At 69.8% G+C, this 48,342-nt stretch carries 43 protein-coding genes (1 of these 43 only partly in view); 31 read left to right on the top strand and 12 right to left on the bottom strand.

Annotation, left to right across the window (positions count from 1 at the left end; all coding sequences use genetic code 11):
* Window positions 1–112 precede the first annotated feature (112 nt).
* From nrtL to SSP08S_RS39455, 25 genes are all read left to right on the top strand, one after another.
* Entirely contained in the window at window positions 113–1,192 is a 1,080-nt protein-coding gene (gene nrtL / locus SSP08S_RS39575; protein ID WP_026179238.1) for an ArgS-related anticodon-binding protein NrtL, read from the top strand.
* 68 nt (window positions 1,193–1,260) lie between these two features.
* Window positions 1,261–2,658: a diaminopimelate decarboxylase gene (gene lysA / locus SSP08S_RS39570; RefSeq protein WP_019073192.1), complete on the top strand. Its 1,398-nt coding sequence runs from the start codon at window positions 1,261–1,263 to the stop codon at window positions 2,656–2,658.
* Between the two features lie 152 nt (window positions 2,659–2,810).
* Window positions 2,811–4,103 carry a homoserine dehydrogenase gene (locus SSP08S_RS39565; protein WP_019073191.1) on the top strand — a complete coding sequence of 431 codons (1,293 nt, stop codon included), beginning with the start codon at window positions 2,811–2,813 and terminating at the stop codon, window positions 4,101–4,103.
* A 6-nt stretch (window positions 4,104–4,109) separates the two neighbouring features.
* Window positions 4,110–5,168, top strand: coding sequence for a threonine synthase (gene thrC, locus SSP08S_RS39560; RefSeq protein WP_019073190.1), 1,059 nt, complete (start codon window positions 4,110–4,112; stop codon window positions 5,166–5,168).
* Window positions 5,169–5,438: 270 nt separating this feature from the next.
* Window positions 5,439–6,380 (top strand): homoserine kinase, encoded by a 942-nt coding sequence (gene thrB, locus SSP08S_RS39555; protein WP_019073189.1) that lies wholly within the window; start codon window positions 5,439–5,441, stop codon window positions 6,378–6,380.
* 402 nt (window positions 6,381–6,782) lie between these two features.
* Complete coding sequence (gene rho / locus SSP08S_RS39550; RefSeq protein ID WP_019073188.1) at window positions 6,783–8,873, top strand: transcription termination factor Rho; 2,091 nt, start codon at window positions 6,783–6,785, stop codon at window positions 8,871–8,873.
* Between the two features lie 150 nt (window positions 8,874–9,023).
* Window positions 9,024–10,859, top strand: coding sequence for a trypsin-like serine protease (locus tag SSP08S_RS39545; protein ID WP_019073187.1), 1,836 nt, complete (start codon window positions 9,024–9,026; stop codon window positions 10,857–10,859).
* Between the two features lie 197 nt (window positions 10,860–11,056).
* Complete coding sequence (locus SSP08S_RS39540; protein ID WP_019073186.1) at window positions 11,057–12,196, top strand: LCP family protein; 1,140 nt, start codon at window positions 11,057–11,059, stop codon at window positions 12,194–12,196.
* Between the two features lie 183 nt (window positions 12,197–12,379).
* The gene (gene rpmE / locus SSP08S_RS39535; protein ID WP_019073185.1) at window positions 12,380–12,604 is read left to right on the top strand and encodes a 50S ribosomal protein L31; all 225 of its coding nucleotides are present in this window, start codon (window positions 12,380–12,382) and stop codon (window positions 12,602–12,604) included.
* 109 nt (window positions 12,605–12,713) lie between these two features.
* Window positions 12,714–13,790, top strand: coding sequence for a peptide chain release factor 1 (gene prfA / locus SSP08S_RS39530; protein WP_019073184.1), 1,077 nt, complete (start codon window positions 12,714–12,716; stop codon window positions 13,788–13,790).
* 55 nt (window positions 13,791–13,845) lie between these two features.
* Window positions 13,846–14,691 (top strand): peptide chain release factor N(5)-glutamine methyltransferase, encoded by an 846-nt coding sequence (gene prmC / locus SSP08S_RS39525; RefSeq protein ID WP_019073183.1) that lies wholly within the window; start codon window positions 13,846–13,848, stop codon window positions 14,689–14,691.
* A gap of 55 nt (window positions 14,692–14,746) precedes the next feature.
* Window positions 14,747–15,394 carry an L-threonylcarbamoyladenylate synthase gene (locus tag SSP08S_RS39520; protein WP_019073182.1) on the top strand — a complete coding sequence of 216 codons (648 nt, stop codon included), beginning with the start codon at window positions 14,747–14,749 and terminating at the stop codon, window positions 15,392–15,394.
* Window positions 15,391–16,059, top strand: coding sequence for an arsenate reductase/protein-tyrosine-phosphatase family protein (locus SSP08S_RS39515; protein WP_026179237.1), 669 nt, complete (start codon window positions 15,391–15,393; stop codon window positions 16,057–16,059). The genes SSP08S_RS39520 and SSP08S_RS39515 overlap by 4 nt, the downstream gene beginning before the upstream one ends.
* A 72-nt stretch (window positions 16,060–16,131) precedes the next feature.
* Window positions 16,132–17,379 (top strand): serine hydroxymethyltransferase, encoded by a 1,248-nt coding sequence (gene glyA, locus SSP08S_RS39510; RefSeq protein WP_019073180.1) that lies wholly within the window; start codon window positions 16,132–16,134, stop codon window positions 17,377–17,379.
* Window positions 17,380–17,508: 129 nt separating this feature from the next.
* Entirely contained in the window at window positions 17,509–18,828 is a 1,320-nt protein-coding gene (locus SSP08S_RS39505; RefSeq protein WP_019073179.1) for an MraY family glycosyltransferase, read from the top strand.
* Between the two features lie 294 nt (window positions 18,829–19,122).
* Window positions 19,123–19,536 carry a Cg1360 family ATP-synthase-associated protein gene (locus tag SSP08S_RS39500; RefSeq protein WP_026179236.1) on the top strand — a complete coding sequence of 138 codons (414 nt, stop codon included), beginning with the start codon at window positions 19,123–19,125 and terminating at the stop codon, window positions 19,534–19,536.
* A 210-nt stretch (window positions 19,537–19,746) separates the two neighbouring features.
* Entirely contained in the window at window positions 19,747–20,583 is an 837-nt protein-coding gene (atpB, locus tag SSP08S_RS39495) for a F0F1 ATP synthase subunit A (RefSeq protein ID WP_078532662.1), read from the top strand.
* Window positions 20,584–20,657: 74 nt separating this feature from the next.
* Window positions 20,658–20,894, top strand: coding sequence for an ATP synthase subunit C-like protein (locus SSP08S_RS39490; RefSeq protein WP_019060721.1), 237 nt, complete (start codon window positions 20,658–20,660; stop codon window positions 20,892–20,894).
* Between the two features lie 41 nt (window positions 20,895–20,935).
* Window positions 20,936–21,478: a F0F1 ATP synthase subunit B gene (locus SSP08S_RS39485; protein ID WP_019073176.1), complete on the top strand. Its 543-nt coding sequence runs from the start codon at window positions 20,936–20,938 to the stop codon at window positions 21,476–21,478.
* The gene (locus SSP08S_RS39480) at window positions 21,475–22,290 is read left to right on the top strand and encodes a F0F1 ATP synthase subunit delta (RefSeq protein ID WP_019073175.1); all 816 of its coding nucleotides are present in this window, start codon (window positions 21,475–21,477) and stop codon (window positions 22,288–22,290) included. Before SSP08S_RS39485 ends, SSP08S_RS39480 begins: the two co-directional genes overlap by 4 nt.
* Window positions 22,291–22,420: 130 nt before the next feature.
* On the top strand, window positions 22,421–24,010 hold the full coding sequence (atpA, locus tag SSP08S_RS39475) for a F0F1 ATP synthase subunit alpha (RefSeq protein WP_019073174.1): 1,590 nt from the start codon (window positions 22,421–22,423) through the stop codon (window positions 24,008–24,010).
* A 21-nt stretch (window positions 24,011–24,031) separates the two neighbouring features.
* The gene (locus SSP08S_RS39470) at window positions 24,032–24,949 is read left to right on the top strand and encodes a F0F1 ATP synthase subunit gamma (RefSeq protein WP_019073173.1); all 918 of its coding nucleotides are present in this window, start codon (window positions 24,032–24,034) and stop codon (window positions 24,947–24,949) included.
* Entirely contained in the window at window positions 24,949–26,385 is a 1,437-nt protein-coding gene (gene atpD / locus SSP08S_RS39465) for a F0F1 ATP synthase subunit beta (RefSeq protein WP_019073172.1), read from the top strand. Before SSP08S_RS39470 ends, atpD begins: the two co-directional genes overlap by 1 nt.
* 110 nt (window positions 26,386–26,495) lie before the next feature.
* Entirely contained in the window at window positions 26,496–26,870 is a 375-nt protein-coding gene (locus tag SSP08S_RS39460; RefSeq protein WP_019073171.1) for a F0F1 ATP synthase subunit epsilon, read from the top strand.
* A 140-nt stretch (window positions 26,871–27,010) separates the two neighbouring features.
* On the top strand, window positions 27,011–27,457 hold the full coding sequence (locus SSP08S_RS39455; protein ID WP_026179234.1) for a DUF2550 domain-containing protein: 447 nt from the start codon (window positions 27,011–27,013) through the stop codon (window positions 27,455–27,457).
* Here SSP08S_RS39455 and SSP08S_RS39450 read toward each other — a convergent pair.
* The 3 genes from SSP08S_RS39450 to SSP08S_RS39440 all read right to left on the bottom strand — a co-directional run bounded on the left by SSP08S_RS39450 (window position 27,444) and on the right by SSP08S_RS39440 (window position 30,401).
* Window positions 27,444–27,653 (bottom strand): hypothetical protein, encoded by a 210-nt coding sequence (locus SSP08S_RS39450; protein ID WP_019073169.1) that lies wholly within the window; start codon window positions 27,651–27,653, stop codon window positions 27,444–27,446. The two genes, SSP08S_RS39455 and SSP08S_RS39450, sit on opposite strands and share 14 nt — an antisense overlap.
* 202 nt (window positions 27,654–27,855) lie before the next feature.
* On the bottom strand, window positions 27,856–29,682 hold the full coding sequence (locus tag SSP08S_RS39445) for a glycoside hydrolase family 18 chitinase (RefSeq protein WP_019073168.1): 1,827 nt from the start codon (window positions 29,680–29,682) through the stop codon (window positions 27,856–27,858).
* Between the two features lie 146 nt (window positions 29,683–29,828).
* Window positions 29,829–30,401: a cob(I)yrinic acid a,c-diamide adenosyltransferase gene (locus SSP08S_RS39440; RefSeq protein WP_019073167.1), complete on the bottom strand. Its 573-nt coding sequence runs from the start codon at window positions 30,399–30,401 to the stop codon at window positions 29,829–29,831.
* Window positions 30,402–30,595: 194 nt separating this feature from the next.
* On the opposite strand from SSP08S_RS39440, the gene SSP08S_RS39435 reads away from it, so the two are divergent.
* From SSP08S_RS39435 to SSP08S_RS39425, 3 genes are all read left to right on the top strand, one after another.
* Window positions 30,596–31,444, top strand: coding sequence for a 3-hydroxyacyl-CoA dehydrogenase family protein (locus SSP08S_RS39435; protein ID WP_019073166.1), 849 nt, complete (start codon window positions 30,596–30,598; stop codon window positions 31,442–31,444).
* Between the two features lie 145 nt (window positions 31,445–31,589).
* A complete protein-coding gene (locus SSP08S_RS39430; RefSeq protein WP_019073165.1) occupies window positions 31,590–31,913 on the top strand; it encodes an STAS domain-containing protein in 324 nt (107 codons plus the stop codon).
* A gap of 294 nt (window positions 31,914–32,207) precedes the next feature.
* Window positions 32,208–34,697 (top strand): ATP-binding protein, encoded by a 2,490-nt coding sequence (locus tag SSP08S_RS39425; protein WP_019073164.1) that lies wholly within the window; start codon window positions 32,208–32,210, stop codon window positions 34,695–34,697.
* Window positions 34,698–34,773: 76 nt separating this feature from the next.
* On the opposite strand, the gene nucS is transcribed toward SSP08S_RS39425, so the two are convergent.
* A complete protein-coding gene (gene nucS, locus SSP08S_RS39420; protein WP_026179233.1) occupies window positions 34,774–35,445 on the bottom strand; it encodes an endonuclease NucS in 672 nt (223 codons plus the stop codon).
* 253 nt (window positions 35,446–35,698) lie between these two features.
* On the opposite strand from nucS, the gene SSP08S_RS39415 reads away from it, so the two are divergent.
* Window positions 35,699–36,091, top strand: coding sequence for an SCO5389 family protein (locus SSP08S_RS39415; protein WP_019060740.1), 393 nt, complete (start codon window positions 35,699–35,701; stop codon window positions 36,089–36,091).
* A gap of 79 nt (window positions 36,092–36,170) precedes the next feature.
* Here SSP08S_RS39415 and SSP08S_RS39410 read toward each other — a convergent pair whose 3' ends face one another.
* The gene (locus SSP08S_RS39410) at window positions 36,171–37,199 is read right to left on the bottom strand and encodes an LLM class flavin-dependent oxidoreductase (protein ID WP_019073162.1); all 1,029 of its coding nucleotides are present in this window, start codon (window positions 37,197–37,199) and stop codon (window positions 36,171–36,173) included.
* Between the two features lie 221 nt (window positions 37,200–37,420).
* Here SSP08S_RS39410 and SSP08S_RS39405 point away from each other — a divergent pair, with 221 nt between their 5' ends.
* Complete coding sequence (locus SSP08S_RS39405) at window positions 37,421–37,753, top strand: Rv1322 family protein (protein WP_019073161.1); 333 nt, start codon at window positions 37,421–37,423, stop codon at window positions 37,751–37,753.
* Window positions 37,754–37,766: 13 nt separating this feature from the next.
* Here the strand turns inward: SSP08S_RS39405 and SSP08S_RS39400 are convergent, their stop codons facing one another.
* The 5 genes from SSP08S_RS39400 to SSP08S_RS39380 form a co-directional block, all read right to left on the bottom strand.
* Window positions 37,767–38,639: an ABC transporter permease gene (locus SSP08S_RS39400; RefSeq protein ID WP_026179232.1), complete on the bottom strand. Its 873-nt coding sequence runs from the start codon at window positions 38,637–38,639 to the stop codon at window positions 37,767–37,769.
* Complete coding sequence (locus SSP08S_RS39395; RefSeq protein WP_019073159.1) at window positions 38,636–39,901, bottom strand: ABC transporter ATP-binding protein; 1,266 nt, start codon at window positions 39,899–39,901, stop codon at window positions 38,636–38,638. The genes SSP08S_RS39400 and SSP08S_RS39395 overlap by 4 nt, the downstream gene beginning before the upstream one ends.
* A gap of 928 nt (window positions 39,902–40,829) precedes the next feature.
* Window positions 40,830–41,600: an ABC transporter permease gene (locus tag SSP08S_RS39390; protein WP_019073158.1), complete on the bottom strand. Its 771-nt coding sequence runs from the start codon at window positions 41,598–41,600 to the stop codon at window positions 40,830–40,832.
* Window position 41,601: 1 nt separating this feature from the next.
* Window positions 41,602–42,579, bottom strand: a complete 978-nt coding sequence (locus SSP08S_RS39385) for an ABC transporter ATP-binding protein (RefSeq protein ID WP_019073157.1) — start codon at window positions 42,577–42,579, stop codon at window positions 41,602–41,604.
* A gap of 9 nt (window positions 42,580–42,588) precedes the next feature.
* Entirely contained in the window at window positions 42,589–43,935 is a 1,347-nt protein-coding gene (locus SSP08S_RS39380) for an MDR family MFS transporter (protein ID WP_019073156.1), read from the bottom strand.
* Between the two features lie 99 nt (window positions 43,936–44,034).
* Between SSP08S_RS39380 and SSP08S_RS39375 the strand changes: the two genes are divergently transcribed.
* Window positions 44,035–44,601 carry a TetR/AcrR family transcriptional regulator gene (locus tag SSP08S_RS39375; RefSeq protein ID WP_019073155.1) on the top strand — a complete coding sequence of 189 codons (567 nt, stop codon included), beginning with the start codon at window positions 44,035–44,037 and terminating at the stop codon, window positions 44,599–44,601.
* A 54-nt stretch (window positions 44,602–44,655) separates the two neighbouring features.
* Here SSP08S_RS39375 and SSP08S_RS39370 read toward each other — a convergent pair whose 3' ends face one another.
* Together SSP08S_RS39370 and scy are read right to left on the bottom strand one after the other, a co-directional pair.
* Window positions 44,656–45,591 (bottom strand): coiled-coil domain-containing protein, encoded by a 936-nt coding sequence (locus SSP08S_RS39370; RefSeq protein WP_019073154.1) that lies wholly within the window; start codon window positions 45,589–45,591, stop codon window positions 44,656–44,658.
* 193 nt (window positions 45,592–45,784) lie between these two features.
* Window positions 45,785–48,342 carry the 3' portion of a polarized growth protein Scy gene (gene scy / locus SSP08S_RS39365; RefSeq protein WP_019073153.1) on the bottom strand. It continues 1,291 nt past the right edge of the window, so only the last 2,558 of its 3,849 coding nucleotides appear in the window; the start codon falls outside the window, past its right edge; its stop codon occupies window positions 45,785–45,787.

Raw genomic sequence — 48,342 nt, 5'->3', positions numbered from 1 at the left:
GGACGCCCGGCATGAACACCTCGACCCCGCCTCTTCACCCCGGCGTCCACATCCCGGACCCCCGGCCAAACCGGCTGGCCTACCCACCCCCCTCCTCCCCTACGCTTGTCCCGTGACCCCCGTCGAGCTCTCTCGTACCGTGCTGCGCGCGGTGCGCCGTGCTGTCGACGAGGGGGAGCTGAGCGTGGTTGTGCCCGAGCGGGCCTCGGTGACCGTGCCGGGGGCCGGCGGGTGCGGTGACTACGCCACCAACATCGCCCTTCAGCTCGCCCGGCCCGCCGGAGAGACCCCCCGTCGCGTCGCCGAGCTGCTGCTGCCGCATCTCGCCGGCGCGCAGGGCGTCAGCGGTGTCGAGATCACCGGGCCCGGTTTCCTCAACATCAGTCTGGGGAGTACGGCGTCCACCTCGCTCGTCGCGGAGATCCTGCGGCGCGGACCGCGGTACGGGTTCGTCGACGGCCCCGCCGGCGGCGACGACACCCCGAGTGCCCCCACCGCTCACCTCGTACGGCTGCACGCCCCCCACGAGCCCCGTGCCCTCGTCGTCATGGACGTCGTCGCCCGGCTCCTGCGCTCACAGGGCGCCGACGTCCGCACCAGCTGTGAGGCCGGGCCTCCCGAGTCCGTCTGGGCGACCGTTCTAGGTGTCGATGCGTACTGCGCGCCTCAGGAACTCTCCCCGTCGGACATCGAGGTACGCCCCGTCCCCGTCCCCACCCCCGACCTCGCCCCCCTCCTCACCCTCGGCCGCGACGCCGCCCGCTGGGCCCTCCTTCACCCCGCCGCCCACGACCGGCCCCGTGTCACCGCCGACCACCTCGTGCAGCGCGAGGCGAATCCCCTCTTCCGGGTCCGTTACGCCTACGCCCGCACCCGGGCCGTCAGCCGCAACGCCGCCGACCTCGGTTTCACCGCCCGACCGGGCGACGTAAGAGCAGAGGTCACCCCTCTCCTCGCCGACCACCCCCGAGTCCTCTCCCGCGCGGCCGCCCACCGCGCCCCCGACCTGCTCGCCCGTCACCTGGTCGCCGTAGCCGACGCGGCCCTCGTTCTTCTCCCCGCGGTGCTGCCGCTCGGGGACGAGAAACCCTTGGCCGCCCACCGTGCCCGGCTCGCGCTCGCCGAAGCCGCCGGGGCGGTGCTGGCCGGTGGCCTCTCCCTGCTCGGCATCGACGCACCCGAACACCTCTGAGCGCGAAGAACGACGAAGACACCACTCACTCGATCCCCGCGCCAGGAAGAGACAGAAGAGAACACGACATGAGCCGTTCCGCACATCCCGCCGGTCCCCGTCACGCCGATGTCCTGCCCGAGGGGCACTACTCCGGTCCCGCCGCCGATCTCAACGAACTCGACCCCAAGGTGTGGGCACAGACCGTCACCCGCGACGACGACGCGAACGGTGTCGTCACCGTCGGCGGTATCGACGTGAAGACCCTCGCGGAGCGGCACGGCACCCCGGCCTACGTTCTCGACGAGGACGACTTCCGGCAGCGTGCCCGTGCCTGGCGCACCGCCTTCGGGCACGACGCCGACGTCTTCTACGCCGGCAAGGCGTTCCTGTCCCGTGCCGTCGTGCGGTGGTTGCACGAGGAGGGGCTGAATCTCGACGTGTGTTCCGGGGGCGAGCTCGCCACCGCCCTCTCCGCCGGTATGCCCGCCGACCGCATCGCCTTCCACGGCAACAACAAGTCCGTGAGCGAGATCACCAGGGCCATCGAGGCGGGCGTCGGGCGGATCGTCCTCGACTCCTTCCAGGAGATCGTCCGCGTCGCCCACATCGCGCAGTCCCTCGGGAAGCGGCAGCGCGTGCAGATCCGTATCACCGTCGGCGTCGAGGCGCACACGCACGAATTCATCGCCACCGCCCACGAAGACCAGAAGTTCGGGATTCCGCTGGCGGGAGGGCAGGCCGCCGAAGCCGTTCGCCGCGCGCTCCAGCTCGACGGGCTCGAACTCATCGGGATTCACTCCCACATCGGGTCGCAGATCTTCGACATGTCCGGGTTCGAGGTCGCCGCCCACCGTGTCGTCGGGCTGCTGAAGGACATTCGCGACGAGCACGGCGTCGAGCTGCCCGAGATCGACCTCGGGGGTGGGCTCGGTATCGCCTACACCAGCGACGACGATCCCCGCGAACCCCACGACATCGCCAAGGCGCTCACCGAGATCGTCACCCGCGAGTGCGACTCCGCCAAGCTGCGGACGCCGCGCATTTCCGTCGAGCCGGGGCGCGCGATCGTCGGGCCGACCGCGTTCACGCTCTACGAGGTCGGCACCATCAAGCCCCTCGACGGGCTGCGGACCTATGTGTCGGTCGACGGCGGCATGTCCGACAACATCCGGACGGCGCTCTACGACGCCGAGTACAGCGTCGCTCTCGTGTCCCGCCGCTCCGACGCCGAGCCGATGCTCGCCCGTGTTGTCGGCAAGCACTGCGAGAGCGGGGACATCGTGGTGAAGGACGCGTTCCTGCCGGGGGACCTGGCTCCCGGTGACCTGATCGCCGTACCGGCGACGGGCGCGTACTGCCGTTCCATGGCCAGCAATTACAACCATGTGCTCCGGCCGCCGGTCGTCGCCGTGAAGGACGGCGAGTCGCGGGTCATCGTCCGCCGGGAGACCGAGGAGGACCTGCTCCGGCTCGACGTCGGCTGAGGCGGAAGCGACAGAAAGAGGGGTGGAAGATCTCCCGTCTTCCACCCCCGTGAAAATGAAATCGATGTCTCACGATCCGGACCATGGATAGAAAGTCCCGTCCGGTGAGTGAGACTGGTCCAACCGATGACGGTATGAGGAAACGAGGTCGGATGATGCGTACGCGTCCGCTGAAGGTGGCGCTGCTGGGCTGTGGAGTGGTCGGCTCAGAGGTGGCGCGCATCATGACGACGCACGCCGACGACCTCGCCGCCCGCATCGGCGCGCCCATCGAGCTCGCCGGCGTCGCCGTACGACGGCCCTCCAAGGTCCGCGAGGGCATCGACCCCGCCCTCGTCACCACCGACGCGACCGCCCTCGTCAAACGCGGCGACATCGACGTCGTAGTAGAGGTCATCGGGGGCATCGAGCCCGCCCGTTCCCTGATCACCACCGCCTTCGAGCACGGTGCCTCCGTCGTCTCCGCCAACAAGGCGCTCCTCGCCCAGGACGGCGCCGCCCTGCACGCCGCCGCCGAGCGACAGGGCAAGGACCTGTACTACGAGGCCGCAGTCGCCGGCGCGATTCCGCTGATCCGGCCGCTGCGCGAGTCCCTCGCCGGCGACAAGGTCAACCGCGTGCTCGGGATCGTCAACGGGACGACCAACTTCATCCTCGACAAGATGGACAGCACGGGCGCCGGGTACCAGGAGGCCCTCGACGAGGCCACCGCGCTCGGGTACGCCGAGGCCGACCCCACCGCCGACGTCGAGGGCTTCGACGCCGCCGCCAAGGCCGCCATCCTCGCCGGAATCGCCTTCCACACGCGCGTGCGTCTCGACGACGTCTACCGCGAGGGAATGACCGAGGTCACCGCCGCCGACTTCGCCTCCGCGAAGAACATGGGCTGCACCATCAAGCTGCTCGCCATCTGCGAGCGGGCCGAGGACGGCGGCTCCGTCACCGCGCGCGTGCACCCCGCCATGATCCCGCTCAGCCACCCGCTCGCCTCCGTCCGCGGCGCCTACAACGCCGTGTTCGTCGAGTCCGACGCCTCCGGGCAGCTGATGTTCTACGGCCCCGGAGCGGGCGGCGCCCCCACCGCCTCCGCCGTGCTCGGCGACCTCGTCGCCGTGTGCCGCAACCGGCTCAACTCGACCACCGGGCCAGGGGAGTCGGCGTACGCCGGACTGCCCGTGTCCGGCATGGGCGAGGTCGTCACGCGGTACCACATCAGCCTCGACGTCGCCGACAAACCGGGTGTTCTCGCACAGGTCGCCACCGTGTTCGCCGAGCACGGTGTCTCGATCGATACGGTTCGGCAGCAGGGGAAGGACGGCGAGGCCTCTCTCGTCGTCGTCACGCACCGCGCGTCCGACGCCGCCCTGGGCGGGACCGTCGAGGCGTTGCGCAAGCTCGACACCGTGCGGGGTGTCGCCAGCATCATGCGGGTTGAAGGAGAGTAACCAGCAATGACCCACCAGTGGCGCGGAATCATCGAGGAGTACCGGGACCGGCTCCCGGTGTCCGACAGCACGCCGGTCGTCTCCCTCCGCGAGGGCGGCACGCCCCTCGTGCCCGCGCAGGTGCTCTCCGAGCGCACCGGCTGCGAGGTCCACCTCAAGGTGGAGGGCGCCAACCCCACCGGGTCCTTCAAGGACCGCGGTATGACCATGGCCATCACGCGGGCCAAGGAGGAGGGCGCGCAGGCCGTCATCTGCGCCTCCACCGGCAACACGTCGGCCTCCGCCGCCGCCTACGCCGTGCGCGCCGGGATGGTCTGCGCCGTCCTCGTGCCGCGCGGCAAGATCGCGCTCGGCAAGATGGGCCAGGCCCTCGTGCACGGCGCGAAGATCCTCCAGGTCGACGGGAACTTCGACGACTGCCTCACCCTCGCCCGCGAGCTGAGCGACAACTACCCTGTGGCGCTGGTGAATTCGGTCAACCCGGTACGCATCGAGGGCCAGAAGACGGCCGCCTTCGAGATCGTCGACATGCTCGGCGACGCGCCCGACATCCACGTCCTGCCGGTCGGCAACGCGGGCAACATCACCGCGTACTGGAAGGGCTACAAGGAGTACGCCGGCGACGGCATCGCCGCGAAGACTCCGCGCATGTGGGGGTTCCAGGCGTCCGGTTCCGCGCCCATCGTGCGCGGCGAGATCGTCAAGGACCCCTCGACCATCGCCACCGCGATCCGCATCGGCAACCCGGCCTCCTGGCAGTACGCGCTCGAAGCGCGGGACGAGTCCGGCGGGTTCATCGACGAGGTGACGGACCGTGAAATCCTGCGCGCCTACCGGCTGTTGGCCGCCCAGGAGGGCGTTTTCGTCGAGCCCGCCTCCGCCGCTTCCGTCGCCGGTCTCCTCAAGGCGGCCGAGCAGGGCAAGGTCGACCCGGGCCAGACCATCGTCTGCACGGTGACCGGAAACGGTCTGAAGGACCCCGACTGGGCCGTCGCGGGCGCCCCGCAGCCCGTCACGATCCCCGTCGACGCGCCGACCGCCGCCGAGCGACTCGGACTCGCGTAGAACGACGTTTGACCCACCCCGTGGGGGAGATCCCCGCGGGGGGTGCACAGGGGGCTTACGACACGCATCGTGCGCCTCCTGTGCGCCCTATGTCGCCACAGAACCTTCCTTCGATAGGCTGTACCGAACCCGCCCGCCGCATATGCCTGCGCGCATGGCTCGGCACCGCGCCGTCTCCACGGCCCGAGGGTCTCCACGTACCTATCGGATGTCATCGAACTTCATCGAATGTCTTCGACAATCACGCAGCTCAAGGAGAGTCATCGAGCGATGGCCGGTCCAGCCTTCCGCGCCGCCGCCGTCCGGGTGCGCGTCCCCGCCACCAGCGCCAACCTCGGCCCGGGCTTCGACGCCTTCGGCCTCTCGCTGGGGCTCTACGACGACGTCGTCGTCCGTGTCGCCGACTCCGGGCTGCTCATCGACATCGCGGGCGAGGGCAGCGAGACCCTCCCGCGCGACGAGAACCACCTCCTCGTACGGTCCCTGCGCACCGCCTTCGACCTGCTCGGCGGACAGCCGCGCGGCCTCGAGATCGTCTGCGCCAACCGCATTCCGCACGGCCGCGGCCTGGGCTCCTCCTCCGCCGCCATCTGCGCGGGCATCGTCGCCGCGCGCGCCGTGACCATAGGCGGGGACTCCAAGCTCGACGACACCGCCCTGCTGGAGCTCGCCACCGAGATCGAGGGCCACCCCGACAACGTGGCGGCCTGTCTGCTGGGCGGCTTCACGCTCTCCTGGATGGACGCGGGCGCCGCGCGGGCGATCAGGATGGATCCCGCCGGTTCCATCGTTCCGGTGGTTTTCGTGCCCGGGAAGCCGGTCCTCACCGAGACGGCGCGCGGACTGCTCCCGCGCAACGTCCCGCACGTCGACGCGGCCGCCAACGCGGGCCGCGCCGCCCTGCTCGTCGAGGCCCTGACCCGCCGCCCCGAACTGCTGCTGCCCGCCACCGAGGACCGCCTGCACCAGGAGTACCGGGCGCCGGCCATGCCCGAGAGCGCGGCGCTCGTGGAGCGGCTGCGCGCGGACGGGGTGCCCGCCGTCATCTCCGGTGCGGGGCCCACCGTGTTGGCACTGGTCGACGCCGACAACGCCGACAAGGTCGCCCATCTCGCCGGCGAGGGCTGGGCCGCCAACCGGCTCGACCTCGACGAACAAGGCGCGTGCGTCCTTCCGCTCGCGGCCCCGAGCAGCGCCCCGAGCAGCAATTGACTACGTACCGTCGCCGGATTTCGAGAGGGGGAATGTTTGTTGGATCCGGTAGTGTTAATCTCAAGTCTGCACCCGACCCCACCATGGCGAGGTGCTTGTTGTCCCCGTCAGGGACAGACATTCTTCCGGGAGCCTCCCAAACCACACTCTGTTCCGTCCGGGCACTGAGTGGTTCGCCGGGCACGCTCCGGAAGCCGGGAAAGCTCCGGAATTGGTGCGACCAAGCAACGTGACACAGCCACTCGGTGTCACTGCTTTGGGAAGCGCCGTCACCAGAAATCTCTTCCGCCGCTGAGGCGGACCACCGCCCCGGCACGGTTCACACAGCAAGAACCGAAGCCGGACAGCACAACCGGTCGCCGAGCCAGACAGGCCGACGTCCGCTCCAGGGAAGGACCCTTCGTGAGCGACACCACCGATCTGATGGGCGCGCGTGTCGAGGAGACCGCTGCCGCGCCCGCCACGGACGCCTCCGCGCCTGCCACCGGTGCCGGCTCCCGGCGGCGCCGCGGTACCGGCCTCGACGGCATGGTGCTGGCCGAGCTGCAGCAGGTCGCATCCGGCCTCGGCATCAGGGGCACCGCGCGGATGCGCAAGAGCCAGCTGATCGAGGTCATCAAGGAGGCGCAGGCGGGCGGAGGTGCTCCGGCCAAGGCCGAGACCGCCACCGAGACCAAGCCCAAGCGCCGCGCCACCTCCAAGACCCGTACGGGCGACGAGAGCGCCGCTCCGGCCGAGCAGAAGGCCGAGAAGGTCGCCGCCGAGAAGGCCGTGGCCCAGCAGCAGATCGAGATCCCCGGCCAGCCGGCTGGGGGCCCCTCCCGCGATGGGGGCCCCTCCCGCGCGAGCGAAGCCGAGCGTGGGGGAGAAGCCGAGCGTGGGGGAGAGGATGCGCCTGTTGAGCGCCGTCGGCGCCGGGCGACCGCCGAGGCGGGCAGCCCCGAGACGGTCGTCGCCGAGGTCAAGACCGAGACGCCCGCCGCCGCGCAGGGCGAGGCCAGGGGCGACGCCGGTGACGACGGCCGTCAGGGCCGCCGGGACCGCCGGGACCGCGACCGCGGTGGCCGTCAGGACCGTGACCGCGGCGACCGCCGCAAGGGCGACGAGCAGCAGGGCGGCGGCCAGCAGCAGGACCGTCAGCAGGGCGGCGGCCGCCAGGACCGGCAGCAGCAGGGCCAGCAGCAGAGCGGTGGCCGCCAGGACCGTCAGGACCGGCAGCCGCGCGACAACGGCCCGCAGGACGACGACGACTTCGACGGCGGACGCCGTGGCCGGCGCGGCCGTTACCGCGACCGCCGTGGCCGTCGTGGCCGTGACGAGTTCGCCGGCGGCGCCGGCGAGCCGCAGGTCGCCGACGACGATGTCCTGATCCCCGTCGCGGGCATCCTCGACATCCTCGACAACTACGCCTTCATCCGTACGTCGGGCTACCTGCCGGGCCCCAACGACGTGTACGTCTCCCTCGCCCAGGTCCGCAAGAACGGCCTGCGCAAGGGCGACCACGTCACCGGCGCGGTCCGCCAGCCGAAGGAGGGCGAGCGCCGCGAGAAGTTCAACGCGCTCGTGCGCCTCGACTCGGTCAACGGCATGGCGCCCGAACACGGCCGCGGGCGGCCGGAGTTCAACAAGCTGACGCCGCTGTACCCGCAGGACCGCCTCCGCCTGGAGACCGACCCGGGTGTGCTGACGACCCGCATCATCGACCTCGTCGCGCCGATCGGCAAGGGCCAGCGCGGTCTGATCGTGGCCCCGCCGAAGACCGGCAAGACCATGATCATGCAGGCGATCGCCAACGCGATCACGCACAACAACCCCGAGTGCCACCTGATGGTCGTCCTGGTCGACGAGCGTCCGGAAGAGGTCACCGACATGCAGCGGTCGGTGAAGGGCGAGGTCATCTCCTCGACCTTCGACCGCCCGGCCGAGGACCACACCACGGTCGCGGAGCTCGCCATCGAGCGCGCCAAGCGCCTGGTGGAGCTGGGCCACGACGTCGTCGTGCTGCTCGACTCGATCACGCGTCTGGGCCGTGCGTACAACCTCGCCGCGCCCGCCTCCGGCCGCATCCTCTCCGGTGGTGTCGACTCCACGGCGTTGTACCCGCCCAAGCGCTTCTTCGGCGCCGCGCGCAACATCGAGGACGGCGGCTCGCTGACCATCCTCGCCACCGCGCTCGTCGACACCGGCTCGCGCATGGACGAGGTCATCTTCGAGGAGTTCAAGGGCACGGGCAACGCCGAGCTGAAGCTCGACCGGAAGCTCGCCGACAAGCGCATCTTCCCCGCGGTGGACGTCGACGCGTCCGGTACCCGCAAGGAAGAGATCCTGCTCGGCAGCGACGAGCTGGCCGTCACCTGGAAGCTGCGCCGGGTGCTGCACGCGCTCGACCAGCAGCAGGCGATCGAGCTGCTCCTCGACAAGATGAAGCAGACGAAGTCGAACGCCGAGTTCCTGCTCCAGATCCAGAAGACCACTCCTGGAAACGGCGACTAAGGGAAGTCAGCGTCATCGGAGGGCCGCCCCCTGTTGAGGGGGCGGCCCTCTGCGTTGTCAGTGGCTCGCTGTACGATCGCGCTCTTCGGACTCGCATTCGACATTCGTCCGAACTTCTGATCCCGAGGGGGGACTTCAGTGGGTACGCCCATGCCTGGAGCCGGTCGGCACAGACGCCGGATACGTTTCGCCCTGCCCGTCGCCGCGGCCGGCATCGCCGCCGCCGTGACCGCCGCGGTGCTGACGACGTCCGCCGGCGCGGCCACCGCGGTGCCGACACCGACCGCGAAGCCCGTCGTCAGCCAGCCGTCGCTCGCCACGCTGAAGAAGCGCATCGTGGGCGCCGAGGCCGGTGACGACGTCGCCGGCCAGACGACCAAGAAGTCGTCCCGCAGCGCGAGCACCACCGCCACGACCGCCAGCCCGAAGATCATCGGCGGCACGACGACCACCATCAGCACCGCGCCGTACATGGCGCAGCTCTGGTACTACGACGACAAGGGCACCACCGACGAGAGCGACGACATCGGCTTCTTCTGCGGTGGTTCGGTCGTCTCGCCGTCGAAGATCCTGACCGCCTCGCACTGCGTCAAGGGCTACAACTGGGCCAAGTACGGCGTCGTCGTCACCAGCGCCACCGTGCTGCCGACCACGGACGCCGACGGCAACACCGACCTGCACGGCGGCCAGGCCACCGCGGTCCTGCGCCAGTGGAACCACCCGTCGTACAACGCGACGACGATCGACAACGACGTGGCGGTCCTCACCCTGGCGGCCCCCGTCAAGGCGACGCCGATCCGCCTGACGACGAACACCGACACGACCTCGTACACGGGCACGGCCGCCAAGACGGCCAAGGTCTACGGCTGGGGCCGTACCAGCTCCACCACGCAGGACATCTCCGAGACGCTGAAGACGGCCTCGCTGCCGATCCAGTCGGACGCCACCTGCGCGGGCGCCTACGGCAGCCTGTACATCAAGGGTCACAACGTCTGCGCGGGCGAGCCCGCCACCGGCAGTGACACCGGTACGACGGCCATCTGCAACGGCGACTCCGGCGGCCCGCTGGTCGTCGCCGGCCGGATCGTCGGTGTCGTCTCCTGGAGCGCCGACGACGGCGTCGCCGGCCACGACTGTGTCGTCGAGGGCTCCTACGGCGTCTTCGCCAAGGTCAGCGCGTACGTCGGCGCGGCCTACGCGCAGATCGACGACGGCAACCTCAGCTACACCGACGGCAAGGCCGACATCTACGCCCGCAAGTCCTCCACCAAGGTGGGCTACGAGCTGGACTCCAAGGGCACCTCGCTGGCCGCCCGCCAGTCGCTGGGCGACTGGAGCGGCGTCAACCTGGTCCGCTCGGCCGACCTGAACCGGGACGGCTTCCAGGACTACGTCTACCGGACCACCGCCGGCGCGGTCTACTGGGACCACTTCGTGCTCAACAGCACGCGGGACGACGGCAGTTGGGTCAGCACGAAGATCTTCACCAACTGGAAGACCCGCACCCGGATCGTCGCCCCCGGCGATGTCACCGGCGACTACCTGCCCGACCTGATCTCGGTCGACAGCTCCGGTGTCCTGTGGATCTACCCGGGCAAGGGCAACGGCACCTTCAGCTCGCCGTCGCGGGTCGGCGGGGGCTGGAGCCAGTACAACGCGCTGGTCGGCAAGGGCGACTTCAACGGCGACGGCAAGGCCGACCTGATCGCCCGCAACAAGAGCACGGGCGCCGTCTACCTGTACAAGGGCGCCGGCAAGTCCGGCACGGGCGCCTTCGCGGCCCGGATCAAGGTGCGCAGCTGGCCGAGCTACAACGCGTTCGACGCGGTCGGTGACTTCACCGGCGACGGCAAGGCGGACCTCCTGATCCGCAACGCCAGCGGTTCGCTGTACGTCTACCCGGGCACCGGGAAGGCCACCAGCGAGATCTTCGGCACAGCGAAGTCACTGGGTACCGGTTTCCAGCAGTACGACATCTTCGGATGAAATAGCAGGTGAGCGCGGTTTGACCCGCTCGCGCGACTACACAGAGTGCCCATCGCCGTACGCGATGGGCACTCTGCGTTGTGCAACCCTTTGTCGAGTTTCGCCGTCTGACCAGGCGGAGCGAAGATGGAGCGGTACTGACCGCGCCTGACCCTGAAAGCAGGGGGTAACCGACCGGACGAGAGACCGAGGAGCCCATGTCCGCCGAGAGCACGCCGGAGCCCGGCATACCGGGCAAGGACGGCAACAGCGGCCCGCGCCACCGCGCCAAGGGCCGCAAGCAGAAGAACCGCAGTCCGCGCCACAAGGCCCTGATGATCACCGCCTGGGTCGCGGGAGGCGTCCTGGTGCTGGGCGGTACCGGCGCCGGATACGTGTACTTCAAGCTCAACGGCAACATCAAGAGCGTCGACATCAACCAGGCCCTCGGCACCGACCGGCCGGTCAAGGTCGACAACGGCTCCGAGAACATCCTGGTCCTCGGCTCGGACTCCCGCTCCGGCACCAACAAGAAGCTGGGCGGCGGCACCGACGACGGCAGCGCCCGCTCCGACACCGCGATGATCATCCACGTCTACAAGGGCCACAAGAAGGCCAGCGTGGTGTCCATCCCGCGCGACACCCTCGTCGACCGCCCCGAGTGCACCGACACCAAGGGCGTCACCCACGACGCGGCCTCCGGCGTGATGTTCAACGAGGCGTACTCGACCGGCGGCGCCGCCTGCACGGTCAAGACCGTCGAGTCCATCTCCGGTCTGCGCATGGACCACTACCTCGAGGTCGACTTCGCCGGCTTCGAGAAGCTCATCAACGAGCTCGGTGGCGTCCAGATCACCACCACCAAGGACATCAAGGACCCGCAGAGCCACCTGAACCTCAAGGCCGGCGAGCACACGCTCAACGGCTCGCAGGCCCTCGGCCTGGTCCGCACCCGGCACGGCGTCGGCGACGGCTCCGACCTCGGCCGCATCCAGCTCCAGCAGGCGTTCATCAAGGCCCTGGTCAACCAGGTCAAGCACGTCGGCCTCCTGACCAGCCCGACCAAGCTCTTCGACCTCGCCAACACCGCCACGAAGGCCGTCACCACCGACTCCGACCTCGGCTCGGTGAACTCCCTCACGTCCTTCGCCAACGGCCTCAAGGGCATCAGCTCCGCCAACATGAACATGGTCACGATGCCGGTCGAGTACGACCCGGCCAATCCCAACCGCGTGATCATCGAGAAGTCGAAGGCCCAGCTGGTCTGGACGGCGTTGAAGAACGACCGGCCGATCCCGGCGGCAGCGACGAAGGGGACGGCGACCGGCGAGGCCAAGGGTGTAGTAACAACTTCGTAAGGCGCACCCCCTAGGGGCGCGGGGAACTGCGCGACCAGCCACAACGCACCCGCAGGGAATAGACGACAGTGACCCCCCGTTTTGGGGGATGGCCCCAGTCCTGGCAGACTGGTACGTCGGCCCCGGTTCACGCCCCGCAAACCCGCGGAGCGACCCGGCGCCCTCCCGAACCTAGGAGACACCTTGAAGCGCGAGATCCACCCCGAGTACGTCGAGACCCAGGTCAGCTGCACCTGTGGCGCGTCGTTCACCACCCGCAGCACGATCACGAGCGGCAACATCCGCGCCGAGGTCTGCTCCGAGTGCCACCCGTTCTACACGGGCAAGCAGAAGATCCTCGACACCGGTGGCCGCGTGGCCCGCTTCGAGGCCCGCTTCGGCAAGGCTGGCGCCGGCTCCAAGAAGTAGCGAGCCTCAATTTCGCCGGTCCACGGCCACGCCCTGCTTACAGGCGTGCCGGGACCGGCGTTTTTGGTCGCCCGCCTTCCCTTTCTCCACCGCATTTCAGGAGCCCAAGATGTTCGAGGCTGTCGAGGACCTCATCGGCGAGCACGCCGACCTTGAGAAGAAGCTCGCCGACCCGTCGGTCCACGCCGACCAGGCCAACGCGCGCAAGCTGAACAAGCGCTACGCCGAGCTCACCCCGATCGTCGCCACGTACCGCTCCTGGAAGCAGACCGGCGACGACATCGAGACCGCGCGTGAACTCGGCGCCGACGACCCGGAGTTCGCTGCCGAGGTCAAGGAGCTGGAGAAGCACCGCGACGAGATCACGGAGAAGCTGCGGCTGCTGCTGGTACCGCGTGACCCCAACGACGACAAGGACGTGATCCTCGAGGTCAAGGCGGGCGCGGGCGGCGACGAGTCGGCCCTGTTCGCCGGTGACCTGCTGCGCATGTACCTGCGGTACGCGGAGCGCGTCGGCTGGAAGACCGAGATCATCGACGCCACCGAGTCCGAGCTGGGCGGCTACAAGGACGTCCAGGTCGCCGTGAAGACCAAGGGCGGCAACGGCGCGACCGAGCCCGGCCAGGGCGTCTGGGCCCGCCTGAAGTACGAGGGCGGGGTGCACCGCGTGCAGCGCGTGCCCGCGACCGAGTCCGCGGGCCGAATCCACACCTCCGCGGCCGGTGTCCTCGTCACCCCCGAGGCGGAGGAGGTCGACGTCGAGATCAACCCGAACGACCTCCGCATCGACGTGTACCGCTCCTCCGGTCCCGGCGGCCAGTCCGTCAACACGACCGACTCCGCGGTGCGCATCACGCACATTCCCACCGGAGTCGTCGCCTCCTGCCAGAACGAGAAGAGCCAGCTGCAGAACAAGGAGCAGGCGATGCGTATCCTGCGCTCCAGGCTGCTCGCCGCGGCGCAGGAGGAGGCGGAGAAGAATGCCGCCGACGCCCGCCGCAGCCAGGTCCGCACGGTCGACCGCTCCGAGAAGATCCGTACGTACAACTTCCCGGAGAACCGCATCTCCGACCACCGCGTCGGCTTCAAGGCGTACAACCTGGACCAGGTCCTGGACGGCGACCTCGACGCGATGATCCAGGCTTGCGTCGACGCGGACTCGGCCGCCAAGCTCGCGGCGGCGTAACACGACGGCACGCACGGCACGTTCGGCACGGACGAGTACGACACGGAGGACTTGCGTGAACCTGCTGCTAGCAGAGGTGGCCCAGGCCACCCAGCGGCTGGCCGACGCCGGCGTGCCCTCGCCGCGCAACGACGCGGAGGAGCTCGCCGCGTTCGTGCACGGTGTGAAGCGGGGCGAGCTGCACTCCGTGAAGGACGTGGACTTCGACGCCCGCTACTGGGAGACCATCGCCCGCCGCGAGCAGCGCGAGCCGCTCCAGCACATCACCGGCCGCGCCTTCTTCCGCTACCTGGAACTCCAGGTCGGCCCGGGGGTGTTCGTGCCGCGCCCCGAGACCGAGTCGGTCGTCGGCTGGGCCATAGACGCGGTCCGCGCGATGGACGTCGTAGAGCCACTGATCGTGGACCTCTGCACCGGATCCGGCGCCATCGCGCTCGCCCTCGCGCAGGAGGTCCCGCGCTCCCGGGTGCACGCCGTGGAGCTGTCCGAGGACGCCCTGCAGTGGACCCGCAAGAACATGGAGGGGTCGCGGGTGGACCTGCGGCAGGGCAACGCCCTGGACGCCTTCCCCGACCTCGACGGCCATGTCGACCTGGTCATCTCCAACCCGCCGTACATCCCGCTCACGGAGTGGGAGTACGTCGCGCCCGAGGCCCGGGACTACGACCCCGAACTCGCCCTGTTCTCGGGGGAGGACGGCCTCGACCTGATCCGCGGCATCGAACGCACCGCGCACCGGCTTCTCCGTCCCGGCGGTGTCGTCGTCATCGAGCACGCCGACACCCAGGGCGGCCAGGTGCCGTGGATCTTCACCGAGGAGCGTGGCTGGGCCGACGCGGCCGACCACCCCGATCTCAACAACCGCCCGCGCTTCGCGACCGCCCGCAGGGCGACGCCATGACCAGCGCCCCGACTTTCGACCCGCAGCAGTACGTGTACGAGGAGGCCCGCTAGACATGGCACGGCGATACGACACCAATGACGCGACCGACCGCACGACGGGTCTGCGCGAGGCCGCGTCCGCCGTCCGCCGGGGCGAACTCGTGGTCCTGCCGACCGACACGGTCTACGGCATCGGGGCCGACGCGTTCACCTCGGAGGCCGTCGCCGATCTCCTGGACGCCAAGGGCCGGGGCCGCAACATGCCCACGCCCGTCCTCATCGGCTCCCCGAACACCCTGCACGGCCTCGTCACGGACTTCTCCGAGCTGGCCTGGGAACTCGTCGACGCGTTCTGGCCGGGCGCCCTCACGCTGGTCGCCAAGCACCAGCCGTCCCTGCAGTGGGACCTGGGGGACACCCGGGGCACGGTCGCCGTCCGCATGCCGCTGCACCCCGTAGCCATCGAACTCCTCACCGAGGTCGGCCCGATGGCCGTCTCCTCCGCCAACCTCACCGGCCACCCCGCGCCGGAGGACTGCGACGCGGCCCAGCAGATGCTCGGCGACTCGGTCTCCGTGTACCTCGACGGCGGTCCGACGCCCGGCAACGTGCCGTCGTCGATCGTCGACGTCACGCGCGAGGTGCCGCTGCTGCTGCGGGCCGGCGCGATCTCGGCCGAGGAGCTGCGGAAGGTCGTCCCCGACCTCGAGGTGGCGAATTGACAGCCCCTGACGCGGGGCGTGGCATAGGCAACGGGGAAGTGACGGGGACCTTCGGGCTTCCCATGGACAGCTTCCGCATCCTCCACGTCAGCACCGGCAACGTGTGCCGCTCGCCGATCACCGAGCGGCTGACCCGTCATGCCCTGGCGGACCGGCTCGGCGACCCGCTGTGGGGCGGGCTCATCGTGGAGAGCGCCGGCACCTGGGGCCACGAGGGCGCGCCCATGGAGACCAACGCGGCCACCGTCCTCACCGACTTCGGCGCGGACCCCTCCGGCTTCACCGGCCGCGAGCTGCTCGACGACCACGTGATCCGCGCCGACCTGGTGCTGACCGCCACGAGGGACCACCGCCAGCAGGTCATCTCCATGGGCCACTCGGCGGGCCTGCGCACCTTCACCCTCAAGGAGTTCACCCGCCTGGTGAAGGCGATCGACCCGGCCACCCTCCCACCCCTGGAGGACGGCATGGTGGCCCGAGCCCGCGCCCTGGTCCGCGCCGCAGCGGCCCTCCGCGGCTGGCTCCTGGCCCCCACGGCAGAGGCCGACGAGGTCTTCGACCCCTACGGCGCCCCCCTCCCGTTCTTCCGCTCCATCGGAGACGAGATAAACCAGGCGATCGATCCGGTGGTGACGGCGTTGACGGGTGTGCCCGCGCGGACATAGCAACAGCCGCGCGTCCCACGCGCCCCGGGCCTACATTGGACGTACGTCACCGTCGACGGCTCGGAGTCCACCATGTCGGTCACCCCTGTCCTTGAGGCCGATGTCCTGCGCCGGCAGGACCCCGAGCTGGCCGAGATCCTGCTCGGGGAGCTGACCCGGCAGTCGACGACGCTCCAGCTGGTCGCCGCCGAGAACTTCACCTCGCCCGCCGTGCTGGCCGCGCTCGGCTCCCCGCTCGCCAACAAGTACGCCGAGGGCTACCCCGGCGCCCGTCACCACGGCGGCTGCGAGATCGTCGACGTCGCCGAGCGCGTCGCCGTGGACCGCGCGAAGGCCCTGTTCGGCGCCGAGCACGCCAACGTGCAGTCCCACTCCGGTTCTTCGGCCGTGCTGGCCGCGTACGCCGCGCTGCTGCGGCCCGGTGACACCGTCCTCGCGCTGGGGCTCCCGTACGGCGGTCATCTCACCCACGGGTCGCCCGCGAACTTCTCCGGGCGGTGGTTCGACTTCGTCGGCTACGGGGTCGATGCCGAGACCGGGCTCATCGACTACGAGCAGGTGCGCGCGCTGGCCCGTACGCACCGGCCCAAGGCGATCGTGTGCGGCTCCATCGCCTACCCCCGCCACATCGACTACGCCCTCTTCCGCGAGGTCGCCGACGAGGTGGGCGCCTATCTCATCGCCGACGCCGCCCACCCCATCGGCCTCGTCGCCGGGGGAGCGGCGCCGAACCCGGTGCCGTACGCCGATGTCGTCTGCGCCACCACGCACAAGGTGCTGCGCGGGCCGCGCGGCGGGATGCTGCTGTGCGGGAGCGAGCTGGCCGAGCGGGTGGACCGGGCGGTGTTCCCGTTCACGCAGGGCGGCGCGCAGATGAACACCATCGCGGCCAAGGCCGTCGCGTTCGGCGAGGCGGCGACGCCGGCCTTCACGGCGTACGCCCATCAGGTGGTCGCCAACGCCCGGGTGCTCGCGGCCGGACTGGAGGCGGAGGGGCTGATCGTCACCACGGGCGGCACCGACACTCATCTGATCACCGTCGACCCGATGCCGCTGGGCGTCGACGGACGCACCGCCCGCGGCCGTCTCGCCGCCGCCGGAGTGGTCCTGGACTGCTGCGCGCTGCCGCACGGCGAGGCCCGTGGCCTGCGGCTGGGCACGGCCGCGGTGACCACGCAGGGCATGGGGGAGGTGGAGATGGCGCGGATCGGCGTGCTGCTCGCGGGGGTGCTGCGGGAGAAGCCAGGGAAGGCTGCGAGCCGGAAGGCGCGTGACGAAGTGCGGGATCTTGTGGGTGGATTCCCGCCGTATCCGGGCTGAACGGGGGTACCCGGACCCGAGTACACAGCCACACGTGCAACCATCGTCGCTACCCGGAAGTCCCCAACCATATGCGTCCCTCGCTAGGGTGTGGGGCTGTGATGGCCAGCGAGACCTGTGGGGAAGCCTGTGCGTGAATACCTGCTGACGCTCTGCGTGACGGCCGCGGTGACGTATCTGCTGACCGGGCCGGTGCGGAAGTTCGCGATCGTGGCCGGGGCGATGCCGGAGATCAGGGCCCGTGACGTGCACCGGGAACCCACTCCGCGGCTCGGCGGTATCGCCATGTTCTTCGGCCTGTGCGCCGGTCTGCTCGTCGCGGACCATCTGACCAACCTCAGCGAGGTCTTCCAGAACTCGAACGAACCGCGCGCCCTGCTCTCCGGCGCCGCCCTGATCTGGCTGATCGGTGTCCTGGACGACAAGTTCGAGATCGACGCCCTGATCAAGCTGGGCGGCCAGATGATCGCCGCAGGCGTCATGGTCATGCAGGGTCTGACGATCCTGTGGCTGCCCATCCCGGGCGTCGGCAACGTGGCGCTGACCCAGTGGCAGGGCACCCTGCTCACGGTCGCCCTGGTCGTCATCACCATCAACGCGGTCAACTTCGTCGACGGCCTCGACGGCCTCGCCTCGGGCATGGTCTGCATCGCCGCCGCCGCGTTCTTCCTGTACGCCTACCGGATCTGGTACTCGTACGGCATCGAGGCCGCCGCCCCGGCCACGCTCTTCTCGGCGATCCTGATGGGCATGTGCATCGGCTTCCTGCCGCACAACATGCACCCGGCGCGGATCTTCATGGGCGACTCCGGCTCGATGCTGATCGGCCTGGTGCTGTCGGCGGGTGCGATCTCCATCACGGGGCAGGTCGACCCGGACGCGCTGCAGCTGTTCCTGCACTCGGAGAAGGCGGCCGTGCACTCGACGGTGCCCGTCTACATCCCGCTGCTGCTGCCGCTGACGATCATCGCGGTGCCGGCCGCCGACCTGGTGCTGGCGATCGTCCGCCGCACCTGGCGGGGCCAGTCGCCATTTGCCGCGGACCGCGGCCATCTGCACCACCGCCTGCTGGAGATCGGCCACTCGCACAGCCGGGCGGTGCTGATCATGTACTTCTGGTCGGCGCTGATCGCGTTCGGCGCGCTCGGCTACTCGGTCAACTCGGCCTCGATGTGGATCGTCCTCGGCATCGTCTTCCTGAGCGCGATCGGTCTGGTGCTGCTCCTGCTGCCGCGCTTCACCCCGCGCGCCCCGCGCTGGGCCGAGCACCTGGTGCCGCCGCGTTATCGCCGTCGCAGGGCGGCAGTTGAGCCCGTGGTCGTGCTGGCGGAGGAGGACCGCAGTCCGCGTCCGCCGGTTGTCGCCGGAGTGTCAGGAGTCAACGGGGCGACCGCTGTCGGCCCCCGTTCGCGGCTCCTGGACGGACGTAAAGCCGAGTCCTCGCGCTGACGCCAAGGTAAGAATCTGACTAAAGCGTTGCCATCTCGTGGGCAGACAAAGCCTCCCCATACCAGACAAGTTGGCCGCTATTTTGCACAGACGCGCACTGTCACTCTCATGTGTGACAGCAAGCACACCTTCTAGGTAAAGACCGCATCAAATAGTTTGTGATACGGTTCACGAGAACCCGGGACAGAGCCGAAGGACCCTAGTGCGACGGTCCATTGGCGTGAGGTTCTCTCTCATCCCGGGACTACGCTCGTCCATGACGACACGCCCCCCTTAGCAAGCGGAGTTGCCGCCATGCCGTCCAATGACGCCCGGATTCTCCTTCAGGCCGCTGTGCCCACAGCTGCCGTCGGCGCGATTGCCGCCGTCGTCAGTGGTGTGGTCGCCGGCGGCAAAGGAGCTATTGGGGCAGCCGTTGCGACGCTGATCGTGATCCTCTTCATGGGAATCGGGCTCTACGTTCTGCAGCGCACTGCCAAATCGCTTCCGCACCTGTTCCAGGCGATGGGCCTCATGCTCTTCGCGGCGCAGATTCTGCTGCTGTTCATCTTCCTCGCCGCGTTCAAGCACACCACGCTGTTCAATCCCAAGGCCTTCGCGTTCACCCTGCTCGCCGGAACCATCATCTGGGTCGTCGCGCAGACCCGCGCGCACATGAAGGCCAAAATCCTCTACGTCGAGCCCGAGAAGTCGGGGCACTCGTCGTGAGAGGTAGGGCCGGGATAAGAGCACGTAAGCGACCCTGCTATCGTCCGGTGCCAACTGCGGCATCGCGGGCGCGGGCATCTGAGCTGACGCCTGCTCAATCGCGAGGCTCGATGCCCCACTGCCGCCCCCACATCCGTTACACCAGTCCAGTGCCGAACCGCGGCTGTGCGCCGCGCCGACACAACGAGGTTGCCGTACCTATGCGCCACGCTGAAGGAGCCCGCGGTGAGTGCTGACCCGACGCAGGTGCTCGCCTTCGAGACCGACTGCCACATCTTCGACGGCTGTGGCTTCCCGGCTCCCGGCCTGCACTCGTTCCTGTTCAAGCCCCTTGTCGGGGACGGCGACAGCAACTTGTACTTCAACAAGACGATGCTGCTGGCGCTGCTCGGCTCGGTCATCATCATCGGCTTCTTCTGGGCCGCCTTCCGTAAGCCGAAGGTCGTCCCCGGCAAGCTGCAGATGGTCGCCGAGTCCGGCTACGACTTCATCCGCCGCGGTGTCGTCTACGAGACCATCGGCAAGAAGGAAGGCGAGAAGTACGTACCGCTCGTCGTCTCGCTCTTCTTCTTCGTCTGGATGATGAACGTCTGGTCGATCGTCCCGGTCGCCCAGTTCCCGGTGACGGCGATCATTTCGTACCCGGCCGTTCTCGCGGGCATCGTCTACATCCTGTGGGTGTCGCTGACCTTCAAGCGACACGGATTCGTCGGCGCCTTCAAGAACTTCACCGGCTACGACAAGTCGCTCGGCGCGGTTCTCCCGCTGGCCATGTTCATCGAGTTCTTCTCGAACCTGCTCGTCCGGCCGTTCACGCACGCCGTGCGACTCTTCGCGAACATGTTCGCGGGCCACACCCTGCTGCTGCTCTTCACGATCGCCAGCTGGTACCTGCTCAACGGCATCGGCATCGCCTACGCGGGTGTCTCTTTCATCATGGTCATCGTGATGACGGCCTTCGAACTCTTCATCCAGGCCCTGCAGGCGTACGTGTTCGTCCTCTTGACCTGCACCTTCATCCAGGGCGCGCTCGCCGAGAACCACTGAGCACCCCCCTCTAGAACCCCTTAAGCGTCCGGTGGCCAACCCCCGCCGGTCCGTACAGAGAAGGAAGAATCAGCATGGCTGCCACTGAGACCCTCGCCGCCGTCTCCGGTTCGCTCGGCTCCATCGGCTACGGCCTTGCCGCCATCGGTCCCGGCGTCGGCGTCGGCATCATCTTCGGTAACGGCACCCAGGCTCTGGCCCGTCAGCCCGAAGCTGCCGGCCTGATCCGTGCCAACCAGATCCTCGGCTTCGCCTTCTGTGAGGCGCTCGCCCTCATCGGTCTGGTCATGCCGTTCGTCTACGGCAAGTGATCTGCGGATCAACGACAGCCCACTAGACGAAAGGCACTGACATGAGCCAACTGCTCATTCTGGCGGCCGAGACGGAAAACCCTCTCATCCCGCCGATCCCTGAGCTTGTTGTCGGCCTGATCGCCTTCGTCATCGTCTTCGGCTTCCTCGCCAAGAAGCTCCTCCCGAACATCAACAAGGTTCTGGACGAGCGGCGCGAGGCCATCGAGGGCGGTATCGAGAAGGCCGAGGCCGCCCAGACCGAGGCCCAGAGCGTGCTTGAGCAGTACAAGGCTCAGCTCGCCGAGGCCCGGCACGAGGCCGCGCGCCTGCGCCAGGAGGCACAGGAGCAGGGCGCCACGCTCATCGCCGAGATGCGCGCGGAAGGCCAGCGGCAGCGCGAGGAGATCGTCGCCGCCGGTCACACGCAGATCGAGGCCGACCGCAAGGCCGCTTCGCAGGCACTGCGCCAGGACGTGGGCAAGCTCGCCACCGACCTGGCCGGCAAGCTCGTCGGCGAGTCCCTCGAGGACCACGCCCGGCAGAGCCGCGTGATCGACCGTTTCCTCGATGAGCTCGAGGAGAAGGCCGAGGCCGCGCGATGAACGGAGCGAGCCGCGAGGCACTGGCCGCCGCACGTGAGCGTCTCGACGCGCTGACGGACTCCACGTCCGTGAACGCGACGCAGCTCGCCGACGAACTGGCCGCCGTCACCGCGCTGCTCGGCCGTGAGGTGTCGTTGCGTCGGGTCCTCACCGACCCGGCGCAGGACGGCGAGGCGAAGGCCGCGCTGGCGGAGCGCCTGCTCGGCGGTCAGGTCGGCGGCCCCGCCCTCGACCTGCTGTCCGGCATGGTGCGCTCCCGCTGGTCGCAGTCCCGCGACCTGGTGGACGCGCTGGAGGAACTGGCGGCCACCGCCGACCTCACCGCCGCCCAGCAGGCGGGCCAGCTCGACGACGTCGAGGACGAAGTGTTCCGGTTCGGCCGGATCGTCGCCTCGGACACCGGGCTGCGTGCCGCGCTGACCAACCGCGCGGCGGGCACCGCGGCCAAGAGCGAGCTGCTCGGCAGCCTGCTCGGCGGCCGGGCCAAGCCTGCCACCGAGCGACTGGTGACGCGCCTTGTGACCGCGCCCCGGGGACGTAGCCTGGAAGCGGGACTCGAGTCCCTGTCCAAGCTCGCCGCCGACCGCCGCAGTCGCCTGGTCGCGGTCGTCACCACGGCGGTCCCGCTGAGCGACCCGCAGAAGCAGCGCCTGGGCGCCGCCCTCGCGAAGCTCTACGGCCGTCACATGCACCTGAACATCGACGTGGACCCCGAGGTCCTCGGCGGTATCCGGGTGCAGGTCGGCGACGAGATCATCAACGGCTCCATCGCGGACCGCCTCGATGACGCCACCCGCCGCATGGCGAGCTAGCACCACCACAACAAAGACGTAGTAAGGCGGCCCGAGTTGGGCCGTGCAGAGGATTCACCTCGTTCAGGGGGGAGTCCCCCCATCCCCCCAAGTGAAACTTCGGGCCCAACAAGGAGAGCAGGGAACCCAGATGGCGGAGCTCACGATCCGGCCGGAGGAGATCCGGGACGCGCTGGAGAACTTCGTCCAGTCGTACAAGCCGGACGCGGCCTCGCGCGAGGAGGTCGGTACGGTCACCCTTGCCGGCGACGGCATCGCGAAGGTCGAGGGCCTGCCCTCGGCCATGGCCAACGAACTGCTGAAGTTCGAGGACGGCACCCTCGGTCTCGCGCTCAACCTCGAAGAGCGTGAGATCGGTACCGTCATCCTCGGCGAGTTCAGCGGTGTCGAGGAGGGCCAGCCGGTCACCCGCACCGGAGAGGTCCTGTCCGTCGCCGTCGGCGAGGGCTACCTCGGCCGTGTCGTCGACCCGCTCGGCAACCCGATCGACGGCCTCGGCGAGATCGAGACCACCGGCCGCCGCGCCCTCGAGCTGCAGGCCCCGGGCGTCATGGTCCGCAAGTCGGTGCACGAGCCGATGGAGACCGGCTACAAGGCCGTCGACGCGATGACCCCGATCGGCCGTGGCCAGCGTCAGCTGATCATCGGTGACCGTCAGACCGGCAAGACCGCCCTGGCCGTCGACACGATCATCAACCAGCGCGACAACTGGCGCTCGGGCGACGTGAACAAGCAGGTCCGCTGCATCTACGTCGCCATCGGTCAGAAGGGCTCCACCATCGCCTCCGTGCGTGGTGCGCTCGAAGAGGCCGGCGCCCTGGAGTACACGACCATCGTCGCCGCCCCGGCGTCCGACCCGGCCGGCTTCAAGTACCTGGCGCCGTACACCGGTTCGGCCATCGGCCAGCACTGGATGTACGACGGCAAGCACGTCCTCATCATCTTCGACGACCTCTCCAAGCAGGCCGACGCCTACCGCGCCGTCTCCCTCCTGCTGCGCCGTCCGCCGGGCCGCGAGGCCTACCCCGGTGACGTCTTCTACCTGCACTCCCGTCTGCTGGAGCGCTGCGCGAAGCTCTCCGACGAGATGGGCAAGGGCTCGATGACCGGTCTGCCGATCGTCGAGACCAAGGCCAACGACGTCTCGGCGTTCATCCCGACCAACGTCATCTCCATCACCGACGGCCAGTGCTTCCTGGAGTCGGACCTCTTCAACGCCGGTCAGCGCCCCGCGCTGAACGTCGGTATCTCCGTCTCCCGAGTCGGTGGTTCCGCGCAGCACAAGGCGATGAAGCAGGTCTCCGGCCGACTGCGCCTCGACCTCGCCCAGTACCGCGAGCTGGAGGCGTTCGCGGCCTTCGGTTCCGACCTGGACGCCGCGTCGAAGGCCCAGCTGGAGCGCGGTCAGCGCCTGGTCGAGCTGCTCAAGCAGCCGCAGTACCAGCCGATGCCCACCGAGGACCAGGTCGTCTCCGTGTGGTCCGCGACCACCGGCAAGATGGACGACGTACCGGTCGACGACATCCGCCGCTTCGAGAAGGAGCTCCTGGAGTACCTGCACCGCAAGGAGCAGGGCCTCATGACCTCCATCAAGGAGGGCGGCAAGATGTCGGACGACACCCTCACCGCCGCCGCGGACGCGATCACCGAGTTCAAGAAGCAGTTCGAGACCTCGGACGGCAAGCTCCTCGGCGAGGACGCCCCGGCCGCGGCCAAGTGACGTAAGGAAGGGACCTGACTCATGGGAGCCCAGCTCCGGGTCTACAAGCGTCGCATCCGATCCGTCACCGCGACCAAGAAGATCACCAAGGCGATGGAGATGATCGCCGCCTCGCGCGTCGTCAAGGCGCACCGCAAGGTGCAGGCCTCGACGCCGTACGCGAAGGAACTGACGCGCGCGGTCACGGCGGTCGGCACGGGTTCGAACACCAAGCACCCGCTGACCACCGAGGCCGAGACGCCGACCCGTTCCGCTGTGCTGCTCCTCACGAGCGACCGCGGTCTGGCCGGCGCCTTCAACTCCAACGCCATCAAGGCCGCGGAGCAGCTGACCGCGCGTCTCGTGGCCGAGGGCAAGGAGGTCGACACGTACATCGTCGGCCGCCGCGGTGTCGCCCACTACAACTTCCGTGAGCGCAAGATCTCGGAGCAGTGGACCGGCTTCACCGACGAGCCCACCTACGCGGACGCGAAGAAGGTCGCGGGTCCGCTCATCGAGGCCATCGAGAAGGACACGGCGGAGGGCGGCGTGGACGAACTCCACATCGTCTACACCGAGTTCGTCTCGATGATGACGCAGACGCCGGTCGACAGCCGGCTGCTGCCCCTCAGCCTCGAAGAGGTCGCGGAGGAAGCTGCGCCCCAGGGCGAGATCCTTCCGCTGTACGACTTCGAGCCGTCGGCGGAGGACGTCCTGGACGCCCTCCTGCCGCGGTACGTCGAGAGCCGTATCTACAACGCGCTGCTCCAGTCGGCTGCCTCCAAGCACGCCGCCACCCGCCGCGCGATGAAGTCGGCGACCGACAACGCGGGAGACCTGATCACCACGCTCTCCCGTCTTGCCAACGCGGCCCGCCAGGCCGAAATCACCCAGGAAATCAGCGAGATCGTCGGTGGCTCCGCAGCCCTGGCCGACGCGACCGCGGGGAGTGACAAGTAATGACGACGACAGTTGAGACGGCCGTTGCCACGGGCCGCGTCGCCCGGGTCATCGGCCCGGTCGTCGACGTGGAGTTCCCCGTCGACGCGATGCCGGAGATCTACAACGCTCTGCACGTCGAGGTGGCCGACCCGGCCCTGGACGGCGCGAAGAAGACGCTGACCCTGGAGGTCGCCCAGCACCTGGGTGACGGCCTGGTCCGCACCATCTCGATGCAGCCCACCGACGGTCTGGTCCGCCAGGCCCCGGTCACCGACACCGGCGACGGCATCACCGTCCCGGTCGGCGACTTCACCAAGGGCAAGGTGTTCAACACCCTCGGTGAGGTGCTGAACAGCGACGAGAAGTACACGGGCGAGCGCTGGTCCATCCACCGCAAGGCCCCGCGCTTCGACGAGCTCGAGTCGAAGACCGAGATGTTCGAGACCGGCGTCAAGGTCATCGACCTGCTCACCCCGTACGTCAAGGGCGGCAAGATCGGCCTGTTCGGCGGTGCCGGCGTCGGCAAGACGGTGCTCATCCAGGAGATGATCTACCGCGTCGCCAACAACCACGACGGTGTCTCCGTGTTCGCCGGTGTCGGCGAGCGCACCCGTGAGGGCAACGACCTCATCGAGGAGATGGCCGACTCGGGCGTCATCGACAAGACGGCCCTTGTCTTCGGCCAGATGGACGAGCCCCCGGGCACCCGTCTGCGCGTGGCCCTGGCCGGTCTGACCATGGCGGAGTACTTCCGCGATGTGCAGAACCAGGACGTGCTGTTCTTCATCGACAACATCTTCCGCTTCACGCAGGCCGGTTCCGAGGTCTCGACCCTGCTCGGCCGTATGCCCTCCGCGGTGGGCTACCAGCCGAACCTGGCCGACGAGATGGGTCTCCTCCAGGAGCGCATCACCTCGACCCGCGGTCACTCGATCACCTCGATGCAGGCGATCTACGTCCCCGCGGACGACCTGACCGACCCGGCCCCGGCCACCACCTTCGCCCACCTCGACGCGACGACGGTGCTCTCCCGTCCGATCTCCGAGAAGGGCATCTACCCGGCCGTGGACCCGCTGGACTCCACGTCCCGGATCCTGGACCCCCGCTACATCGCGGCGGACCACTACAACACCGCGATGCGCGTCAAGACGGTCCTGCAGAAGTACAAGGACCTCCAGGACATCATCGCGATCCTCGGTATCGACGAGCTGGGCGAGGAGGACAAGCTCACCGTCCACCGTGCCCGTCGCGTCGAGCGCTTCCTGTCCCAGAACACCCACGTCGCCAAGCAGTTCACCGGCGTCGACGGGTCGGACGTGCCGCTGGACGAGTCGATCACCGCGTTCAACTCGATCATCGACGGCGAGTACGACCACTTCCCGGAGCAGGCGTTCTTCCTCTGCGGCGGTATCGAGGACCTGAAGGCGAACGCGAAGGAGCTGGGCGTCTCCTGACCCCGTGCTTCACCTGAGGGGGTGGGGCGTGTCCCACCCCCTCTTTCACGCCCACTAGAATCAAATCCACACCCGGCACGACCGCCGGGTGGTGACCCGAGGAGCCCACCTTGGCTGCTGAGCTGCATGTCGAGCTCGTCGCCGCGGACCGCCAGGTCTGGTCCGGCGAGGCCACCCTGGTCGTCGCGCGCACCACGTCCGGCGACATCGGCGTCATGCCCGGTCACCAGCCGCTGCTCGGTGTGCTGGAGTCGGGCCCGGTGACCATTCGTACGAGCGATGGTGGAACGGTCGTCGCCGCGGTGCACGGCGGTTTCATCTCGTTCGCGGACAACAAGCTGTCGCTGCTCGCCGAGATCGCCGAGCTGTCGGACGAGATCGACGTCCAGCGCGTGGAGCGCGAGCTGGAGCAGGCGAAGGCGGCGGGCGATGCCTCCGCCGAGCGTGCCGCGGACGTCCGGCTGCGTGCGGCGGCGACCAACTGAAACCTGGCGCACCACGCGATGACGTGACTCAGCCGCGGCTGGGACCGGAGGAATCCGGACCCAGCCGCGGCTGAGGCGAATGTGGGTGTTTTTTCCGTTCCGTTACCTGTTTTGCCTAGGAGACGAGGAGGTCGGTGTCGATGGTCCTCGCTCTGACTGTGTGCGGAATTGTTGTGGCCCTTGTGGTGGTGGGGCTGTTCGTCTTCGGCCTGCGCCGCAGACTCATCCAGCGCTCCGGCGGCACCTTCGACTGTTCGCTCCGCTGGGACGTCCCCGAGAAACCCGACACCAACGGCAAGGGCTGGAGCTACGGCGTCGCCCGCTACAACGGCGACCGCATCGAGTGGTACCGCGTCTTCTCCTACGCCTACCGCCCGCGCCGCACCCTGGAACGCTCGGCGATCGAGGTGGCCGGCCGCCGTCTCCCCGAGGGCGAGGAGGAACTCGCCCTGCTCTCCGACGCGATCATCCTGACCTGCCTGCACCGGGGCACGCGGCTCGAACTCGCCATGAGCGAAGACGCGTTGACCGGTTTTCTCGCGTGGCTGGAGGCGGCACCGCCCGGCCAGCGGGTCAACGTGGCCTGACCGGACATACCGGGTCGGGTACGTCGGCCTGACTGACGACGACCGTGTGGGGCGCGGAGCCGAGTGTCACGGTGACGTCCACCGGAGCGGCGGCCATGAGAGCCGCCGCGGCCGCCGTGGCGAAGGCACCCGCGGACGCGGCCCAGGAGTGGACGGACTTCTTGCTGGTGCGGGACGTGGTGGTCCTGCGCTTCATGGTTTCCCCCGTAGCGCGGTGTTCCGCTTGCTGTCGTGGGACCAAGATGCCCCAGGTCAGCAGCTTCCCACCGGCGCCAACCGGCCTCCGCCCCGGGCCGAATGGCCCTTCGGGGTGCACGCCGGGGGCGCGCGCCGCACACAACGCGCCGCGGACAGACCGGAGAGGTCTGCCCGCGGCGGTGTGCCGAGCGGTGTGGGGATCAGCTCAGCCCGTTGTTGATGGCCGTCACCAGCTCACCGTTGCTGGTGTCGCCGCTGAAGTCCCAGAAGAACGCGCCGCCCAGACCCTGGGTCTTGGCCCAGCTCATCTTTCCGGCGATGGTGCTCGGGGTGTCGTAGGACCACCAGTTGTTGCCGCAGAAGGCGTATGCCGTGCCGGCGACGGTGCCGGTGGCCGGGCAGGTCGTCTTGAGGACCTTGTAGTCCTCGATGCCCTGCTCGTAGGTGCCCGCGGCCGGGCCGGTCGCCGTGCCGCCGGGGGCGGCCTGGGTCACGCCGGTCCAGCCTCTGCCGTAGAAGCCGATGCCGATGAGCAGCTTGCTCGCGGCGACGCCCTTCGACTTGAACTTGGCGATCGCGTCGGCCGTGGTGAAGCCCGGGGTCGGGATGCCGGTGTAGGTGGTGAGCGGGGAGTGCGGGGCGGTCGGGCCGTCCGCGTCGAAGGCGCCGAAGAAGTCGTACGTCATCACGTTGTACCAGTCGACGTACTGGGCCGCGCCCGCGTAGTCGGCGGCGTCGATCTTGCCGCCGGAGGTGCCGTCCGCCGTGGTGGCGGCGGTGACCAGGTTGCCGGTGCCGAACTTGGCGCGCAGGGCCTGCATCAGGTTCTTGTACGCCGCCGCGCCGCTGGTGTCGCAGCTCAGGCCGCAGGCGTTCGGGTACTCCCAGTCGATGTCGATGCCGTCGAAGACATCGGCCCAGCGCGGGTCCTCGACCAGGTTGTAGCAGGAGTTCGCGAACGCGGTCGGGTTGGCCGCGGCCTGGGCGAAGCCGCCGGACCAGGTCCAGCCGCCGAAGGACCAGAGGATCTTGATGTTCGGGTACTTGGCCTTCAGCTCGCGCAGCTGGTTGAAGTTGCCGGCCAGCGGCTGGTCCCAGGTGTCGGCGACACCGCTGACCGACTGGTCGGCGGTGAAGGTCTTCTGGTAGTCGGCGTAGGCGTCACCGATCGCGCACTGCCCGTTCGTCACGTTGCCGAACGCGTAGTTGATGTGCGTGATCTTCGCCGCCGAGCCCGAGGTCACCAGGTTCTTGACCTGGTAGTTGCGGGTGTAGGTGCCCCACTCGGTGAGGTACCCGAGCTTGACCTTGCTGCCGGTGGTCGGGGGAGTGGTCGTACCGCCCGTGGTGTGCACGGCGACCGCGCCGCTGACCGGTCCTGTCTGGTCGGCGGTGTCGCGGGCCTGCACGGTGTACGAGTAGTCGGTGCCGGCGGTGAGACCGGTGTCGGTGTACGAGGTGGTCGTCACCGTGGCGACCTTCGTCCCGCCCCGCAGCACGTCGTAGTTCTTGACGCCCTTGTCGTCGGTGGCCGCGCTCCAGGTGAGGTTCACCGAGGTGTCGGTGACGGAGGAGGCGGTGGGGGTGCCGGGTGCGGAGGGGGCCGCGTCGCCGGGGACCGTGGTGCCGCCGTCACAACTGCCGCCGTTCAGCAGACAGTTGGAGGGCGCTCCGGAGCCGGCGCCGTTGAAGCCGAAGGAGACGGAGGCGCCGGCGGCGATGGTGCCGTTGTAGGACTTGTTCTTCGCGGTCCAGTGGTTGCCGGAGCTGGTGACGTCCGCGTCCCAGGCCGAGGTGACGGACGTGCCGGAGGGGAAGTCCCACTCGACCGTCCACGAACTGATCGCGCTGGTACCGGTGTTCTTCACGGTCCACTGACCGCCGAAGCCGGTGCCCCAGTCGCTGGTCTTGGTGAAGGTGGCGGTCGCGGTCGAGGCGGCCTGGGCCGGGCCCGCCAGACCGACGAGAGCGGCGAGCGGAAGCAGCAGGGTCGCGAACCCGGCAACTGCTCTGGTTCTGAAGCGCATTGGAGCGCCTCCTCAGGGGTGTCGGGGGTGCTGGGGCGCGACTGAGCCTTCGCGCCCACGGTGCCGTGAGAATAGAAAGGTCTGGACCACGGGTCAATAGGTCTGGACCACTTCGGCACGGGTGTGCTAAACCCCCGACTCCTGGTTCAGCGCTCGCCCCCCGGCACCCAAAGGACGTCCCCCACCCCCTTGTTGGCCGTTCGGGCCAGGATGAACAGCAAGTCCGACAGCCGGTTGAGGTAGGTCGCCGTCAGCGGGTTCATCACCTCGGCGTGGGTCTCCAGGGCCGACCAGGTCGAGCGTTCGGCCCGGCGGACCACCGTGCAGGCCTGGTGGAGGAGGGCCGCGCCCGGGGTGCCGCCCGGGAGGATGAAGGAACGGAGCTTCTCCAGCCGATCGTTGAAGTGGTCGCAGTCCGCCTCCAGTTTGTCGATGTAGAACTGCTCGACGCGGAGGGGCGGGTACTCGGGCTTCTCGACCACGGGTGTGGAGAGGTCGGCGCCCACGTCGAAGAGGTCGTTCTGGACGCGGGTGAGGACCTTGACGATGTCCTCGTCGAGGTTGCCGAGGGCGATGGCGGTGCCGATCGCCGCGTTGGCTTCGTTGGCGTCGGCGTACGCCGAGATGCGGGTGTCCGTCTTGGCGACCCGGCTCATGTCGCCGAGGGCGGTCGTGCCCTGGTCGCCGGTCCTGGTGTAGATGCGCGTCAGATTGACCATGTGGCCAGCGTAGTCAGGGTCGGGCGCCGCTCAACTGGGCCGTACGGGCGGTCGAATGACCCGCGCCGGTGTGATGTCCGTCAGATGAGACGTGACGCGCGTTACTAACCGGTCACACAGCGCGGCAGCTTCGCTAGTGTCCGCCGTGAGGCATACGGATACACGCTGTAAGCGTTTCAAAGGGGAGTCGCACAGTGGCACGGAAGCTTGCCGTCATCGGCGCCGGACTCATGGGTTCCGGTATCGCCCAGGTCTCCGCGCAGGCGGGCTGGGACGTCGTCCTGCGCGATGTCACCGACGAGGCCCTGAAGCGCGGTACCGACGGCATCAAGGCCTCGTACGACAAGTTCGTGAGCAAGGGGAAGCTGGAGGCGCACGACGCCGACGCGGCCCTGGGCCGGATCACGGCGACCACCGATCTCGACGCGGTCGGCGACGCGGACATCGTCGTCGAGGCCGTCTTCGAGAAGCTCGAAGTCAAGCACGAGATCTTCCGCGCGCTGGACAAGATCGTGCGTGAGGACGCCGTCCTCGCCTCCAACACCTCCGCCATCCCGATCACGAAGATCGCGGCCGTGACGGAGCGTCCGGAGCGCGTCGTGGGCACGCACTTCTTCTCGCCGGTGCCGATGATGCAGCTGTGCGAACTCGTGCGCGGCTACAAGACGAGCGACGAAACCCTCGCCACCGCGCGGGAGTTCGCCGAATCCGTCGGCAAGACCTGCATCGTCGTCAACCGTGACGTGGCCGGCTTCGTGACGACCCGTCTCATCTCGGCGCTCGTCGTCGAGGCGGCGAAGCTGTACGAGTCGGGCGTCGCCACCGCCGAGGACATCGACCTCGCCTGCAAGCTGGGCTTCGGTCACGCGATGGGCCCGCTGGCCACCGCGGACCTCACCGGCGTCGACATCCTGCTGCACGCGACGAGCAACATCTACACCGAGTCACAGGACGAGAAGTTCGCCCCGCCGGAGCTGATGCGCCGAATGGTGGACGCCGGTGACATCGGCCGCAAGAGCGGGCAGGGCTTCTACAAGCACTGAAACCGCACAGGCCCCTGTGGCATCACACGCAGGGGTGAATTCGGTATCGGTTCGCTCACAGACGGCAACCTCCCGGCACTTCACGCAGTCAGAGGTTGCATCACTCACATCACGGAGTACGCCACCGCACTCACGGGGAGCGCATATGTACATCAGGGGCGACCACGTCGAGCTGGTCGTCGGGGGCCGCCTCGACGTCCGCAGCGCGGCGGACGCCCGTACGGTCCTGCACTCGGCCGTCGACGACGGAGTCGGCGATCTGGTGCTGAACCTGTCCGAGCTCGACTCCTGGGACGCCACCGGCCTCGGCGTCATCATGGGAGCCCATCGACGCGCCGGCCGCTGTGGCCGGCGCCTGGTGCTGCGCGGTGTACCGCCGCAGATGCAGCGCCTGCTCGTGGCCACCCGGCTGCACCGCATCCTCGCGATCGAGGGCGGCATCGGGGCGGAGTGCCTGCCCCGGGTGTGACCAGTTCTGAAAGTGTGTCACTTCCACCGAAAGTGGCACACTTTTTCAAAGAGGCCCGGTCGGCCGCCCGCGAAACACCCGACGCGCGCAATCCTCATGAGACTGTGACGTCTCGGACGGCGCGGTACCCCGGGCTGTCGTAGATACTGTGCGAAGGTTTAGGGTTCGGTCGCCCGCTGTGTGACAACCCTTCGAGCGGGCCCGGACCAGAAGCGACAGCGCGGTGTGCAGCAAGGCCGGGAGGGGCCTGGGTCCTGTCGACCCGCACACGACGCTTTTGGGGGGCTTGGACCTATGGACCCGATCAACCGGGAACCCGAGGAGTACGGCCAGGACGGCGACGACACGTCGTCGCGCCAGCGCCCGCCCCGGGAACCCCTCACACCCGACTTCGGCCAGCACACATCCGCGCTCGCCCGCACCGTGCAGCTGGTCACCGGTGACTTCCTGCTCACCGTCAACCCCGTCGACGGCAGCGAGATCGAGGCCTGCCCGCCCGGCCAGCGGCCCGGCCGGCCCGCCAAGCTCACCGCCGCCGAGCGCGCCGAGACCGCCCGCGCGGCCAAACCGCCCGTCCCGCCCGGCCTGAACCGGCCCGCACTCCCGCTCCTGGAACGCCAGGAGGAGCGCGAGCGGCTCGTACGACTGCTCGCCCGCGGCCGCTCCGTACGCCTCACCGGCCCCTCGGGCTCGGGCCGCACCAGCCTCCTCGACCTCGTCGCCGAGGACTGCCTCGACCTCGCCCCCGACGGCGTGATCCGCCTCACCGGCTTCCACCGCACCGCCACCGACCTCCTCTACGACCTCTTCTACGCCGTCTACGACGCACCCCTGCACCGGCCCGCCCGGGACGAACTGCTCACCCTGGTGCGGGAGATCGGCGCGGTCGTCGTCCTCGACGACATCGAGTTCGGCGGCGCCGCCCTGGAGGAACTCCTCGACGCGACCCCCGAGTGCGCCTTCCTGGTCGCCGCGACCCCCGAGATCCCCGCACCGGCCGCCGGCTCCGTCATCGAGGAGGTCTTCCTCGGCGGCCTGCAGCGGGCCGGTGCCGTGGAGGTCCTGGAGCACGGCGTGGGCCGCGTCCTCACCGAGGAGGAGGCGAACTGGGCGGGCGACCTCTACTTCGAGTCCGAGGGCCTGCCCCTGCGCTTCGTCCAGGCCGGCGCCCTGCTCCGGCAGCGCGACGAACAGCGCGTCGGCACCAGCGTGGTGGAGGAGTTCGGCGTCTTCCAGGACATGGTCCCGGCCGACGCGCCCCCCATCACGCCCCTCGACGCCGACGAGGACGACGCCGTACCGCTGCCGTCCCTCGGCGAGGCCGCCGCGCCCGCCCCGCTGCTCGCCTCCCGGCTCAGCTCCTCGGCCCGCGCCACCCTGCGCTTCGCCGTCGCGCTCGGCGGCGAAGTGCCGCACCAGGCCCACCTGCCCGCACTCGTCGGCGACACCCACGCGGACGCCGCCCTCGGCGAACTCGCGGCCTGCGGACTGGTCTCCCCGGTCGGCGGCCGCTACCGGCTCGCCGCCGGCGTCCAGACCCAGCTGGAGGCCGCCGGATACGGCGACGAGATCGAGGCCAGCGCCCTCATCGCCGGGCTGCACTACGCCTGGTGGGCCGGACACCCCTCGGTCACCCCCGAGCGGGTGTGCGCCGAGGCGGACGCGGTGCTCGCCGCACTCACCGTCCTCGTTCCGGCGACCACCCCGCCCGGCGAGGGCGAGGAGAGCGCCACCGTCGAACTGGCCCGCACAGCGGCCCCCGCGTTCGCCGCCGGACTCCACTGGAGCGCCTGGGAACGCGCGCTGCGCTCCGGCGCCGAGGCCGCCCAGCTCGCCGGCAACGCGAGCGAACAGGCCTACTTCCAGCACGAGTTGGGCGTCCTCGCACTCTGCGAGGGCGACCTCGACCGGGCCCGGGCCGAACTGGAGTCCTCCATCGGCCTGCGCGACACCGCCGCCGACAAGCGCGGCACCGTCGCCGGCCGGCGTGCCCTCGCCCTGGTCGCCGACCGCTCCGGCATCACGATCGGCCTCGGCGCCACGGCCGGCGAGGAAGTGCCCGACGCCCGCTACGAGGAGTCCGCCTCGCCGCCCGGCGGGACACCGACTCCCTTCCCGCCGCTCCAGCCGCCCGGCGACACCTACACCCTCGTCGCCCACCAGGCCCCGGCCGGCAGCCCCACGCCCCACAACAAGGCGCGCGGCGGCCTGCGCGGCTACGCCCGGCGCAACCTCGTCGCGGCCGGCGCGGGCGCGCTGCTCGCCGCCGTCCTGGGCACCGTCGTGACCCTCGGCGCCACGTCCAACAACAACGCCGACAACCCGTCCGACAAGGTCGGCGTCAACCCGTCCGCCAGCCAGGGCAACTCCGACGACAGCCTGGGCGCCGACCCGGCGAAGAAGGGCGACAACGGCACGGCCAGCAGCAGCCCGACCAACCCCGGCCCCGACGGGACCTACGGCACGTCGGACGACCCGACCCCGCCGTCGAGCAGCGGCACGCCTTCGGACAAGCCGAGCGGGACGAGCGGCAGGCCCACGTCGCCGACACCGTCCAGGTCCACGTCGCATTCGCCGAGTTCGACTCCGTCGCATTCGGCGTCTCCTTCACAGACACCGTCGAGCACTCCGTCTGAGTCCGTGACACCTACCCCGACGCCCACGCCGTCGAGCACCCCGTCCACGGGAACCTCGGCGAGCGGCATCGTCTCCTCCAGCGCCCCCGCGGACACCACCAGTTCGGCCGCCCCCGCGAGCAGCATCGCCTCGGGCACCGTGATCTGACCCTCCGTACGACCCCGAAAGGGCCGGCTCCGATGATCGGAACCGGCCCTTTTCGTCGTAGGGGAATCGGAGTCGGTCAGAACAGGCGCAGCTTGTCGTCCTCGATGCCGCGCAGGGCGTCGTAGTCCAGGACCGCGCAGCCGATGCCGCGGTCGGTGGCGAGGACGCGGGCCTGCGGTTTGATCTCCTGGGCGGCGAAGATGCCGCGCACCGGGGCGAGATGCGGATCGCGGTTCAACAGGTCCAGATAGCGCGTGAGTTGCTCCACGCCGTCGATCTCGCCGCGCCGCTTGATCTCGACCGCGACGGTCTGGCCGTCGGCGTCCCGGCACAGGATGTCGACCGGTCCGATGGCCGTCATGTACTCGCGGCGGATGAGCGTGTAGCCGTCGCCGAGGGTGTCGATGCGGTCGGCCAGCAACTCCTGGAGGTGCGCTTCCACGCCGTCCTTGATCAGGCCGGGGTCCACGCCGAGCTCGTGCGAGGAGTCGTGGAGGATCTCCTCCATCGTGATGATGAGCTTCTCGCCCGCCTTGTTGATGACGGTCCAGACGCCCTCGTCGTCCCCGGAACCCTCCTTCAGCGTGCAGGGCGGCGACATCCAGTTGAGGGGCTTGTAGGCCCGGTCGTCCGCGTGGATCGAGACGCTGCCGTCCGCCTTCACCAGGATGAGACGGGGGGCGGAGGGGAGGTGGGCGGTGAGCCGGCCCGCGTAGTCCACGGAACACCGGGCAATGACGAGACGCATGGTCGGCAACGCTACTCGACGGGCGACAGTGAACGCGATTCGCCCTGGAAGACCCCTGACGCCCCTTGTTCATTCATGGCCGATTGTGGGCCTATTGAGAGTTCCCTATGTACGCATTCTCCTGGTGCCGCCTCCTTCAGTTGCCTACCGTATAAACGGGAGGTCGCGAGACGTGTACGCAGCGTGTTCGTAATCGCGGACTCCCTTATCTGTCCGGCAACCCCCGCGAGTTGGGGGTGCGAGAGGAGAACCCATGTCGCTCGACGTCTCACCGGCCCTACTCGAAAAGGCCGAGCGAGGCGAGGTCGACGAAGCTGAATTCGTCGACTGCGTCCGGACCTCCCTGCCTTACGCATGGGAGATGATCAGCTCCCTGGTGGCTCAGCTGAAGGTCGACGGCGGTGCGTTCGCCGACAACCAGACGCCGCCGCCGGACGAGCAGGCACGCGGTCAGTTGCTGCGTGCGCTCGCGAGTGACGCGATACGCGGCGCGCTGCAGCGGCACTTCGGTGTGCGGCTGGCCTTCCAGAACTGCCACCGGGTGGCGGTGTTCCCGTTGGACGGCTCGGTCGACGAGACGCTGGCTCGCTTCACCTCGGTGCGCAGCCAACTGCTGAACCAGTCCCCGGAGTTCAGGGACTGCTGACGAGGCGATGCGCATTGCTTGCCGCTCCGTACGCGGGAGGTGCTTTCTGTACTGGGGCGGCAAGCTCCCCGCACGTTGCTCAGCCGAGGTGCGGGAGCACCTCGGCACCCAGCCGCCGTACGTTCTCCTCGGTCGACGCCAGGTCCCCGGAGCCCTCGACGAGCAGCGCGAAGCGGGAGATGCCGGTCCGCTCCGAGGTCGCCGCGAGCCGGTCCACGCACAGTCGCGGGGTGCCCACCGGGTGCAGTCCGCAGAGGAGTTCGGTGTACGCCAGCGGGTCGCGCATCCGGCGCTCGCGGTCGTCCACCGTCACATGGGCGTCCAGCCCCTGCTTCAGCCAGCCCGGCATCGCCTTCACGAGCGCCTCCACCGCGTCCGCCCGCTTGTCCGCGATCTGGCAGACCCCGGCCGACACATGGGCCGCGTCCCGGATCTCCTCCGCCGACCGCCCGGCCGCCCGCGCCAACTGCCGCCACAGGGCGACCATCTCGGCCTTCTCCTCGTCCCCGACATGCATGCCGAGCAGCATCGGCAGGCCCCGCTCGGCCGCCAGCCGCACGCTCGCGGGGGAGGTGCAGGCGACGACGACCTCGGGGCCCGGCGCGTCCGACAGCGCCTCCGACGGCCTTGGTACGACGGGGACTTCACGGAACGCGTAGCGGTCACCGGTGCCCGCGACCGAGGGCTCTCGCAGCCAGCTCATCAGCAGATCCAGTGATTCCGGGAACCCCTGTTCGTACGCCGAGAGGCCCGCGCCGAACACCTCCAGGTCGACCCACGGCCCGCCGCGCCCGACGCCCAGCGAGAAGCGCCCCCCGCTCGTCACATGCAGCAGCGCGGCCTGCTCGCCCAGGGCGACCGGATGGACGGTGGGCAGCACACTGACCGCGGTGCCGACGCGGATGCGCTCGGTGCGGCCCAGCAGTAAGGCGGCCAGGGTGACCGCGGACGGGCAGGTGCCGTAGGGCACGAAGTGGTGTTCGGCCAGCCAGGCCGTGTCGAGACCGGCTTCTTCGGCGAGCTCCACCGAGCGGACCGCGCGGTGCAGCGCCTCCCCCTGGCCCTGCCCCGGGAACTGGGCCGCCAACACAAAACTTCCGACGCGCATGGTTCTTCCTGCTTCCTCGGCTCCGACACGGAGCTCCCCCACCGGGCATAACCGTCCGACACGTGCCTAGGACACGGCCTCGCGGAGAGATTTGCGGATTGTCTGCAGAATGTGCGGCCCTGAGGGGGACTTGTATGGGTTGATGCCCTTCGCGCACCCCTGTGTGGGGCACGTAGGCTGGACACAGCCCGTGCCTCCTGTATAGCCCCGTGAGGTGTTCTGTGTCCCCGCGTCGCAACCGACCCAAGGAGTCCGGTTCCCCCGGCCCCAGCGCCGACGACGACCGCTCCGGCCGCTACGGCGGCTGGCAGTCCACGGAGCACTGGCAGGGCGAGGAGTGGAGCGTGCGCCATGTCGCCGGGGCCAGCGCCGAGGGCAAGACGTACCGCTGCCCCGGCTGCGACCAGCAGATTCCCTCCGGCGTCCCGCATGTGGTGGCCTGGCCCGAGCACTCGGGCGTGGACGACCGACGGCACTGGCACAAGGCGTGCTGGAACGCGAAGGACCGCCGCACCACACGGGTGCAGCGGTCCAGGAACGCGCCGAAGTTCTAGTAGGTGTTCCTGCTCACACGTCCCGCTTCTCCAGCAGCGCGACGGCGCCCGCGAACGCGACGGCCGTCACGCCCACGATGATCCACAGCGGGTCCCAGCCCGAAGGGCCGGACTCGCTCAGGGAGTTGGAGTAGAAGACGCTCAGCTGGTTCGGGATCGAGTACTCGAACAGCGCCTGCCGTACGTTCTCCAGGGACTGCGAGAACATGAACAGGGCGACGACCAGCGGCGCGAGCACGGCGCCGATCATGATGGTGATCGCGCCCGCCGAGTGCCGGATGATCGAGCCGACGATCAGCGAGAGCAGCCCGAGCAGCGCGATGTAGAGGGAGACCCCGAGGGTCCCCTTCAGCCACTCGCCTGCGGACGGGTCCTTGGCGCCGTTGTCCTTCAGCAGCGAGGCGTCCACGAACGCGATGAACGACGTGGTCACCAGCGTCACCACGAAGGCGACCGCGAAGAACACGATCGACTTCGCCGCGAGCACGCGGGCCCGGCTCGGGCAGGCCGTCATCGTCGTGCGGATCATGCCGGTGCCGTACTCGGAGGCCGTGGTCAGCACGCCGAGCGTGATGATGCACATGAGGCCGAGCAGCAGTCCGAAGAAGCCCAGGGAGAGCGGGTTCTCGCCGTTCATCTCGGACGAGGAGTTGCTGACCACCACGGCGGCGAGCAGCCCGATGCCGAGCACGAGGACGACGAAGACTCCGAGCGTCCAGATCGTCGAGCGCACCGACTTGATCTTCGTCCACTCGGAGGCCAGCGCATGCCCGAGATGCGTCCGCACCACGGGGATCGGCGAGGTGTACCCACCGTACGAAGGACCGTTCGCCGCCTGCCAGTTGGGCGCGGCTGCCGGCGGCATCGGAAGCTGGGGCGTACTCATCGGGCGTCCTCGGGCTTGGTCAGGTCGGGAGTGGGGGCGGAGGCGGGAGCGGCCGGGGCGGCGTCCGCGGCCGGAGGCGCGTCCTGGGGCGGCTGTGGCGGCGTCTGCGGGGCCACGGGGGTCGGAGGCCCGTACGGTCCCGGTACGGCCCCGTCGGGCGCCGCAGGGGCGGCGTACGGGTTCGGGGCGCCGTAAGGATTCGCCGGCGGCTGGCCCATCGCGAACGGCTGCCCGCCCTGCGCCGGTGACGGCGGCGCGTACCAGCCGGGCTGGCCCTGCCCGGGCACCGGCATCGGCGGCTGCGCGCCCGGCGGCACCGGCTGCATCAGACCGGCCTTCTGGTCGATCGTCGAGCGGTAGTCGACGGCCCCCTGCGTCATCCGCATGTACGCCTCCTCCAGCGAGGCCTGATGCGGGGACAGCTCCCACAGTCGTACGTCCGTGTCGTGCGCGATGTCGCTGATGCGGGGGAGCGGCAGTCCGGTCACGCGCAGCCCGCCGTCCTGCTCGGGCAGTACGTGGCCGCCCGCCTCGGTCAGCGCGGAGGTCAGCTTTTCGCGCAGCTGCGGCTCGGTGTCCGGGGTGCGCACGCGCGCGAAGTCGGCGGAGTTGGCCGAGATGAAGTCCCGGACGCTCATGTCCGAGAGCAGCTGGCCGCGCCCGATCACGATCAGGTGGTCGGCCGTCAGCGCCATCTCGCTCATCAGGTGCGAGGAGACGAAGACGGTACGGCCCTCCGCCGCGAGCGCCTTCATCAGGTTCCGCACCCAGAGGATGCCCTCGGGGTCGAGGCCGTTGACCGGTTCGTCGAAGAGCAGCACCTGCGGGTCGCCGAGGAGCGCGGCGGCGATGCCGAGCCGCTGGCCCATGCCGAGGGAGAAGCCCTTGGAGCGCTTTCTCGCCACGTCCTGGAGGCCCACGACCCCGAGCACCTCGTCCACCCGCCGGGCCGGGATGCCCGAGAGCTGGGCCAGGCTGAGCAGATGGCTGCGGGCGCTGCGGCCGCCGTGCACGGCCTTGGCGTCGAGCAGGGCGCCGACCTGACGGGGGGCGTTGGGCAGCTTGCGGTAGGGGAAGCCGCCGATCGTCACCTGTCCCGACGTGGGGTTGTCCAGGCCGAGGATCATGCGCATCGTCGTCGACTTGCCCGAGCCGTTGGGCCCGAGGAAACCGGTGACGGCACCGGGCCGCACCTGGAAGGAAAGGTTGTACACGGCGGTCTTGTCGCCGTAGCGCTTGGTCAGGCCGACAGCCTCGATCATGCTCCGCACCCATCGAAAGGATCAGGACAGCAGGGCGCACGCCCCCGTAAGGGTTAGGAGGATATCGGGGCGCTGACGGTTCCGCTCAAGAGAAAGTAAAGCGATGGCCTTGGGTCGGGCCGGCTGGACCGGCTGGGCCGGTTGGAGGTGCAGGGGTGTGCCCGGGGCGGGCGGTGTGATGCGAGGCGCCTTGACGGCGGTGTTCTCACGCGCCGCCCACCGCACGCCCGCACGACTCCGCGCACGGCGCCGTCGGCGACGGTCGCCGGTGCCGGCGTCTCCGCTGCCGTGCCGCCGAGGGTGTCGGGCCTTGCCCGGGCTCTGTTCGCAGGTCTTGTCCTGCGTCGCTGGTGCCTCGTGATTCGTGGCGGCGGCCCCATCGTGTAGTTCGCGTTGCCCGTCGGTGTCGGTGTCGGCGTCCTCGTCGTCGTGTGGTCGAGGGCGTCGGTCCTGCCCGGGCTCCGTTCGCGGGTCCCGTCCGGGTGGTGCTGATGTCCCGTTTTCGCGCGGCGAGCCTTTTCGCGTCGTCGGCGTCGCCCGTCGGTGTCGGCGTCACCGTCGCTGCGTGGCCGAAGGCATCGGGCGGCGCTCGCGCTCTGCCCGGTGCCACTGATATTTCGCATTCGTGCGGTCGCCCCCCTCGCGTCGCCGGCCCGCGTCACCCGCCGACGCCTGCGCCCCCCGTCGCCGTGCGGCCGAGGGCGTCGGGCCTCGCCCGGGCGCCGTTCGCGCGCCACGCCCGGGCATCGTTGATGTCCCGGATTCGGGCGGGTGGCCCCCCGCGTTGCCCGCCGATGCCGGCGTCCCTTGCCCTCGTGCGGCCGAGGCATCGGGGGCGCCGCCCAGCCACCGTTCGCGCGCCCGCCTCGGCACCGCGGCGGCCCCGCCCCCCTGCCGTTGACCCCGCGAGCCGATTGCCGGCGAAGTCCTACGCGTCCCGTCGCTTCAGCAGTACGTACGCGCCGATCAGTGCCGCCGCCACCCACAGGGCCATGATGCCGAAGCCGCCCCAGGGGCCGTACGGTGCCGAGTCGTCGACCGGGGTGACCACCTGCATGATCTTGCTGCCGGCCTGGTCGGGGAGGTACTGGCCGATCTTCTTCGTCGCGGAGACGTTGCCGAGGATGTTGGAGATCAGGAAGAAGAAGGGCATCAGGATGCCCAGCGAGAGCATCGGGGAGCGCAGCATCGAGGCGACGCCCATGGAGAACATCGCGATCAGGGTCATGTAGAGGCCGCCGCCGATCACCGCGCGCAGCACGCCGGAGTCGCCGATCTCCGCCCTGTGGGAGCCGAGCATCGCCTGGCCGAGGAAGAACGTGACGAAGCTGGTCACCAGGCCGACGACGAGGCAGAGTCCGGTGGCCACCGCGATCTTGCCGAAGAGGAAGGTGCCGCGCTGCGGGACCGCCGCGAGGGACGTGCGGATCATGCCGGTGCTGTACTCGTTCGACACGACGAGCACCCCGAACACGATCATCGCCAGCTGCCCGAGACTCATCCCGGCGAAGCTGATGAAGGTGGGGTCGAAGGAGAGTTTGTCCTTCTCGCTCATGTCGTTGAACTGGTTCTTCGACAGCGCCGAGATCAGCATGCCGAGCCCGATCGTCACCACCAGGGCGAGCGAGAGCGTCCATACCGTCGATGCCACGGAGCGGATCTTCGTCCACTCCGACCGGATGACCTGGGTCGCCGCCATGTCAGTCCTTCTTCCAGCCGTCGCCCCAGCCCTGCCGCTGCTCGGCAGGTGCCACGGGGAGCGAGGGGGGTGCGTCGGAATGCGCGTGGTATTCCACCGACTCCGCGGTCAACTGCATGAACGCCTCCTCCAGGGAGGCCTGTTGGGGACTCAGCTCGTGCAGCACGAGCTGGTGCTGCGCCGCCAGCTCACCGATCTGCTCGGACTTGCCGCCGTCCACCTCGAGGGTCCCGTTGCCGGACTCGACGACGGTGACCCCGGCCTGGTGCAGCACGTCGAGCAGCCGCTCGCGGTGCGGGGTGCGGATCCGGACGTAGGACCGCGAGTTCTGCTGGATGAAGTCGGCCATGGAGGTGTCCGCGAGGAGGCGGCCCTGGCCGATGACGACGAGGTGATCGGCCGTCAGCGCCATCTCGCTCATCAGGTGCGAGGAGACGAAGACCGTACGGCCTTGCGCGGCAAGGGACTTCATCAGATTGCGGATCCAGTGGATGCCCTCGGGGTCGAGCCCGTTGACCGGCTCGTCGAACATGAGGATGCGGGGGTCGCCCAGCAGCGCGCCCGCGATGCCGAGCCGCTGGCCCATGCCGAGTGAGAACCCCTTGGCCTTCTTCTTGGCCACGGCCGTGAGCCCTACGGTGTCGAGCACTTCGTGCACCCGGCTGTTCGGGATGCCGTTGCTCTGCGCCAGGCACAGCAGGTGGTTGAAGGCGCTGCGGCCGCCGTGCATGGCCTTGGCGTCGAGGAGGGCGCCGATGTACTTCAGCGGATCCTTGAGCTGGTCGTAGTGCTGGCCGTCGATGCGGACGTCACCGGCGGTCGGCCGGTCGAGCCCGAGCATCATGCGCATGGTCGTCGACTTGCCGGCGCCGTTCGGGCCGAGGAAGCCCGTGACGATGCCCGGCCTCACGGCGAAGGTGAGGTTGTTCACCGCCACCTTGTCGCCGTACCGCTTGGTCAGCCCCTCGAGCTCGATCATGCGGCCACGTTAGGACCGCTGTTGGGCTGATGCCACCCGGACGGGCAAACAGAGTCCGACGGCACAGGCAACAACCGTGAACGCCGTCGCCCAGCCGAATGCGTGCGGGAAAGCGGAGGCGCCCTCGCCGTGCGCGAGGACCGTCGCCAGTACGGCGGTGCCGACGCCGCCGCCGAGCTGCTGCACGATCCGGACGGTCGTGCTCGCGTGCGGGATACGGGCGCGGTCGAGCCCCTGGTACGCGCCCACCATGACGGCCATGTTGGCCGCGCTCATCCCGAAGCCGCGCACCACCAGGGCGACGGTGAGCAGCACGGCGCCGGGCTGCGGGAAGAGGAAGGGGAGGGTGCCCAGCGCGCACAGCAGCATGCCCGCCACGGCGACCGGGCGCGGTCCGAGCCGGTCGGTGAGCGGTCCGGTGGCCCGGGCCAGCAGGCTGCCGAGCCCCTGCGGCGCCAGCAGCAGCCCGGCCGCGATCACGCCCTCGCCGCGCACCTGTTGGTAGTAGAGGGGGAGCAGGAACATCCCGCCGAAGAGGGCCAGCCCGTTCAGGAACGTCAGGAGGGAGGAGAGGGCGAAGGCCCGGTCCTGGAACAGCCGCAGATCGACGAGGGGTTCACGGGCGCGCAGCGCGTGCCGGGCGAACAGGGCGATGAGCACGGCGCCCACAGGGATCGCGCTCGCCCGGGTCACGCCGGTCTCGGACAGGCCGTAGACCAGGGTGGCGAGGCCGGGGGAGAGGAGCAGGAGGCCGGTCAGGTCCAGGTGGTGGCCGGGGCGGGGGGTGTCCCTCGGGACGCCGCGCCAGGCCAGGGCGAGGGCCAGGAGGCAGACGGGCAGGTTGACGTAGAAGATCCAGCGCCAGCTGAGGTGGCCGACGATCAGGCCGCCGAGGACCGGGCCGAGGACCGGTACGACTACGACGGGCAGGGTGATCACCGCCATCAGGCGGCCGAGGCTGCGGCCGTCTGCGGCGCGCATGACCAGGGTCTGGAGGACCGGCAGCAGCAGGCCGCCGCCGATGCCCTGGAGGATCCGGAAGGCGATCAGTGAGCCGATGTTCCAGGCGAGGCCGCAGAGGACGGATCCGGCGAGGAAGAGGGTGAGTGCGCCGAGCCAGACGTGGCGGGAGTCGAAGCGTTCGACGGCCCAGCCTGAGACCGGGACCACCGTGGCGAGGGCCAGGAGGTACGCCGTGCTGACCCACTGCAGGCTCGTCGTGGAGGCGTTCAGGTCGTGGCCCAGGGAGTGCAGGGCTATGGAGACGATCGTGCTGTCGAGGAGCGGGGCGAGGGCGCCGAGGACGAGGATGCCGGCGAGTTTGCGGACGGCGGGGTCGAGGCGTTCCTTGGGCATGCGGATCTCTCCCGGATTTTAAGAGACGGTGCGTCTCTAATGGAGACGATAGGCTGACCTGGATTGGAGACGCAAGGTCTCTTAAGGGAGGTGTGCGGATTGGTCGAGGAGGGCACGCGGCGGCGGGGTGCCGCCCTGGAGGCCGACATTCTGGACGCCACCTGGGCCGAGCTGATGGCCGTCGGATACGCCAGGCTCACCATGGAGGGCGTCGCCGCCCGGGCCCGTACCGGGAAACAGGTCCTCTACCGCCGCTGGCGCAACCGCGCGGACCTCGTGATCGCCGCCATACGCCACCACAGCGGGGCCATCGCGGACCGGGTCCCGGACACGGGTTCACTGCGCGGGGACGTCCTCGCCGTGCTGCGGCTGATGGCCGAGCGGCAGCGCGAACTCGGCCCGGACGTCGTCCACGGTCTGATGGCCGAGGCGGGGGACCGGAAATCGGAAGCCGTCGAGATCATGCACGGTGTGATGACGACGGTGCTGGAGCGGGCCGCCGAGCGGGGCGAGGTACCCACGGCCGACCTTCCGGAGCGGATCGTCACCCTGCCCGCCGACCTCCTGCGCCACGAGATCGTCCTGAGCGACCGGCTGGTGACGGAGGCGACGCTGGAGGAGATCGTGGACGACGTGTTCCTGCCGCTGGTGACCGGGCACGGCTGAGGCCCGCACTCCCCGAAGGGAATGCGGGCCTCAGCCGTACGGACTACCGCCTGACTACCGGGACTGCTGAGCCGGAACCCCACGGGAGATGGGCTCGTCCTCGACCGGAGAGCTCGCGGCGGCCACCGCGGCGCCGGTGAGCGTGGCGAGCATCTCGCGCACGTTCGTCAGCTGCGCGTTGATGCTGTCGCGGCGGTTGGTGAGGGCGGCCAGCTCGCGCTCGGACTCCGAACGGATCCGGTCGGCCTTGGCGTTCGCGTCGGCCACGATGTCCTCGGCCTGGCGCTGAGCCGTCTCCACCGTCTGGCGGGCGCGGCGCTCGGCGTCCGTGCGCAGCTTCTCGGCCTCCAGCCGGAGCTGCTCCGCGCGGTGCTCGATCTCCGCGAGGCGCTTCTCCGCCTTCTGCTGACGGGACGCCAGGTCGCGCTCGGACTGCTCGCGGCGCTTGGCGAGGTTCGTCTCGAAGTCCGCGGCGGCCTGCGCGGCCTTGGCGCGGGTCTCCTCGAAGAGGGCGTCGGCCTCCTCGCGCTTCGACTGGGCGTCCTTCTGGGCCTCGCCGCGCAGCTGGGAGGCGTCGCTCTTGGCCTTCTCGACGATCCGGACGCCCTCGTCCTCCGCCTTGGCCTTGCGCTCCGCAGCGAACGATTCTGCGTCGTTGCGGACCTGCTGGGCCGCGGACTCCGCGAGTTCGCGGTGCTGCTCGGCCGCGCGCCGGGCCTCCTCGCGCAGATCCTTGGCCTCTTCCTCGGCGAGGCGGAGGATCTTCTCGACCCGCGCGCCGAGGCCGGCGTACGACGGCTCCGCGTCGCTGACCTGGGCCTGGGCGTTCTGCGTTTCGAGGTGGAGCTCCTCGATGCGCTTTTCAAGAGCAGTGATACGAGCCAGAGCGCTGTCACGGTCGGAGACGAGCTTCGAGATGCGTTCGTCCACCTGAGCGCGGTCGTACCCACGCCGCACAAGCTCGAAGCCGTAGGGGGAAGTGTCGCTCATGGGGTTCCTGTCGAATGAGACCGGTGAGGTGATAGGTGGAATCCTAGGGGCCGAAGCGGTGTGTCATCGAGCGGATACGTGTTTGATCTGGAGAATGACACCTCTTTTGAGTGGCTAACCGTCCGACCGCTTGCCAAAGACCGGGACAAAGGCACCAGAACGCCCGAACCTCACAGCAGGTTCTTAACCTTCGCTAGCCTTCAACCGACTTGCCACCCGAACGAGTTGCGCCCGCGGCGGCGCCGGCCTTGACCGCGCCGTCCTTGGCCGCCGTCGGGGCCTCAAAAGACTCCAACGCTTCAAGGACGTCCTGGACACGGGAGATTTCGGCATTGATGTCCTCGCGGCGGCGGACCAGCACGTCGAGTTCGCGCTTGCCCTCCTCCACCGTGCGCCGGGCCTCGCGGATCGCCTCCGCCTTCAGGTCCTCGGCCTCACGGATCAGCGTGGACTTCTTCTGCTCGGCCTCCTTGAGGAGACCCTCCGCCTTCTTCACGGCGGCGATACGGACCTTGCCCGCCTCCGAGTTGGCCTCCGAGACCAGCTCCTTGGCCTTCAGCTGCGCCTTGCCGAGCTGCTCCTCGGCCGCCTTGATGAGCGCGTCGCAGCGGTCGCCGGCCGACCGCATCGTCTCCGCGGACTCACGGCGGGCCCGCTCGTGCAGGCTCTCGATCTCGCTGGTGATGCGGTCGCGCAGCTCCTCGGCCCGCTCCCTTATGGCGGTGGCGTCCCGGCGCGCGCCGACCAGCAGCTCGTCCGCGTCCGTACGGGCCTGCTCCACCCGGGAGTTGCCCTCGACGGTGCCCTCGGACACCAGCCGGTCCGCCTCCTTGCGGGCCGCGCCCACCATGGAGTCGGCCTGCGCCTCGGCGTCCGCCGTGGTCTTCTGCGCCTGCTGCTGCGCCTCGCTGAGAAGCTTGTCGGCCTCCGCCGCGGTCTCCGTGATGAGCGTGTCGACCTGCTCGGCCACGTCCGACCGGCGTTTGTTGGCCTCCTTGCGGGCCTCGTCCAGCGTCCGCTCGGACTCCTCACGCGCCGCCGTGGTGACCCGCTCGGCCTCCGCCTCCGCGTCCGCCCGCAGCCGCGCGGCCTCGGCCCGGGTCCGCTCGGCGTGCAGCTGCGCGGCCCCGACCGTCTCGGCGGCCTCGGCGCGCAGCCGCTCCGCGTCCCCGGTCGCGTCCGAGATCAGCTTCTCGGCCTTGGCCACGGCCTCCGAACGCACCCGCTCGGCCTCGGCGGCCGTCTCCGTCTGGAGCCGCTCCGCCTCCGCCGTCACCTCGGTGATGAGGGTGTCGGCCTGCGTCGCCGCGTCCGAACGGATCCGGTTGGCGTCCTCGCGGGCGTCCGCCCGGGCCCGCGCCGCGTCCTGGTCGGCCTGAGCGATCGCGTCCGCCGCCTCCGTGCGCCCCCGCTGGAGGTGCTCGGCGGCCTCCGAACGCATCCGCTCGGACTCCGCGATCGCCTCCGCGACCGTGCGCTCCGCGAGCGCCTTGGCGGCGTCCGTCTCCTCGCCGGCCACCCGACGGATGCGGTTGGCGTCCTCGGTGGCCCGCTCCCGCTCGCTGTAGGCGTCGGCGCGGACCCGGTCCGCCTCCTCCTGCGCCTCGCGCCGCACCCGGTCCGCGACATGCTCGGCGGCCGACCGCAGCCCCTGGATCTCCTCCTGGGCCTGCTCGTGCAGCCCGGCGACGGACTCCCGCACCTGCTGGGCGTGCTGCTCGGCGCCCGACACCATCTCGGTGGCGCGCCGGTCGGCCTCCTCGACCAGCCGGACCGCCTCGGCCTGCGCCTCCTCCACCCGGTTGCGGGCGGAGGCGAGCAGCTCCTCGCTCTGCTCCCGGGCCCGCTCGCGCTCCTGCCCGGCCTCCTCACGGGCCGACCCGAGCAGCTCCTCGGCCTCACGACGACGCCGTACGGCCTCCTCCTGGGCGGCGGCCAGCGTCTCCGACGCCTCGATGGCGAGACGCTCGGCGGCGGCCTGCGCCTCCGCGCGGACCCGGTCGGCGGTGTCCTGCGCCTCGGTCTTGAGCCGCTCGGCCTCGGCGGACGCCTCGGACCGCAGCCGTACGGCGATGGACTCGCCCTCGGCGCGGGAGGCGGACGCGTCGGCGGCGGCCTCGTTGCGCAGCCGGTCGGCCTCCGCCTCGGCCTGTGCCTGGAGGGAGCGGATGCGGTCGGCGGCCTCGCCGCGCAGGCGCTCCGTCTCCTCGGCGGCCTCGCGGCGGATCCGCTCGGCCTCCTCGCGGGCGTCGGTCAGGGCCTGTTCGGCCGCGGCGAGCCGCTCCTCGGTCTCGGTGTGCAGCCGCCTCAGGCCCTCGGCGGCCTCCTCGCGGCGCGCCTCTATGGCCCGCTCGGTCTCGTCGCGCAGATCGCGCGCGGCCTGTTCGGCGTCCGCCTTGATGCCCTCGGACTGCTCGACGACCTCCGCGCGGTGCCGCTCGGCCTCCTTGCGGGTGCGGTCGAGGGTCTCCTCGGCCTGCCGGCGCAGGGTGGTGGCGCGCTCGATGGCCTCGGTGCGGACCTTCTCGCTGTCCGTGGTGGCGGTCTGGCGCAGCTCGTCGGCGTCGGCCCGGGCCTTGGACAGCAGCTCCTCGGCGGTCCTGGCCGCCTCCTCGATCTGCTGGACGGCCTCGCGGCGGGCCTCGGCGCGGATGCGCTCGCCCTCGCCGACCGCGTCGGCGCGCAGCTGCTCGGCCTCGCCGCGCAGCCGGCGCGCCTCCTCCTGCAGCTCGACCGTCTTGGCGCGGTACT

Source organism: Streptomyces hokutonensis (genome assembly GCF_000376565.1).
Taxonomy (GTDB): Bacteria; Actinomycetota; Actinomycetes; order Streptomycetales; family Streptomycetaceae; genus Streptomyces; species Streptomyces hokutonensis.
This window is presented reverse-complemented; position numbering and strand designations above follow the sequence as displayed.

What these genes read in the sequence shown, in the direction of transcription:
- SSP08S_RS39370 (WP_019073154.1), bottom strand. Translation starts at nt 45,591, where the DNA reads ATGAGCGACACTTCCCCCTACGGCTTCGAGCTTGTGCGGCGTGGGTAC.
- SSP08S_RS39415 (WP_019060740.1), top strand. Translation starts at nt 35,699, where the DNA reads ATGTCGCTCGACGTCTCACCGGCCCTACTCGAAAAGGCCGAGCGAGGC.
- SSP08S_RS39455 (WP_026179234.1), top strand. Translation starts at nt 27,011, where the DNA reads ATGGTCCTCGCTCTGACTGTGTGCGGAATTGTTGTGGCCCTTGTGGTG.
- SSP08S_RS39450 (WP_019073169.1), bottom strand. Translation starts at nt 27,653, where the DNA reads ATGAAGCGCAGGACCACCACGTCCCGCACCAGCAAGAAGTCCGTCCAC.
- SSP08S_RS39470 (WP_019073173.1), top strand. Translation starts at nt 24,032, where the DNA reads ATGGGAGCCCAGCTCCGGGTCTACAAGCGTCGCATCCGATCCGTCACC.
- SSP08S_RS39440 (WP_019073167.1), bottom strand. Translation starts at nt 30,401, where the DNA reads ATGGTCAATCTGACGCGCATCTACACCAGGACCGGCGACCAGGGCACG.
- SSP08S_RS39385 (WP_019073157.1), bottom strand. Translation starts at nt 42,579, where the DNA reads ATGATCGAGCTCGAGGGGCTGACCAAGCGGTACGGCGACAAGGTGGCG.
- SSP08S_RS39410 (WP_019073162.1), bottom strand. Translation starts at nt 37,199, where the DNA reads ATGCGCGTCGGAAGTTTTGTGTTGGCGGCCCAGTTCCCGGGGCAGGGC.
- SSP08S_RS39430 (WP_019073165.1), top strand. Translation starts at nt 31,590, where the DNA reads ATGTACATCAGGGGCGACCACGTCGAGCTGGTCGTCGGGGGCCGCCTC.
- thrB (WP_019073189.1), top strand. Translation starts at nt 5,439, where the DNA reads ATGGCCGGTCCAGCCTTCCGCGCCGCCGCCGTCCGGGTGCGCGTCCCC.
- SSP08S_RS39395 (WP_019073159.1), bottom strand. Translation starts at nt 39,901, where the DNA reads ATGATCGAGGCTGTCGGCCTGACCAAGCGCTACGGCGACAAGACCGCC.
- SSP08S_RS39500 (WP_026179236.1), top strand. Translation starts at nt 19,123, where the DNA reads ATGCCGTCCAATGACGCCCGGATTCTCCTTCAGGCCGCTGTGCCCACA.
- SSP08S_RS39445 (WP_019073168.1), bottom strand. Translation starts at nt 29,682, where the DNA reads ATGCGCTTCAGAACCAGAGCAGTTGCCGGGTTCGCGACCCTGCTGCTT.
- SSP08S_RS39565 (WP_019073191.1), top strand. Translation starts at nt 2,811, where the DNA reads ATGATGCGTACGCGTCCGCTGAAGGTGGCGCTGCTGGGCTGTGGAGTG.
- SSP08S_RS39545 (WP_019073187.1), top strand. Translation starts at nt 9,024, where the DNA reads ATGCCTGGAGCCGGTCGGCACAGACGCCGGATACGTTTCGCCCTGCCC.
- SSP08S_RS39400 (WP_026179232.1), bottom strand. Translation starts at nt 38,639, where the DNA reads ATGAGTACGCCCCAGCTTCCGATGCCGCCGGCAGCCGCGCCCAACTGG.
- atpA (WP_019073174.1), top strand. Translation starts at nt 22,421, where the DNA reads ATGGCGGAGCTCACGATCCGGCCGGAGGAGATCCGGGACGCGCTGGAG.
- thrC (WP_019073190.1), top strand. Translation starts at nt 4,110, where the DNA reads ATGACCCACCAGTGGCGCGGAATCATCGAGGAGTACCGGGACCGGCTC.
- SSP08S_RS39485 (WP_019073176.1), top strand. Translation starts at nt 20,936, where the DNA reads ATGAGCCAACTGCTCATTCTGGCGGCCGAGACGGAAAACCCTCTCATC.
- lysA (WP_019073192.1), top strand. Translation starts at nt 1,261, where the DNA reads ATGAGCCGTTCCGCACATCCCGCCGGTCCCCGTCACGCCGATGTCCTG.
- SSP08S_RS39520 (WP_019073182.1), top strand. Translation starts at nt 14,747, where the DNA reads ATGGCACGGCGATACGACACCAATGACGCGACCGACCGCACGACGGGT.
- SSP08S_RS39540 (WP_019073186.1), top strand. Translation starts at nt 11,057, where the DNA reads ATGTCCGCCGAGAGCACGCCGGAGCCCGGCATACCGGGCAAGGACGGC.
- prfA (WP_019073184.1), top strand. Translation starts at nt 12,714, where the DNA reads ATGTTCGAGGCTGTCGAGGACCTCATCGGCGAGCACGCCGACCTTGAG.
- nucS (WP_026179233.1), bottom strand. Translation starts at nt 35,445, where the DNA reads ATGCGTCTCGTCATTGCCCGGTGTTCCGTGGACTACGCGGGCCGGCTC.
- SSP08S_RS39480 (WP_019073175.1), top strand. Translation starts at nt 21,475, where the DNA reads ATGAACGGAGCGAGCCGCGAGGCACTGGCCGCCGCACGTGAGCGTCTC.
- SSP08S_RS39380 (WP_019073156.1), bottom strand. Translation starts at nt 43,935, where the DNA reads ATGCCCAAGGAACGCCTCGACCCCGCCGTCCGCAAACTCGCCGGCATC.
- SSP08S_RS39425 (WP_019073164.1), top strand. Translation starts at nt 32,208, where the DNA reads ATGGACCCGATCAACCGGGAACCCGAGGAGTACGGCCAGGACGGCGAC.
- atpD (WP_019073172.1), top strand. Translation starts at nt 24,949, where the DNA reads ATGACGACGACAGTTGAGACGGCCGTTGCCACGGGCCGCGTCGCCCGG.
- glyA (WP_019073180.1), top strand. Translation starts at nt 16,132, where the DNA reads ATGTCGGTCACCCCTGTCCTTGAGGCCGATGTCCTGCGCCGGCAGGAC.
- SSP08S_RS39490 (WP_019060721.1), top strand. Translation starts at nt 20,658, where the DNA reads ATGGCTGCCACTGAGACCCTCGCCGCCGTCTCCGGTTCGCTCGGCTCC.
- SSP08S_RS39390 (WP_019073158.1), bottom strand. Translation starts at nt 41,600, where the DNA reads ATGGCGGCGACCCAGGTCATCCGGTCGGAGTGGACGAAGATCCGCTCC.